This window comes from Vibrio sp. 10N.247.311.47 (genome assembly GCF_041467535.1).
Taxonomy (GTDB): Bacteria; Pseudomonadota; Gammaproteobacteria; order Enterobacterales; family Vibrionaceae; genus Vibrio; species Vibrio crassostreae_C.
Window position 1 is genome coordinate 1 of record NZ_JBFSUR010000042.1, and the last position, 41353, is coordinate 41353.

Genomic DNA, 41353 nt, shown 5'->3' on the forward strand with positions numbered 1-41353 from the left:
AGCTAAAGCCTGGGTCTCACATTACCCGATTGGAGCGCTTATTATCCATACAAACACGGTTTAAGCACACTCGAGAACTTCGTTTTTGGTGATACGCCAGACAACATATCGATCCAAGCGGTATTAAAAGAGATCTACGAAAATCAAAACATTGGCGCTTCTGGCTCGAATCAATGGGAGATCATGCTTAATCAACTATCACGTGAATCCAACATTCGTCAGTTACCGCTAAAAACACTACTGGTGTATCTCGAAATTGAAGGTGTGATTGAGCCCAAGTACAGCTACTTCGCAGACTACAAATTTAAATTCATTCGTCCGAAACAGCAGATCACAGAGCAATTTCAAAGTGAACGTCGTCAATTTGTCGAAGCGATTTTCCAATGCTCTCCTCAAGCAAGAGTGTGGTGCCAAGTCGACTTCGATGCGCTTTGGACACACTTCCAAGCCGATCGTCAGCGTGTGATTGCGGCTATCGACTACTTCAATGAACAAGGTTGGATTGAACTAGAAAGCAAGCAGATCACCGATGTCTACGCGATCCACAATACTTCTGAAGATATGATGCAACTGTCAGAGCGTCTAACTGAGTTGTTTAAAGCAAAAGAAAACAGCGAGATAAACCGCCTTAACCAAATGCTGAATTTCTTTGAGGCGGATACTTGCCTAAGCTCACGCCTTGCGAGTTATTTTGCCGATGATAAAGCACCAACAAACTGCGGTCACTGCTCTGTATGTCGAGGAGAAGTGGCAATCTTACCAACCGTTGATGTTGAACCTATCGATGATGAGACGGTGATGACATGGATACATGAGTTTATTTCGGCTAGCCAACAACTGATTACCGACGAGGCAATTACTCGCTTCTTATGTGGAATCGCCACCCCGCTTTCAACCAAACTCAAAGCCAGTAAAATGGTCGGTTACGGCAAGCTAGAGCAGCAACCGTTCAGTGATACCTTAGCGCGAGTAAAACAACTTCCTAGGTAATTCTTACTTATAAAAAACCGACTAGGCTATGAAGCGTAGTCGGTATTCATCTCACTCATTATCTTTAAAAGAAGCTCAACTGACGCATTTGGTCTTTAGGTTGCAGCATTACGCTTAAACCAAGCAGGCGTATTTCTCGCCCCTGTTGTCTTTTCAGTATTTCACTAAGCAGCTCTTTGAAGTGTTCACGATCGAGAGAGGCATGGATGTGTTCAATCGTGGTTTGTTGAAAGTCGGCGAACTTGAGCTTAATGCCCTGCTTGATGATCGCTTTACTTGGGCTAGCCTTTTCTAAGCGAGTTTCGAGTTCAGGAAATAGCTTATCTTCGATTACCTGCCAACATTCTGCGTAGCTTGAAATGTTTTGGGTAAAGGTGCGCTCTACACCTACCGATTTTCGCTCGCGCTCGATGATAACTTCTCGATCATCAATGCCATGACTGCGCTTCCAGAGTGATGCACCTTGACGGCCAAACTTGAGTAGCAGGTCTCGATAGTCAGACTCTTTGATATCCTTACAAGTAAAGAAACCCGCTTGGTGCAGCTTTTCTATGCTCACTTTGCCGACACCGGGAATCTTTTCAAGTGGTAGCTCATCGATCACTGATTGCACGTCTTGTGGAGGGATAACAAACTGACCATTGGGCTTATTCAGATCTGAGGCCACTTTCGCCAAGAATTTAATCGGTGCAATTCCTGCAGAAGCTGTCAGGTTCAGTTCGTTCCAAATATCACGGCGAATAGACTCGGCAATAAGTGTTGCTGAACCGTGACACCGCTTAGAATCGGTGACATCAAGGAAAGCTTCATCCAAGGAAAGTGGTTCAATGATTGATGTGTATCGAGAGAAGATTTCACGGATCTTTTTAGATATCTCGACATAGACCGACATTCTTCCCGGCACAACCAATAGATTAGGACAAAGCTGTAGGGCCTTTCCGGTAGGCATTGCAGAGCGAACACCAAACTTGCGGGCTTCATAATTACAGGTGCTCAAAACGCCGCGTTGCTTTTCATGCCCACCAACAGCTAACGGGCGATTTCGGTAAGCAGGGTTATCACGCATTTCTACAGCCGCGTAAAAACAATCCATATCGACATGGATTATTTTTCTGACTTTCTCTTGGTCCGAACTGCACATTTGGAAATAACTCAACCTTACAACTGTATCTATGAACAGTATAATCAATTATTCTCAGATTTAAAATGATCTGGAGTCCAGCTCAACAGGTTTCACTTCATTCGCCGCCCACTATTCTGATAGTATTGTTAGGAGTATTTAGTCTATAAGTAGGGATAGCTTTTGAGTGAAAAAATACTAGTGGTAGAGGATAGTCGCGCATTCAGAAACTATCTTTACCAACAATTTAAGAACGATGGCTATGAAGTTGCGTTGGCGGAATCTGTAGAAGAAGCCAAAGCGATCTTAGAGCAAGAAACGGATTTCTTGTGTGCAGTCCTCGACTACTGTTTACCTGACGGCCAAGACGGCGAGATCATTGATCTCGTCTTAGGCTATCAACAGAAAATCATTGTCCTGACCGGGATGTTCGACAATCAACTGCGAGAGCAAGTCCTAGCCAAAGGCGTTATCGATTACATACTTAAAGACAGTATGTCATCAGTAAGCTACCTACTTCCCCTGGTTCAAAGAATTTCGAATAATCGCCATCACAAAGCATTGGTTGTCGATGATTCAGCGGTCGTTCGCCGTTACATAGCTCAACTTCTAGAACACCAATATATCCAAACTATCCAAGCCGAAGATGGCGAACAAGCATTAAAGCTCCTTCATAACGATCCCGATATTACGTTCGTTGTTACAGACCATGATATGCCGAAGAAAGACGGTATAGCGATGATCCGTGAGATACGACGCGATCACGACAGAAACCAGTTGGCTATTCTAGGGTTATCAGGCAGCGATGATCGCACCATGACAGCTCGATTCCTTAAAGCGGGGGCTAACGACTTCCTTTACAAGCCTTTTAACCAAGAAGAATTTTTTTGCCGTATCCATCAACTGCTTGATATGAAAGAAGCGGCCAACGAGCTATTTCGACATGCCAACGAGGATGCTCTTACTGGCTTATGGAATCGTCGCTACCTGTTCAATCATCCTTGTAAAGGCTGCGATCAACGAAACATCGCGATGATGGACATCGACTTCTTTAAGAAAGTGAATGATACCTTTGGACACGATGGTGGTGATGCCGTGCTGATCGATGTAGGGAAAATAATCAAAGATCATTTCAAAGACGATGTCGCTGTGCGCTTTGGTGGCGAAGAGTTTTGTATTCAGTCGTGCGGCGCATTTGAAAGCTTTGTTGACAACTTAGAGTCCATGAGAGAAGCCATTGAAAGCCATGTTGTTGAGCATGACTCTCAAAGAATCAAGGTCAGTATCAGTATCGGCGTAACCGATTTAGACGCGAAGTTAGATGAACAGATCAAAGCCGCTGATGAGCTTCTTTATACGGCAAAAGAGCAAGGTAGAAACCAACTAGTGTTTGCGCGTAACAGCATGCAAATCGAACAATAGTCATTCGCCTCTGTTTCCATTTTTGGTATGCCAAGATTAATTGCTAGACCTCAAAACTAAAAAAGCTCAAGACGATAATCTTGAGCTTTTCAATTTGAGGGCATAGATAACTCTATCCCCTATGACTGTCACCCATTAAGCGATACGGTCTTTACTCCAAGCCGCTTCTTTTTGTTGACGCTCAGCCAGCTTCTCTTCACGGTAAGCTTCACGTGCTTCACGCTTCTTACGCGCGTCACAAGGTTCAGGGCAGTTACATACTTTATCAATACCAACAGCACCCAAACCGCCACAGCTACCTTTCACAACTTTCTTTTGGATAATGTAGCCAATTGACATCGCTGCGATTACTGCAAGAAAAACACCAAATGTAATCAGAAATGTATTCATAATTATCTCGCTTACCTTATTTACCTAAGTATGGCTTAAATGCTTCAGAAGCAATTTCTTTAAAGCCATCTGCTGTTTTTACCACCATGAACACTGGGATGTTATGTTGGTTTGCGACTTCCATTCCTTTTTCCTCACCTAAGACCATAAGGCCCGTAGATAAGCCGTCTGCAGTCATTGAAGACGGGTTTAAAACAGTCACAGAAACCACTTTATGGTGAAGAGGCTTTCCTGTTTCAGGGTTGATGATGTGTGAGTAACGAACACCATCACGTTCAAAATAGTTACGGTAATCACCAGAGGTTGCGATAGCCATATCACCCGGCTCGATGATCTCTTGGATATTACGCTCATCAACGCTTGGTTTCTCAATCGCGATACGCCAGCCCACGTTCTCACGGTTTAAACCTTTCAGACGAATTTCGCCACCGACTTCAACCATGTAGTTGTGAATACCGATAGAATCAAGGTAGTCAGCGACGACGTCAACACCCCAACCTTTTGCAATCGTGGATAGATCGACATACAGGTTAGGTAGGTCTTTCTTCAACATGTTGCCTTCAACACTAAGATGATGGATACCAATCTTAGCCTTGCGAGCCGCCAGCTCTTCATCTGATGGCACAACTTCAGGACGAGCTTCAGGACCAAAACCCCATAAGTTAACTAACGGACCAACCGTTACATCCAGAGCTCCTTCAGTAAGACCGTTCAAACGAATCGCTTCTTTCACAACCGTCGCTGTTTGCTCAGATACTTCGAACGCATCCGCACCTTTATGCTGGTTGAAACGGCTTAATTCGGAATCTTCACGGTAAGTCGACATCTGGTCGTTTACTTCTTCAAGTAGACGATCGATCTCTGTATGAACTTCATTAGACTCAGGAAATTCATCACCATTGATGTATTTAATATTGTAACTCGTGCCCATCGTTGGGCCACTCAAATGCACTTGCTCTCTTGACTGCTCACAGCCCGCAAGAAAAATCAAAGAAGTTAATGCAACAAGCCAAATTCTCACTTGCTTACTCCTGTCTAATGTTGAGGATTTATATAAGGAAAAATAAGAGTAAAAAATAGGTATTTTGAATGCCTTACTCTTTCTTATATAAGCCAGTATGTTGTCAAAAGCTGTCTTAGAAAAACAAATGGCTGACTCGTAGGAGTCAGCCATAATATCAATCACTTAAGTGGATTAACCACCGAAGTCATCTAGTAGGATGTTTTCATCTTCTACACCAAGATCTTTCAGCATGCCGATAACAGCAGCGTTCATCATCGGTGGACCACACATGTAGTACTCACAATCTTCAGGAGCTTCGTGATCCTTCAGGTAGTTTTCGTACAGTACATTGTGGATGAAACCAGTGTAACCGTCCCAGTTGTCCTCTGGTTGAGGATCAGACAGTGCACAGTGCCACACGAAGTTTTCGTTTGCAGCCGCTAGGCCATCGAAATCTTCAATGTAGAACATCTCACGCTTAGAACGTGCGCCATACCAGTAAGACATCTTACGAGTAGACTTAAGACGCTTAAGTTGGTCGAAGATATGAGAACGCATAGGCGCCATACCTGCACCACCACCGATGAATACCATTTCATTGTCTGTGTCTTTAGCAAAGAACTCACCAAATGGACCAGAAATAGTACATTTGTCGCCTTCTTTAAGAGACCAGATGTATGAAGACATAACACCAGGAGCTACGTCAGGGTTGTTTGGCGGCGGAGTTGCGATACGCACGTTAAGCTTGATGATGCCTTTCTCTTCTGGGTATGAAGCCATAGAGTAAGCACGGATCGAATGCTCTTTAACGATAGACTCATAACGGAACAAGTTGAACTTATCCCAGTCACCACGGTATTCCTCAGGAATATCGTAATCTGCGTATTTCACGTGATGTGGTTCAGCTTCAATCTGAATGTAACCACCCGCGCGGAACGGAACTTCTTCACCTTCAGGGATCGCTAGAGCAAGTTCTTTGATGAAAGTAGCTTCGTTGTTATTCGAGATAACAGTACATTCCCACTTTTTAACACCAAAGATATCTTCGTCTAGTTCAATCTCCATGTCAGTTTTCATAGCAACTTGACATGCAAGACGTTCGCCTTCGCGAGCTTCACCTTTTGTGATGTGATCAAGTTCAGTTGGAAGGATGTCGCCACCACCAGACTTAACTTTTACACGACACTGACCACAAGAGCCACCGCCACCACAAGCAGAAGATACGAAGATACCAGCGCCAGCCAGGGCACCAAGTAGCTTGCTACCAGGTTGAGTAACGATCGCCTTTTCAGGGTCGCCGTTTACTGAAATAGTGATGTCACCTGATGGTACTAACTTAGACTTAGCGAAAAGAATCACTAGTACTAGAGCCAGTACAATAATGGTAAACATCGCTACGCCAAGAATAATACTAAACATTTGTTATTCCTTATTACTGGGTGCTTACCCTACAGTTGAACACCAGAGAAAGACATAAAGCCTAACGCCATCAGACCAACAGTAATGAACGTGATACCAAGGCCACGAAGACCTGGAGGTACGTCAGAGTACTTCATCTTCTCACGGATACCCGCAAGAGCAACGATAGCTAACATCCAACCCACACCAGAACCGAAGCCGTAAACAACAGATTCAGCAAAGTTGTAGTCACGAGTTACCATGAAAGATACACCACCAAAGATTGCACAGTTAACTGTGATCAGTGGAAGGAAGATACCTAGTGCGTTGTACAAAGGTGGGAAGAAACGGTCTAGAACCATCTCTAGGATTTGTACAAGTGCCGCGATAACACCGATGAATGCGATGAAGTTAAGGAAACTTAAATCGACACCTTCAACAAGCGCGTTTTCTTTCAGGATGTGTGTGTAAACAAGGTTGTTTACAGGAACAGCGATTGTAAGTACTACAACTACCGCAACACCAAGACCAAAAGAAGTTTTAACTTTCTTAGATACCGCTAGGAATGTACACATACCTAGGAAGAAAGAAAGCGCCATGTTTTCGATGAAAATCGATTTAACTAGCAGACTAATATAATGTTCCATGACTACCTTACCCCTTCGCTTCTACTTGTTCTGGTTTGAACACACGAATTGCCCAAATCAAGAAACCAATTAGGAAGAATGCAGAAGGTGCTAGAAGCATCAAGCCGTTTGGCTGATACCAACCACCGTTGCTCACTAGAGGTAGTACTTCCATACCAAATAGTTTGCCAGAGCCTAGAAGCTCACGGAAGAAACCAACAGTGATAAGAACGAAACCGTAACCAAGACCGTTACCAAGACCATCGATTAGAGATGGGATTGGCGCAGACTTCATTGCGAATGCTTCAGCACGACCCATTACAATACAGTTAGTAATGATTAGGCCTACGAATACAGATAGCTGCTTAGAGATATCGTATAGGTATGCTTTAAGCACTTGGTCTACCACGATTACTAGTGATGCGATAATTGCCATCTGAACGATGATACGCACACTGTTAGGAATGTGGTTACGGATCAAAGAAACGAAGAAGTTAGACAGAGCAGTAACGAACATTACCGCGATAGTCATAACAAATGCTGTTTCTAGCTTAGTGGTTACCGCAAGAGCAGAACACACACCAAGAACCTGTAGCGCGATTGGGTTGTTGTCCAACACCGGCGCTAAGATGCTCTTTTTAATTTCTTTTGCACTAGACATTAGTTCAGACCTCCGTCACGAACTTTTGCTAGGAACGGACCAAAGCCCATATCACCTAACCAGAAGTCAAATGTATGTTGAACACCAACGCTAGTCAGTGTTGCACCAGAAAGGCCATCTACACCGTGCTCAGAACCTTGAGGAGCGCCACCTTTAACAACCTGAATAGCAGGTTTGTGGTTTTCGTCGAATAATTTCTTACCAACGAATTGAGCGCGCCAAGATGGGTTCTCAACTTCACCACCAAGTCCAGGAGTTTCACCTTGCTCGTAGTAAGTGATACCAGAAACTGTGTTGCCATCAGTTTCTACCGCAACGAATGCGTACATCATTGACCATAGACCGTTACCGTGAACAGGGATGATAACTTTAGAAGTTTCAGCGCCATCTTTCACAAGGTATACAGTACCCGTGTTAGCACGACGAAGGATCTTAGCGATGTCATCTTCAGCTGAAAGCTTGATTGACTGAGCTGGATCTTTTGCCGCTTTACGTTGGTCGTATGCAGCAGCATCGCCGTCAACGAAATCGCCAGTAGCGAAATCAACTAGACGAGGTTCAATGTTCTCTGCGTACAGTTCAGGGATATTACCCGCAAGTTCAATGCCCGCAACTTCAAGGATCTTAGTTTGCTGATCTAGAACCGCGTTAGCTTGTTGCTTAGGTTTAAGAACAACTGCAGCTGTTGAAACGATGATTGAGCACACTAGGCTCAATGCGATAACAACAAACAGCGTCTTTTTAATGCTATCGTTATTACTTGCCATAGCGCGCTAGTCTCCGCTTAATGTTCTTCTCGATTACAACGTGGTCAAACAGAGGAGCAAATAGGTTTGCGAATAGAATCGCAAGCATCATGCCTTCTGGGTATGCAGGGTTAACTACACGAATCATTACACACATTGCGCCGATTAGGATGCCGTACCACCACTTACCTTTGTTGGTAAATGAAGCTGATACTGGGTCAGTCGCCATGAAGAACATACCGAATGCGAAGCCACCTAGAACTAGGTGCCAGTGCCAAGGCATGCTGAACATTGCGTTAGTATCAGAACCGATCACGTTAAACAGCGTAGACACAGCAATCATACCGATCATTACACCAGCAATGATTCGCCATGAAGCGATACGCATGTAAACGATCATCGCAGCACCGATCATAAGTGCTAGAGTCGATACTTCACCGATAGAACCTGGGATGTTACCAATGAATGCGTCCATCCAAGTGATTGCTTCACCAGATGTTACGTTCATTAGTGCGCTACCGCCGCCTTGAGCCCATTGGCTAAGAGCAGTTGCACCAGAGAAACCATCTGCAGCAGTCCAAACTACGTCACCTGAAATCTGTGCAGGGTATGCAAAGAATAGGAACGCACGGCCAGCAAGTGCAGGGTTCAGGAAGTTACGACCCGTACCACCGAAGATCTCTTTAGCGACTACAACACCGAAGGTAATACCTAGTGCTGCTTGCCATAGAGGAAGTGTTGGCGGAACGATAAGCGCGAATAAGATAGAAGTAACAAAGAAACCTTCGTTTACTTCGTGCTTACGCACCATACAGAACAGAACTTCCCAGAAACCACCAACGATGAATACCGTTGCGTAGATAGGTAGGAAGTAAGTCGCACCAAGTAGCATCTTGCTGCCAACACCTGCATCGGCTCCTAAGGAGGCTCCAAGCATTTCGGTTAGCCAGTAGTGCCAGTTACCACTGATAACAGATGCTAGTTCAGCACCTGCATACATATGGTTAAGTGCTGCGATAGCTTGGCCACCCGCGTTGTACATACCCCAGAACATTGCTGGGAATACCGCGAACCAAACCATGATCATGATACGTTTTAAATCAACGCTATCACGAACGTGCGAGCTTTTCTTTGTAATAAGACCTGGCGTGTAGAACACTGTCGCTGCTGCTTCGTAAAGCGCAAACCACTTCTCGTGTTTACCACCTGGCTCAAAATGATGCTCGATGTCTTCAAGAAACTTTTTAAGGCCCATGAAAATTACCCTTCCTTCTCAATCGTATCTAGGCATTCACGAAGTAGTTGACCGTACTCGTACTTACCTGGACATACAAAGGTACACAATGCTACATCTTCTTCGTCTAGCTCTAGCGCACCTAGTGCTTGAGCACTATCAATGTCGCCTGCACATAGATCACGAAGCAGCAATGTAGGTTCCATATCTAGAGGCATTACGCGCTCGTAGTTACCAATTGGAACCATTGAGCGGTCACTACCGTTTGTTGTCGTTGTCATGTTGAACAACTGACCTTTAAACAGGTGACCAAGGAATGAACGAGTAACAGAGAACTTGTTCTTACCAGGCATAGCCCAGCCGAATAGCTCTTTATCACGACCTTCACGTAGAACAGAAACTTGCTGATGGTAACGACCAAGGAAAGCATGTGGACCTGTTGCTTCAGTACCCGTAAGTACAGAACCAGAAATCACACGAACTTCGCCTGGCATTAACTCGCTGTCTGTCAACTCTTCAAGGCTAGCACCAATTTGAGTACGAACTAGACGAGGGTTGTTCACCACTGGACCAGCCAGAGAAACAACACGCTCAGAGTAAATCTCACCAGTAAGGAAAAGCTTACCGAATGCGATAACATCTTGGTAGTTAATGCTCCACGCTACGTTTTGTGCATTTACCGGGTATAGGTAATGCATATGCGTGCCTGCAAGACCTGCAGGGTGTGGGCCATCAAAAACATGTTCTTCAACGTTAGACTGAGCTGAACGAGGTAAGCTAGTACCTTTTTTACAAACGTACACTTTACCGTTAGTCAGAGTTGAAAGAAGATCCAAACCAGCAACGAAAGCATCAGACTGCTCGTTAATGATTAATTCTGGCTCAGCTGCCAACGGATTAGTATCCATAGCAGTTACGAAAATAGCCTGAGTTTCAGAATCAATGGCTGGAACCTTGCTGAACGGACGAGTTCGCAAAGCGGTCCATGCGCCAGACTCAACTAACTGAGATTTAACCGTTTCACGGTCAAGACCTGCTAGTTGGCTAGCTTCATAGCTATTGAACGTGATTTGCTCATTGCCTGCTACTTCAATCACTACTGATTGAAGAACACGCTTAGCACCACGGTTCACTTCAATAACTTTACCGCTTGCTGGAGAAGTAAATACAACACCTGGGTTCTTTTTATCTGCAAAAAGAACTTGGCCTTTCTTCACTTCATCACCAACGCGAGCATGCATCGTAGGACGCATACCAACGTACTCTTCGCCAAGCAAGGCGACTTTAGTGATGGACTTACCATCATTAATCACCTGGGATGGAGTTCCTGCGATAGGAAGATCCAAACCCTTATTTATTGTAATCATACGCACTTGCACTACTTTATCGGGAAAAAGATTCTTTTAATTGCGTAAATTCAGGACGTTTTAAACTCGCCCTTAGACACGACATTACAGTGTCCGGTTTTGGTAAATTTGAGATACCAAAATCGCAACATTTTCATAATAAAATCACCACACGAATCATGTGAGATTTATCAGGTGCGATATTCTAGCATTTTTTGACAACTCGATGCCATGACCAATAACTTGAATACAGCCTTTATTTGGTGAGATTTGAAGCATATGGCCTCTCAAATATGTATAAATTTGACGAGCCGCACAGATAAAATGGCTTTTGAATCGTGTTTTAAACAAGAGATTAATACTCTGTCACAAACTAATATTTTACTAGTTATGTTGAAACACTGTTAATAAAAACATTACTCATTGTAGGTATTTGAGCTCGTTCAATTTGACATCAGTTTGGGTGATATAAGAACGAAAAATACATACGTTTGACGACAAAAAAAGCGCCATGGCGCTTTTCTCTGTATATAGGCCTTCTTACTTTCCGCCACCCATACACATTGGACTGTCTGGCACGCTATCTAGCTGCTTCATCCATTCATCTTTTGTATAAGTGTGAATAGACAGTGCGTGGATATTATTGGCTAACTCTTCTGAAAGTGCCTTATTTACCGCTCGATGACGAGCAATAAGACGCAAACCTTCAAACACATCGCTGACAACAATCACTTTGAAATGACTCTCAGAACCAGCCGGAACATTGTGCATATAGCTCTCATTGACCACGTTTAAATGACTTGGTGAAAACTCATTGTGCAATTTTGTTTCGATAACTTCTTGGATCATTGTGATTCCTTAATAACGTATTGGCATTATCCGTGGGCTGAGTATAAACCCTAACAGGTCGAGTGTCTGAGTATTTCATGGCGAATGGCATAGGTTTGGTTGAGTTTTTTCTATCTTGTTCAGCCTGCATTTGAGACAATATCTTTGTTATTTCTTACATAAGTATCTCAAGCAATGAAAACCGAACTTACCCTTCACGACAGAACTTTGACCTTACATCGTTTCCCGAAACGTTCAAATGAAACCCTTCAAGCTTGGGATGCGGGCGACGAATACATTATTAGCCATGTTGAAGAGATGAACCTTGAACCTGGTAAACACATCCTGATCATGAACGACAGCTTCGGTGCCCTATCGACTTGGTTCTCGAAAGATCATGATGTCACTATGATGAGCGACTCATTTATCTCTCACCGTGGCGCCCTGAAAAACTTGCAGCGCAATCAAAGTAACCGAGTGAACTTCTTGAACACGATGGATGATATCCCACACGGTATCGACCTTGTGATCATGCAGCTGCCAAAAACAAATCGTCACCTAATCTGGCAACTGAGCCAGCTACGCCAAGCATTGCCTGTAGGCTGCCAAGTGATTGGCGTCAACAAGGTAAAAGAGATTCACACTTCTACGCTTAACCTGTTCGAAAAGTACCTAGGCGAAACCAAAACATCACTAGCGAAGAAAAAACACCGCTTAGTATTCTCGTCTCCAAACTGCCAGCCTATTCAAACAGTAGAGCCTTTTGTTGAATGGGATGTGGACGGTGAAGATATCCGTCTGAAAAATTTACCAAATGTTTACTCAGGGGAAGCACTCGATCAAGGCGCTCGCTATATGCTAGAGCATATCCCTCAAGATCCAGAGCTGCGTCATATCATCGACCTAGGCTGTGGCAACGGTGTATTGAGCGTAAAAGCAGGGCAATTGAACCCACAAGCTCGTATCACCTGTGTGGATGAAAGCTTTATGGCGGTGGAGTCGGCGCGCCAAAACGTCAAGGATAACCTTGGTGAAGAAGGCAACTTCCAGTTCATCGCCAATAACTGTTTAGATGGCTTCAAGAAAAACAGCACCTACCTAGTGATGTGTAATCCTCCATTCCATCAGCAACAAGCGATTACGGATCACATTGCGTGGCAAATGTTCTGTGATGCAAAGCATGTTCTAAGCAATGGAGGCAAATTAATTGTTATTGGCAACCGACACCTCGGATACGATGTCAAACTAGCGAGACTATTTGGTGAAGCTAACGTTGAAACGCTTGAACTAAACCAAAAATTTGAGATATTACAAGCAACAAGAGAGCCTGCGAATTTTAATAAATAAGCAGAAACGACTTCACAAGAATTTAAGATACCGAGCTTCTGGTGTGAATTTAGAAAGGATAAAGGAATGAAAAAACTGATTTTGGCTGCTTCTATTATGGCTTTGACAGCATGTTCAGCCCCTCAGCAAGAACAGATCAATGTAATGCCAGAAGCTTCACTAAGCTCAAGCAACCTTGTACAAGGCAAAACATACACACTAACCAGTAAAGATGTTCGTGCCGCTCAATATGTTGCATTGGTTGATAGTGGCCGTTCAAACATTCAGCCAATTCACGCTAAGCAAAACATGCGTATTTCTCTAGAAAATGCTGTTGCACAGCAGTTAGAGTCTCAAGGTTTTCGTGCAAGCGTAAACAGTGAAAACTCAATTGTTTTGGAGATTCAAGAAGCGCTTGTTACCGTAGAACACACCATTATGGAAAACAAAATGGACGGTAAAGTAACGCTTGAAGTTACGGCTGAAACGCCTGAAGGCAAACTAGTGAAAACATTCAACGGTACTGCAACGCGCACTGGTGCCTTGAGTGCGTCAAATGACGACATCTCTATGGTTCTTAATGACGTGATTAACTTGGTTCTTACGGAAATCGCTAACGACCAAGAGCTACAAACTTACATGAAGGAACGTTTCTAATGGTTCGTATTTTATCTTCTATCGCATTAATGTTGGTGAGCGTGAGCGTTTGGGCTGGTCCTAAAGTGAACGTAGAAACAACATTAGGCGACTTCACAATTGAGCTTAACCAAGAACAAGCACCGGTTAGTGCGGAGAACTTCCTAAAATACGTTGCTGACGGCAGCTACGAAGGCACTATCTTCCACCGTGTTATTCCTGGCTTTATGGCTCAAGGTGGCGGCTTCGATCAAGAGATGAATCAACAAGCAACTTACGCTCCTATCAAGAATGAAGGCAGCAATGGCTTGAAGAACGATACAGCAACAATCGCGATGGCTCGTACTAATGCGCCAGATTCTGCAACTCGTCAGTTCTTCATTAACTTCTCTGATAATGACTTCTTGAACGCAAAAGGTAGCAACCCAGGCTACGCTGTATTCGGCAAAGTAACTGAAGGTTTTGATGTTGTTCAAAAGATGGCAACGATTCCAACCAAGCGAATGGGCCGCATGTCAGACATACCAGTTGACCCAATCGTCATCACTAAAGTGACCCTTCTTAAGTAATCCAATGTAACGCCCTTATTTCTTAAGGGCGTTTTTCTATACAAGGACGCCCTATGTCATCAGGCACTCCCTCTCTTTCTTGGATGCAGACTTTTCGCAGCTACCTAGATAAACGTCTACTTTGGGTGTTTATGCTCGGCTGTTCGAGTGGCTTCCCATGGGTTCTTATTGGATCCAACATGTCTGGCTGGCTAAAAGATGCAGGTTTAACGCGTGCTGCCATTGGCTACTTTGGTAGTGTGTTTGCCGTGTATGCGATTAACTTTTTATGGGCACCATTGGTAGACCGAGTAAAACTGCCGGTGCTTCACGCAATACTCGGCCAGCGCCGCAGTTGGATCTTTTTCTGCCAAACCATTGTTTTAATCGGCACCTTATTCATCGCAGGCGTCAATCCCGCAGAGAATTTGGCGTTTACCTCAATGTTGGCGCTCGCTATTGCCATTGCCTCAGCCACGCAAGACATCGCGATTGATGCATTTCGTATTGATACCTTCCCAAAATCCGAAGCATCAAAACTGCCGCAAGCTTCCGCAATGGCCGTAATTGGGTGGTGGACGGGGTATTCACTACCAGGCTACCTTGCCTTTATTAATGCAGACTCAATCGGTTGGAATGGCGTGTATTACGGAATGGCAGGTGTCGTTGTTGTATTAATGCTGTTTACTCTTTTTGTCGGAGAGCCAAATACACAACGTGAAGCCCTACAAGAACAAGCACAACAGCGACACAATAAAGTGGTCGGCTCAAAGCTTGTCGCTTGGTTCAGTGTGACGGTAATTGAACCATTTTATGATTTCTTCAAAAGAAACGGAGTTCAAGTTGCCATTACTCTATTGCTGTTTGTGTTCCTATTTAAGATAGGTGAAGCCTTCCTAGGTCGCATGTCGATCACCTTCTATAAAGAGATAGGTTTCAGTAATGAACAGATCGGCCACTATTCGAAGTTAATTGGTTGGGGCGCAACAATATTCTTCACCTTGTTAGGCAGTATCTTCAATGTCAGGTTCGGTATTGTGCGCGGGTTGATGATTGGCGGTATAGCAATGGCAGCCAGTAACCTGATGTTTGCATGGATAGCTAAAGCGGGCCCAAGTGAAACTCTGTTCTTGGCAACAATTATTGTCGATAACTTTACAACGGCATTCTCGACAGTAGCATTCGTGTCTTTCTTAACACTATTAACTGGGCAAGCCTTCTCTGCAACCCAGTATGCATTACTCGCATCCTTGGGTAACTTCGGTCGCACCACGTTGGCTTCCTTCAGTGGTGAGTTGGTTGATTTCCTCAATGATTGGTCAACCTTCTTTATACTGACCTCATTAATGGTCATTCCAAGCTTGATCATGCTTTATTCGTTACGCCACTTTTTCACTGATTTATTAGAGAAAGCCAAAACTAACCAAGAATAGAGTCAAAGAAAACAAATAAGAAGAGGGTAGCATTGATCTACCCTCTTCTACGTTCGGTCTTCAGATCTAGTCTGTTGTGTCGCTCACGATAAGATTAAAACCTGTTCCCATCGAATCATCAATCGCCACAACCAAAGGCTGACCCGCTACAGTAATCGTCACAAAGTAAGACCCCGCCGCAACATAAATGCCATTCGCATAATCTTTGAATTTCACATCACTTAGCGCCGGAGTGCTGCCAGCAATACCCACCGTTTTCGGTCAAAGATAGATCAAAGACTGGATTGTAAGACGGGTTGAATTGTCATTTTTTAAGAGAAAACGCTTAGAAAAGAATACTGTTGATTTTGATATGCATATCACTCTATTTAGTATAATCGTTTGCTTAGAGCATCAATTCACCAATTTATCTACAAAATAATCAGATTTCACAAAATCAATAGAATCCAAAGTGCATCAAGATGCACTACCACCTTAAAGTTCCATCATTTAGATCATTAGTGTGATCAACTTCAAATTAATAATTGTAGTTTTCACTCTGTCTCACTTTTATTTGAGAACAAAATCGCTATTATGCTCGGCATTCGGACATCATAAACACGCACGGATTAGCGGGTTACTTATTTCAAACATAGAGAGTTCCATTATGCGTAAATCACTTTTAACTCTTGGCCTACTTGCAGCAGCATCTGCTCCAGTAATGGCGGCTGATTATTCTGACGGCGACATCCATAAGAACGATTACAAATGGATGCAATTCAACCTTATGGCTGCAATTGACGAACTTCCAGGTGAGTCTTCACATGATTACCTAGAGATGGAATTCGGTGGCCGCTCGGGAATCTTCGACCTTTATGGCTATGTTGACGTATTCAACCTAACGTCTGATCCAGGCAGCGATAAAGCTGGTGCTGAAAAGATGTTCATGAAGTTCGCTCCTCGTATGTCTCTAGACGGACTTACAGGTAAAGATCTTTCTTTCGGTCCAGTTCAAGAGCTTTACGTATCTACACTTATGGAATGGGGTGGTAACTCTGGCGTTAACACTCAAAAAGTTGGTTTAGGTTCTGACGTAATGGTTCCGTGGTTAGGCAAAATTGGCCTAAACCTTTACGGTACATACGATTCAAACAACAAAGATTGGAACGGTTACCAAGTTTCTGCAAACTGGTTTAAACCTTTCTACTTCTTCGAGAACGGTTCATTCGTCTCTTACCAAGGTTACATCGATTACCAATTTGGTCTGGAAGACAAGTACTCTTCTGCAAGTAACGGTGGTGCAATGTACAATGGTATCTACTGGCACTCAGATCGTTTTGCTGTTGGTTACGGCCTAAAAGGTTACAAAGACATCTACGGTATTAAAGATACTGATGGATTCAAATCAACAGGCTTCGGTCACTACGTTGCAGTAACTTACAAGTTCTAATCGAACTTCTAAGAAAGTTTCCTAAATGGCACCCTCGGGTGCCATTTTTTATTGCTTTCATTTAATGCCTCGCTATCCTTGCAGCATCACTTTCTTATCTCGGTATTGCTGTGAACATCACTATTGTTGGGCCAGGGGCCATCGGCTCTTTATGGGCAATAAAACTACTTCAAGCTGGTCATAATGTGTCTTTGTGGAGTCGTTCCACTGATAACTCAATTGACTTATCACTTGATGGACAAGCTTCCCTTTCCTTCAGTAACAACAATATCGAAAAGCTATCAGCGAGTGACTTGGTTATTTTCACGGTCAAAGCTTGGCAAATAGCAGAAGCAACCACTCCACTGCTTCAACATCTCGATCCCGACACCATTCTCATATTCATGCATAACGGAATGGGGGCGGTCGACAACATCGCCACTCAAATTGATACTCACCCGATAGTATTGGCAACCACGACCCAAGCAGCATTCAAACCTGATCGTAATAGTGTATCTCACACAGGAATAGGGCAAACCCAGTTAGGTGCTTTTAACCAAACGGGTCAGCAGTGCACGTTTTTAGTTGATGTGTTGGATCATGCTCTCCCCGCTGTGAGTTGGAACCCACAAATAAAAACCGCGCTTTGGACTAAACTCGCCATAAATTGTGCTATCAACCCACTTACTGGGTTGGAACAAATCAAGAATGGTGAACTTGCAGACCAAAGGTTTGAGGGTATTTTAAGTTCTATCGTTGAAGAGCTCACACAAGTTATGCAGGCCGAAGAGATAGCTTGTTCATTCGACGGATTAGAAGCAAGTGTCAACAAGGTTATCCACGCTACGGCTCAAAACAACTCATCCATGAAGCAGGATATGTTTTACCAACGTAAGACAGAGATCGACTTCATCACTGGACACCTAATAAAAACAGCGCTTAAGCATCAGATAGAAGTTCCCGTTAACCAAAAACTGTTCGATCAGGTCAAAGAGCAAGAAAATAGCTGGAATCATCAAGATTAGTCAGCAACGGTCAACAAGTCGCGATAAAATAACAATACCGCTAAGCATAACGCTGGCACCAATTTCCAAGATTTTAGGTAAGAATAGATGCTTGATATCAATCACATCCGAGAGCAGTTCCCTGCGCTATCACAAACCATCAATCAACAACCATTGATTTACTTAGACAGCGCGGCAACGACACAAAAACCTCAGGTAGTTATTGATGCCATTAGCCAGTATTACTCCAAGCAAAATGCCAATGTTCACCGCGGTAGCCATAGTTTAACAGCGAACGCGACCAGTCAGTTTGAAGCAGCCAGAGATAAGGTCGCTCAGTTTATCGGTGCAAGCTCTTCAAAAGAGATCATCTGGACTCGTGGTGCCACCGAGGCGCTCAATTTAATTGCTCAAACTTACGCAAGAAGTACTCTTCAGCCTGGCGATGAGATTTTAGTGAGTGAAATGGAGCATCACGCTAACATTGTCCCTTGGCAAATTGTGGCAGAACAAACCGGGGCTAAAGTCGTTAAAGTACCGATGACATCGGATTGTGAATTTGACCTAGTCGCGTTTGATACGCTTTTAAATGAACGAACCAAGATTGTTGCATTAGCTCAGATAACCAACGTGACGGGTTCTCGTCAGCCGAATGAAGCCGTCATAGAAAAAGCACACAAGATGAATGCGATTGTTGTGGTCGATGGTGCGCAAGGCATCGTTCATGAATCAGTTGATGTTGCTGCTTTAGGTGCAGATTTCTACGTTTTCTCAGGTCACAAGCTCTATGCCCCTGCGGGCATCGGTGTGCTTTACGGCAAGCTTGAATTGTTAGAAGCGATGCCACCTTGGCATGGTGGTGGCAAAATGGTCGAGCGCGTCTCTTTCTCTGGCACTACTTTTTCAGAACTGCCTGGCAAATTCGAAGCGGGCACGCCAAATGTGGCAGGGGCCATAGCACTAAGCACCGCAATAGAATGGTTAAGTGGTTTTGTACAACAAGATGTCGAAAATCATATCCACCAACTACAACACGAGACTTATCTTGCGCTCAGTAAACTGGATGACATTCAGATTTTAGGGTATCAACCTAACGCAAGTGTGATTACTTTTGTGATGGATGGTGTTCACCATCAAGATATAGCGACTCTACTGGATCAGCAAGGTATCGCAGTACGTGCAGGACATCATTGTGCTCACCCATTAATGGATGCACTTAATGTGAAAGGAACGGTTCGAATTTCATTTGGTATTTACAACAACATGGATGATGTTGAAAAACTCGTAGCGGCGATAGAAAAAGCCGTTGATATGCTTTAGCGAGTAGCGAAATTACTTAGGGTTGGCGTTTAACGTCAACCCTTTTTGTTTCTGTGTATCTAAGAGATGCTAAGCACTTAGCTCTTGGATTTGAGCAACAATCGCTTTTAACCCATTACCACGAGATGGGCTAAGGTGGGTAATTAGACCGATTTGTTCAAAGTAACCATCAATATTGAACGCTTGAACCTGCTCTGATGTTTTTCCATCATACGCAGCCATTACTAATGCAATCAGACCGCGAACGATACGCGCATCAGAATCAGCACAAAAGTGCCAAACACCATCGATATTCTGAGAAACCAACCACACTTGGCTTTCACAGCCAGAGACAATCACCTGCTCACTTTTCAGTTCATCAGGCATCGTTGGCAGTTTCTTACCCCATTGAATCACTTGGCGATAACGGTCTTCCCAGCCGCTGAATGTCTGCATTTTCGCGACAATATCATCACTGGTAATTTCAGTGCCGAATGGAGAGCTTGGGAATGTGGTCATTTTAATATCCAGTCGATTGTTAATTGAGTAGAAGACGTTACTTAGCGTGCTTTTGAATCAGCTTTTCGACGATACGTGAAACAGCCACAAAGCCAAACGTCGCTGTTACAACCGTTGCCGCACCAAAACCCGTCGCACAATCCATGCGTTTTGGACCTTCTGCTGTCGCTTTCGCAGCACATACACTGCCGTCAGCTTGAGGGTATTTCAGCTGTTCAGTTGAGAACACACAATCGATACCAAACTTACGTGCTGAATTCTTAGGGAAATTATGATGACGACGAAGGGTATCTTTTAGCTTCTTCGCGAGCGGATCTTGAATCGTCTTCGTCAGATCAGCCACTTTGATTTGAGTCGGATCGATTTGACCACCCGCACCACCAGTGGTGATCACCTTAATTTTGTTGCTACGACAATATGCCAACAGTGAAGCCTTAGCTTTCATACTGTCAATCGCATCTAATACAAAGTCGAACTCTTTCGACAGGTATTCAGCCTGATTGTCTGGGCCGATGAAGTCGTCAATCAGGTTAACTTTACACTCAGGGTTAATCAGCTTAACGCGCTCTGCCATCACTTCGATTTTGCTTTTACCAACGGTACCCGACATTGCGTGGATCTGACGGTTGATGTTGGTCACACACACATCATCCATATCGATCAAAGTCAGCTCACCTAAACCAGTACGAGCAAGCGCTTCAACAGCCCATGAACCTACACCGCCAATACCGATCACGCACACGTGTGCAGCTCTAAGTATGTCGACTTCACTATTGCCATATAGGCGACGAGTGCCACCAAATCGTTGGTCATAGTTTTCTGAAGCTGGAGTGGTCAATTCACGCATTGTTGCCGCCAATTTATTTCTGAGAAAAAGAAAAGAGTGCGTTTTATACGCACTCTTGAATAAAAAGTCTAGGGGATTAGCGATTCGCTTTCAATGCCCTTTTTTATTGTAGCTTACTCAACCTTTTCAGGAGGCAAAGCCCAAGGCGCTTCAGTTGCGCTGCCATCTAAACCGAGCTTCCACACACGACCAAAATGCTTGTAATGGCCCGCTTCTGTACCCGCTCGAGGGCCCATGCCGTGGTAAAGGTCCAAATGGTTTTGCTTAACCGCGCCGCCCGTATCCAAAACCAATAGCAGTCTTAGTTGATGAGCGCCGCTCCAAGTACCATCAGCATTCAGTAGTGGAACCTCAGCAAGAATCGGTGTTCCCATAGGTAAGATAGAGCGATCGCCCGCTACCGCCGCCATCGGTAATAGAGGAATGCCCGCGCTGCCCATTACCGATAGGTCGTCTCTCGCTTCAAAGAAAACGAAAGAAGGGTTTTGCTCAAGCAGCTCTTTCACTACTTCAGGATCGTTTGCCAATACCCACTCTTTGATTGCTTTTAGCGACATTTTTTCGCGTGGAACTAAGCCTCGTTCAATCAGAACACGGCCAATGCTCACATAAGCTTTATTATTCTTACCCGCGTAGGCGAAATACTGCAGCGTGTCATCATCACCGAAGTGCACAAATCCACTGCCCTGCACTTCCATCATAAATGGGTCGATGCGGTTTGCTGAATAACCTAACTCAAGGCCTTGACCTTCTAATGCGCCGTTGTAAATCTCTTCGCGTGTTGGACACTCTTTGCCACACTCAGGAAGCCCGTAAACAGGGTAACGGTATTCTTCATTCGCTTCGTGGCGCAGCTCCATCACAGGAGAAAAGTAGCCCGTGAACAAAACATTGCCTTGTTTATCGCCACCACCTAGTTGAGCGGTTTGAACGCCAAAATTCGCTAGCTCGCTTGGATCTCCACTCAGCATCGCCCACTCATTGAGTTGTTGATAAAGCGGCTCATAGATTTTAGCCATCGAAGGGGATTTAGAAACCACCATCTCAGCTTGTTCTGCAAATGCGGTGTAGTCTCTTGGTTTATTGGATTCAACCTGATCGACCTTATTCAAGGTGCGAGGAAATTCGTCATCAAGGTGTTGCTGAGCAAGATCAGTGGGTTGAGCACAGCCAAATAACAAAGAGGCAGCGACAAGGGGAAGCCATTTTTTAATCACAAGAGTCATCCTAAAAATTCTATGCATCGAGGATGACAAAAACAGTCAGATAACACAATCTTAGATTGTAAGAGTTTACAAGAAGATAACCTATCGGACGGAGTTATCGATATGGCCCTTAAGGCGGAAGATGGGATTGTAGTGACTGTCAGAATCGAGCACCATTTCTGTATTGTCAGAATTGGTCATGCGGAAGCGATAGGTTTTATCACCCGCCTTGTATTCAAAGTAGTTTCCATCAAAGTCAAAGCTCGTCGAAACAACAGACCCACGAACTGACACACCATTAGCATTCAGAACAAACTCATCGGTCGCATAATGTGCAACATCTTGCTCTATCCAAGTGCCGTATATCAGATTGTCGGGCGTCGCCGCATTTTGCACTCGGGAAAGCACATCGCCGAACAAAGAAACCACCGCAAACGAACCCACTAAGGCTAGAACCATTAAACAGCGTTCAATGATCTTACGCTTCAACTTAGATTGATTGCGCTGATCAGCTTCGCTGTAGAGACCTTTGGTTATCTCATCGATTTTGTTCTTTGTTGCTGGAGCTTGTTGCATTCGGTGACTACTCATAAGGATGCTATGCGCATTCTACACTGAGACAGTTTATATATTGAAGCCTAGATAAGAATAGTTTGCGCTTTATTCCAAAAAGGTGTTGTTTACATTTGAATTTAAATGCTAAATTATCGAATAAATAAACAAAATGGACTTGTTCTGTGAAATTAAGAAGTACAGCGCTAGTAAAAGGTTTCAGACAATCAACCCCTTACGTAAATGCTCACCGTGGCAAAACCATGGTCATTATGCTGGGAGGCGAAGCCGTTGCCGACAGGAACTTTGGTAACATTATTAGTGATATAGCCTTGCTCCACAGCCTTGGAGTAAAGATTGTTCTCGTTCACGGGGCAAGACCGCAGATCAACCAATTGCTCGCCAAGCAAGATTGCCATACGCCTTATCACAAGAATATTAGGGTCACTGATGAATATTCTTTGGGCGTCGCTATGCAGGCTGCTGGACAGCTTCAACTTGCCATCACCGCACGCCTCTCAATGAGCTTAAACAACACGCCGATGGCAGGCACTCAACTCAATGTTATGAGTGGTAACTTCATTACGGCTCAACCGCTTGGCGTGGATGACGGTACGGATTATTGCCACAGCGGGCGTATTCGTCGAATCGATATCGAAGGGATCAATCGCACGCTTGACCAAGGTTCAATTGTACTGCTTGGCCCTATTGCCAGCTCCGTGACAGGCGAAAGCTTTAACCTACTTTCTGAAGAGGTCGCTACCCAAGTTGCTATTCGTCTAAAGGCCGACAAGCTGATTGGCTTCTGCTCCGAACAAGGGGTAACAGATGAACGCGGTAACGTGCTCGCCGAACTCTTCCCTAAAGATGCCAAGCAAATTCTAGAACGATTAACGGAATCTCAAAATCCTGCCGAAGACATGAGCACAGGAACACTGCGCTTCTTGAAAGGAGCGATCTCCGCTTGTCGAGCTGGTGTGCCTCGTTGTCATCTAATCAGCTACAAGGTAGATGGCGCATTAATCCAAGAGTTGTTCTCTTTTGACGGTATTGGAACCCAAGTGGTCATGGCTAGTGCCGAGCAAGTAAGACAAGCTCAGATCGACGATATTGGCGGCATCTTTGACCTTATTCGTCCTTTGGAAGAACAAGGCATTCTCGTTCGTCGCTCAAGAGAACAATTGGAACAAGAGATTCACCGCTTTACGATTATCGAAAAAGACGGACTGATTATTGGTTGCGCTGCACTATATGCGTATCCGGAAGATCACATGGCAGAGATGGCGTGTGTGGCGATTCACCCTGACTATCGCGATGGAAACCGTGGGCAATTGTTGCTGGATTACATGCGTCATCAATCGAAGTCTCGTGATATCGACCAAATTTTCGTTTTAACCACACATAGCCTGCATTGGTTCCGTGAACAAGGGTTTTACGAGATCGGAGTTGATGAGCTACCGATGGAAAAACAGGGGCTGTACAACTATCAACGTAACTCAAAAATCTTAGCGTTAAATGTGTAAATAAAGTTTTGGACTAAAATCTCACTTCAAAGGAAAAATAATTGCAAATGTAATCGTTTTCTATATGAGATTTATTAACTATGCACTTTCACTCACACGTATAATTGTATAGAATTTAGACGCTTTAATAATCTTAACAAATGTTTTTATTGGAATTGCCATCTCGATAGTCATGTCGAACTCATTGAGGTGGTCACTGCACGGATTGCTATACCCGTTGACGGCCAGCACGCTAACATTAGCTCTGCTCGTTAATATAAACAGCAAAAAGAGCAATATTGATATGAGAACCATTGTTTGTAACTCGCTGCAAAGTTTTTGGGATATGGCTGATAACCAATTCTTAGAAGGGCTAGACGTACACTGCGTGTTCCCTGTTAGCGAGAATCTAAAAGAGTTTATTTTGAATTGCCAAGCAAAGTACAAGATAAACCACATATCGTTTACTCGAGCGTTTTTAGGCTCTGATTCCTAATAACGCTCAAAGCAACCAAGGATGGTTGCTTTGTGTTTGTCTAGCCCTAAGTTCAAAACCTTCTCTAGCCGTCCATAACGACTAATTCGTTAAGCGACTGCCTAAACCACTCACTCGCTCTGTTTTCACCTTAATCCCACGCTTCAACACATTTGTATCGCTGAACATCATCAGTCGTTTCTTCGCACGTGTAATACCTGTATAGATAAGCTCCCGCGTTAAAATAGGGCTGAAATCTGGCGGCAAGATCATTAAGGTCAGATCAAATTCACTACCCTGAGATTTGTGTATTGTCATTGCATAAGCCGTTTCATGATCGGGCACTCGGCTTGGTAGCACAGCTTTTACGCTGCCATCGGGCAACTCAAAATAGACCTTCAAACGAGGGGTTAAGTCAGGTTGACTAGAACCCGCCTCAAGCATACAGATACCAATATCACCATTGTACAAACCCAAGCCATGATCATTTCGCGTCACCATAACAGGACGTCCGTGATACCACAGCTCATCATTATGAGGGCTCACCAAACGCCTTGCGGCCAGTGCTCTTTCAATTCTGTGGTTGAGGCCTTTAACACCAAAATCCCCTTCACGAATGGAACACAACAGTCGGCATTGGCTGAACAAATCGAGTACCGATTTCGCTCTCGCTTCTTGAGTTTCTAACTCTTCCAACGGCACATTCATTCTATTGAGGTACGCACCATACTCGTTAACCAAAGTACGCAGCATCAGGTTATAGCTGTCACTCGACAGAGGGTGGTTTTCGATATCGCCAAAACCTTTGGCAAACACTTGGTCTACTTGATTCGCAGAACCATTATTGATTGCTTTTGCCAGCTGACCGATACCGGAGCGCGCATCGAAACGATAACTCTTCTGCAGCATACACAAGCTATCCGCAATCGCAGGCGGATTCACCGCTCCAGCTTTGTCTTGTCTTGGTTTAGCTATCGCATCAAAACCTGTCATCTCTGCAATCAAATTGCCTTGCGCTGTGCTGTACCCTGCAGAGTTGAATGAACAGATATCACCGAGCACAGCACCTGCCTCTACTGAAGCGAGTTGGTCTTTATCACCCAATAAGATGAGCCTTGCGTGCTCAGGAAGTGCATCCACTAGCTTATACATCATCGACAGATCAACCATTGAAGCTTCATCCACTACCAAGATATCAAGGTGGAGTGGATTGCGTCGGTTATGCCTAAACTCAGCACGGTTAGGAATCGCGCCGAGTAATCTGTGTAAGGTGCTCGATTCGGTCGGTATGTTGGCTTTCACTTCAGGCGCTAATGGCAGCTGTTCAATTGCTTTACCGATCGACTCGGTTAAACGCGCCGCCGCTTTACCCGTTGGTGCCACTAGCTTAATCGTTGGTGTTTTACCTTGGCTGAGAGATTGCTCGACCATCGCCGACAGTAATTTGGTTACCGTGGTTGTTTTACCAGTACCCGGCCCACCAGAAATCACCGCAAAACGACGACTCAGCGCCACCGCTGCCGCGACTTTTTGCCAGTTCAAACATGCCGATAACGGCACCAAGTCGTCCAACACATCTAAGTCCGTCACCTGCTTAGCTTGTACAATCGCTTGGTCGATTGATCCCCAATCTAAAGCCTGCTCATTCACAATATCAAGATGGTCACACACCAATTGTTGGCGTAATACCTGAGACGTCTGCTGATTTGCTTCAGCCCTGGCTAAGGCGTTAAACAGAAAATGATAGCTACGTGCAAAAAGCAGATTGAGCGTTTCAGTCAGCGCTTTTTTCTGCTCAGTATTGAACTCTACCGGCTTACTTAAACGGTTTAAGGTCTCAGCCAACACAACTTCGTAGTTCCAATAACGCTGTAAATAGACACGCTGCCCATCGAACATTAGAGGCTTAACACAATCGTTGGTCGTTCCCACTAAGTTTGATGATTGAAGCACAGCCACCCAATCAATACCCAACAGTTTTTGGTTCAATTGCAGGGCAGTTTCACCGTATAACCCAAGTAACTGAGCAAGATCTGCCGCTAGTTCAGGGCCTGTCGTATGCTGCTGTATAAGCTGAGTACAAATGTGTCCTTTGCCTAATTCATGGCTCACTACCCCCGCGAGAAAGCCGATCTCTTGAGGGTAGCTCGTGGCTTGCTGAGCAAGAAAACGGGCAAATTGATAATCCAACTGACGAATAGAACCCTTATCCGCAAGAAACTGGAGTACATCCATCAGTTGCTCAGGAATAAGTGAAACTGGCTTTGCTGTGTTCGCAGTATCTATGCCGGTATTAGTGGTCGTTGTTGTCATTATAAAAGCCCCATCTGTCCAGTTTCATCGTCATTCAATTGTGCCGAACGTCTGTCTATCACTTTACCGTCAATCAATTGATCCATTTCATCAAGTAAAGCCAGTGTTGGTTTCGCCGAGAAAATACCTTGCTGAGATTGGCCGTCCATTCCTCGTAAGAACAAGTAGTACACGCCACCAAAATGTTGTTCATAACTGTAATCCGCAACGCGGCTGCGTAAAAAGCGATGCAATGCCAACGCATAGATCTGATATTGCAGATCATAGCGATGGTCGGCCATCGCCGATTTCAATGCCTCGCCATGGTAGACAGCAACATCATCTCCTAAGTGATTCGATTTCCAGTCGAGTACATAGTATTTACCTTGGTGCTCAAACACCAAATCGATGAAGCCTTTCAACATACCTTGCACGGTTTGGAAACCTAGATCGCCCGCTTTGGCTGACAATGGATCGTGATATTGAATGGTTTGATTCAGTTCAGATGCAGCCAATACTTCGATCGGCAGTAAGAATTCCATCTCAACTAAACGTTGCGTCGAGTCTTTCTCGCTTAGCTTTAAGTTCTTGCCGTCTAATGCGGTGTTCAGCACTGTATCGACCAGTTGCTGAAGCACAGGTAGCCACTCTAATTCATATTGCTCTGATTCTAATAAGTGAGTGATTACTTGCGTGTTATGTTCACTGGTTGCTGGCTCGGTAAATTCAACCTCCTCAAACAAGGTGTGTAAGAAAGTACCTGGGCGAGCACCACGAGGGAACGTAAAGATAGAGCGTTCAGGCTCAATCAGCTCAGACTCATCTTGCTCATCCGCCGAATCAATATCAAAGCCAGACACCTCAATGGTCGCATCATGGCTTGCTCCGTGGCTGCCCTGTTTGACTAGTCCTGAGTAACTGGTGATACGCCAAGCTCGGTCAATTGAAGCCTTGAGCTCACTGGCCTGTAAGTCGTCACTCACTTGTTCTGCTTGTACAAAAACTTGCTCGTGAGCGGTTGGTGTTTCAGACAGCAATACGCTTGAATTCTTACCCTCAATCGCTGACAAAGCTTGATTCAACTCAGCAATGCCTTGTTCTTGTCCGTTTTGAACCAAGTAGCCCATCGCACTTAAGTGAACGCCAGTTGGCTCTTTAGTTGAACGCCCTTTACGTAGCGGTGCCATGCCAATAAAACATCCATAAACAGCACGAGTCAGCGCTACATAAATCAAACGTAGATCTTCTGCTAATCGCTCCTTATCGGCTTGCGCTAAGGCACTGTCGCTGCCAGTAATATCGAGTACTGTGGTGTCTGAATCATGGTCGTAGAACTTACCTTCACTCGCTTCACGATAGCTTGCAACGAACGGCAAAAATACTAAGTCATATTCCAAGCCTTTCGATTTATGAATGGTAACGATTTGAACCAAGTTTCTTTCTGATTCAAGGCGTTGAATGTCGTCGTCACTGCCACCTAAACCATTTTGTGCATCTGAGATTGCTTCAGCCAGCCAACGCAACAAGCCATAGTCACTGTCGAGTTCTTGTCTTGCTTGTTGCAACAATTCGCCAATGTGCATTAAATCAGTGAGTGAGCGCTCACCATTTTCTTCTTCCAGTAAGCGTTCCGCGAGATGTCGTTTACTGATCACGCTGCGAAGCATTGGCAACACGCCGCGCTGAAGCCACAACTTACGATATTCTCTAAACTCGTTAACGACGTTTTCCCACACCACTTCATCGTTGTTGAGTTCATCCAATGATGCGGCATCCAGAGCAAACAACTCCGACGCTAAACTGGCGCGTAATGATCGGTCATTTTCAGGTGTCAGCACCGCCTGCAACAAACGTTGAATATCTTGTGCGACCAAGCTGGTGAACACACTGTCTCGGTTGGATAAATACACGCTCGCAATGCCTTGTTCCGACAACGCGTTCTTAATCAGACGACCTTCACTACCGGTTCGAACCAAAACAGCAATATCACCCGCATTCACGGCATGTTGTTTTTTGCCGTTATCAAAATAGGCTTGTTGATTTTGAGAAGCGGTCAGAATGGTTTGAATTTGACTCGCCGTCGCCTCTGCCATTGCCTTGTGATATTCGCCCTTTGGTAACGGCTTGTCTTCAGCCTCTTGCAGCCAAAAGGTGAGTGCGTGCTGAGTTTCTCCGTTCATTACCCATTGGCGTTTGTCGGCCGATGGACTGGCAGCAACGGGCAAGAATGGAATGTCTTGATCGTAGATAAACGGGCTATCCGAGTTCATAAAAACTTGGTTTACTGCGCTGACCATATCGGCACTTGAACGCCAGTTAGTGCCTAAGGTGTAGTGAGCACTAACTTGGTTTCTCGCCTTGATATAGGTAAAGATATCTGCGCCACGAAAGCCATAAATAGCCTGCTTCGGGTCACCGATCATAAACAAGCCGCACTGCGGATTATCGAGATAGATTCGGCTAAAAATACTGTATTGCAGCGGATCGGTATCTTGGAATTCATCGATCATTGCAACTGGGTAGAGTGTGCGAATTCTTTCCACCAGCAAGGACTGCTCATCGACATCAATCGACGCAGATAACTGAGTCAACAAATCATCAAATGATAACCACTGCTTTTGCTGTTTCGCCTTTGCTAGCATAGTTCGACAATGGGTAATCGCATGTGCCAGCAATGGAGCTTTCAAGTCGGCTGGGTGATTTAAGAAATCTTCAATCGCTTCGAAAACGGCATGCTGAGGTGCGACGCCTTTTGGTGTTTTTTCAATTAACGTTGCTTGTGAGAACTTCTCTAGTTTATCTGGAAACTGGTAATCATGAGTGTCGCTCTGCGCCCATGCTGTCACAGCTTCTAACCATGTCGGCAGAGATTTCTTAGTGTAGCTACGCTTGTTCACATCCGAAGCAGAGATCAAAGCCAAAAAGTCCGCTTCGGATTCACACCACAGCGCTTTAAGTTGCTTCACTTTATCTAGGTTTTGGCTGTGCAGAGTTTGCAAGTCGCCCGACATCGCATCTACCGTCAATTTCAGCGGAGATCCTGTCAGATAACGATTTACGTCTGCTAATAATGCAGCCGGTGAACCCCAGATATTACGAACCTCACCAGCCAGTTGAATGGGCAGCGGGTAAAACTGTTTACGCCAATAGTCAGCAACTACTTGTGCTTTTAGGTGGCTTTCATCGGTCACAAATTCGTTATCAAAGCGGCTTCCAGACTCAAAAGCATTTTGAGTCAACATACGCTGACAGAAGCCGTGAATGGTGTAGACCGCCGCTTCATCCATTTGCCTTTCGGCATTGAGCAGTGTTTTCGCAGCGCCTGCGTGGTCTTCGATCTCTTGCAACAGAGGCGCAATCACTGGGTCATCACTTTGCCCGCGAGCAAACGCAATGCGTGCATCATGGATTCGTGCACGGATACGATCTCGCAGCTCTGCGGTTGCCGCTTCGGTAAAAGTCACGACCAGAATTTGATCTACGGTAAGTGGCTCATGATGTCGGGTAGCTTCTGTAAGCTCTCCTGTTGGTGCTGCCGTGCCGTGTCCGAGCAGTAAGCGTAAGTACAAGCCAGCGATAGTAAATGTTTTACCAGTACCCGCCGATGCTTCAATTAAACGCGCGCCATGAAGTGGAAACGTCATGGTATTGAGTGTCTGTGGAGCAATTACCTGAACACTGCTTGTGGTCGTCATGCCTTACTGCCTTCTGATAAATATGTTGTTACAAATGTGACCTAGCGTGGAAAACGTCATTCAATTTACGTCCTACGCTGATTTGTTAATAGTTAGTGCGATCTCTCTCACGGATCAATTCGGATCGCCTCGCTACTATGCGCCCACGAGTTCAGGAGCGCGTACGAGTTTTGTACTTTACGGTGTTACTTTGAACCACAGAATAATGGTCCCTCTGACCTGTGGCCGTACAGCGAACGCCCTACACTAATAATGATTTACTGGCGGCCACTTTATTTCCTGTACCTTGCTTCTATTCACCTTGATTCCCTTCATCTTGAAAGCAAGCGTACCAAACGCTTACCAGCGACTCTCTTCTGTCATTCATTAATTCAGCGAACCCGCGATTGATCTTGTCGATCACAGCCACTTACTCCTGATCTTCCAGATCGGCAGCCGCCAACCTTGCCGCCTGTAACACAAGCGTTGAATACATACGCGACTCAGCAGCCAGCTCATCGTCCCATTTAGGCCAAATACGCGAGATGTAGGTATCTCGCCCCTCGCCAGTGAAAGCGAAGCTGTCATTAAAAGTATCGGCCATTTTCTTAAGTGACTTCTCTTCATCATCGACCCATTTACCACGGCTAAAGCCCGCTTCAACACCAGCTAATGCCGTTTTCGGGAAGTATGGCAATGGTGCAGTCATACCTTGATAAAACAGTCGTACTAACTGAGCTAATATACTCTTCGCTTGCTGCGCATCGCCGATAGGTTGTAGCGTTTGGTGAACCACGCCCTCTTTTCTGTCATAGCCAATAATATGGGTCGTTTTTCCGTGTCCCATAACAGCGCAGGATAGATGATCAATCCACGCAGCCAAGTAATCTTGAGAGCGTATTTTGCCGCTACGGAAACGCACTAGACCTGATTGATAGTTTTGAGTTAACCACCCCATCAAGCGAACAGGCTTACCTTCGCCTAACACGTCAAACTCGATATTCACTTCGAGATCTTGCTGCGGTGATCCGCTCACAAATCTAATCTCTTTGGCTAAGTCTTCCGCTTGAACACGGTTGGTTTCAAATTCGATGTCACCGAAGGCGCCGACCGGTAATCGACCTTGGGCTTTTTGCTCAGAGACAAACAGTCGCACCGCTTCGTCTGCGCCTTCTGGGTGGTCCAGCAACACTTGCAGCAGCGCATCTTTAAGCTGGAAGCTTTCTAAGCCATTAAGCACGAACGGCTCGTCGTCTTCCATTACCGGAAGCGGTGGCTCAAACACGACTTTTAGACGGCGATTAAAGAAGTATTGCACCGGCAAACGCCAGAAACGCTGTAGCTCAACCAAATCGAGTTCTAACGGATAGCTCGCACCAAGCAAATAGTCATCCAAAGCGCGATTGAATTCACCACTGCGCTCACCAGAACGATTTGCCGCAGGAAGCCATTCTTTGGCGTAGCTCAATACATGACCTGCATCACCTTGGGTAAAGGCTGCTGGGCTAAATGGTGTCATGGTGTGTTCAAAGCTGATTGCTTGAGTCAGTTTGATACCAGAATCATCACTTGGTAACGCTTGATCTGCACTTAGGCAGTAGTTCTGGTGGCAGTACTCAATCAACTCAGAAACCAATACCGACGGTACTCGCTCAGTATTATCTTGAATCGAACGGCCGACATAGCTGATGTATAAACACTCTTGTGCTGACAGCATTGCTTCTAGGAATAGATAACGGTCATCATCACGACGAGAACGATCACCAGGTCGAGTGCGCCCGTTCATCAGGTCAAAACCTTCTGGCGGCATTGAGCGAGGGTAAACCCCATCATTCATGCCTAACAAACAGACGGTTTTGAACGGAATAGAACGCATCGGCATCAAGGTACAAAAGTTAACTTGTCCCGCTAAGAAACGCTGACTGATACGGGCGCCCGACAGTTTATTATTTAAGTACTGATAGATGATACTCGGCGACAACTCTTGCTCATACAAGGCATCATCAAGCTGTTCATTCAGTTGTGAAAGTGCATCACGAATCGACTTAAGCACCACCTCACCTTCCAGCTCAACCGCAAAAAAATCATCAATCATTTGCAGCAAGGTTTCACGCCACATATCGATTGATTGGGTTTCAGTTAGTCGTTGGCGGTAATGAGCAATACGGTCAATAAAGTGCGCTAACTTACCTGCAAGTTCAGCGTTAATGCCCTGAACTTCGTTATAAGCTGCAATTGGAGAGTGTTCGGTTTCAAACAGACCCGCAGAATCCGACATCGCATAACCCAGTAACATACGCTGGATACCAAATAGCCAAGTATTTTGCTCGGTGGCAGGCAAATCAAACTCTGTTGCCGTAGAAGAATCGACGCCCCAGCGGATACCCGCTTCTTCAACCCACTGCTTAGCTTGTTCAAATTGAAATTCATCAATACCGAAGCGTGCCATCATCGCTGGGATTTCTAATAGCTCTAGAAGTTCAGAAGCTAGACAACGCGTGTTAGGTAACGCGACCAACTGCATGAACGCGGTCAGAATTGGGCTCTCTTGGTCTGCCGTTCTATCCGAGATCGAGTAAGGGATATAACGCTCACCCGGAGCATTACCAAATACCGCCTGAATAGCAGGGCTGTAAGCATTGATGTCTGCCACCATCACAATGATATCGCGTGGTTTTAAGCTTGGATCAGCATCAAACATCGCTAACAACTGGTCATGGAGAACCTCCACCTCGCGCATTGGGCTGTGACAAGCGTGTACCGTCAACGAACGATCGCCCAGCTCAACCACTTGTTTGTGGTTGCTGGAGTCTAAGATGTGATCGTCTTGGTGCTCTTCTAACTCAAGAATATCGGCTTGCAGTTGATGCAGCAGGCTGTCTCTCTCGACATCAATAAAGAACTCATGCTCTTCGCTGTCTGATTGAGACAGCAAGAACAGGTTATCTCTGCCCAGTTTACCCATAGACGCAAGTAAGCTATTACCGACCGCTTGGCTGGTATGCAGTTCGTCTTCAATATTGGCTTCAATGCCATCTTTTAATGGTGAGACTTCGCCTTCTAGCTGAGGTAAACCATCAACCAAAGCAAACTGCTTACGACGCTGCGCTTCCACTCTCGCCAAGTATTTACGGTCACGAATATCGCCCCAGTAATGTTGGCAAGGGTTGGTAAACATCAGGTGGACATCAATCTGCTCGCCAAGCGCTTTCAAGGCATCCATGTAGCGAGGAGGCAGTGACGAAATACCAAACACAAACAGACGTTTCGGCAGGTGTTGTAACTGGCCTTGTTGATTAGCTAACGCTTCAATGAAGTCGTGATACAAGTTACCACGGTGATATTTCGATTGGCCTTGAGAGAGCGTTTGATCGTAGAGTGCCTTCCACAAAATCGGCTGCCAAGGGTGCTCTTGTTGTCCTTCACTATCAATCAATTCTGCAACGGGTTCTCCCGCTTCCCACATCGCCATCCACTCAGGTCGATACACCAAGTAGCCATCGAAGATATCGGCAATTTTCTCGGCTAATTGATACAACTTAGAGCCGTCTTCGTCGTTTTCAAGATAGCGCTGTAGGGGTAAGAAATCAGGGTGGTCAAGTTTCGCGGGTAGCAAACTCATCAGCTTCCACGTCATCGCTTCTTTGTTAAAAGCACTGCGTTTCGGTACGTCAGGAAGCACTTGGGTAAACATATCCCAAATGAAGGTTGCTGGAAGAGGAAAGTCGATATTTGCTGCTACACCAAACTCTTTGGCGAGTTCCATCTTAAGCCATTGAGACATACCCGGGCTCTGAACCAAGATCTGCTCTTTTTCGAAAGGATTGGCTAAAGGGTCACTTTTGATCAAGTGAACGAGAAGAATTTTTAAAGTATCGACTTTATTGGAATGGTAAACAGTAAACAAAGTGCACTCACGCTAATCTTGCCACAATATAAAGCCAGATTAGCATAAGTGCCGAGTTTGGATTAGGAATATAAGCTTATGAAATACTGAAAACTTAAGCTCCGTTTATCTTTTGAACTATTGCTTCTTACAATCTACTGCCTACCGCGCTTAGAACACGGTGAGGTTTGTAATTCATGTAATAACGAACCGCCACATAACCCACTACAAACGTTGCCACAATCAATTCTAGATACGCTAGGCCAAACACTTGATTGATGTAATGCGCTTCAATACCTTGTGCTTGCATCCACGCAGCCAGTTTGAACAAGGCTGTTGCACCAATCACGATTGGGAAGGTAAACGCTGCATAACCAGGGCTAAATGGAAGACGAAGTAGTTTGAAAAACGCCATATAGATAATGAACGTCATCAACACTGCAATACCAAATAGTAAACCAATGATCACAGGTGAAGGGTTAGCAGTAACGGTTAAGTAACCCGCCAAAGATAGGCTTGCCGGTGCTGCCATAATCGCAATCGTTGGTTTTGCAGCATCTGGCACTTCGTGAGAGAAGATCAAACGGTAAACCATGATTGGTAGCATTACTGCGTAAACCAATAAGCCGAATACCAAAGTCGCGTTAGCTACTGGCTCTAAAACTGGATTACCTGAGAAAGAGACGTCAGCGACGATAATTCCGATCGGTGGCACAAACCAGCTTGGCACCATGTGGTGAATCTCAAAGTTTTTAGCTCTGTGGTACAAAAAGCTCGTTAGAAACACAACATGCAAAGCCACAGAAGCCAACCACATAGCTTCTTGTAAGAATTGAGAGATTGGCGCCAAAGACGCTGACACCACCATGCACCCCATTGCAAATGTTGGTACCACACTGCCGACAACAGGGTGAGCAAGATCTTCACGCAATAGGTGACCATGAATCAAAAATTTCACAGCTAAAACAAGAAGTAATACCGCCGCAATGCCAGCACTGATCCACTGCACCAAACCCGGTGTGTGTAAGATACCTTGTGAGACTAGAACACCATCCCAACACCAGCCTAAGCTTGCAATTGCGAGTGCTAACCCTGCCATGGGTGTTGGAGCTCCTGTTAATCTATATTTAATACGTTGAATCATGTCAGCCTCTCTTAAACCTAATTCACTAAACTTGTGAACTCATCAGCTTGTTGAAGCCATAATACGCTTGCGCTTCGTTAAACAATATCCAATTATATATAACAAGTGTTCATCAATACTGAACATAATCCATTTTCACCAGCAGAGTAAAACTAGGAATCTGATGGCTAATATTTCAATAAAACAGCTCAAAGTGTTCGTCACTATTACTCAGCACTCGACATTGACTGCTGCCTCTGAGGCTCTGTTTCTGTCTAAAGCTGCGGTCAGCATGGCACTAGGCGAAATGGAGAAACAACTCGGCCACTCTCTATTTGACCGGGTCAACAACCGATTAATTCTCAACCAAGAGGGACATAAGTTACTTCCATTGGCGGATGAAATATTACATCGTGCTGCTGGTATTGATGTTTTGTTCCGTGATGATCAGCCTTTAAGTGGCAATCTAAAGGTCGGCGCGAGTGACACGATTGGTAATCAGGTCGCACCGTTTATTTTGTCAGGCTTTCGCGAACGAACTCAACATCAGGATCAAAGCTTGTTCATTTCAAACAGTGCACTGATCTGCCAAAAGTTGGTGGATTATGAACTTGATATCGCGCTAATTGAAGGAAAAACATTACACCCTGAACTCATTTCGAGTCAGTTTAGCAGCGATGAAATGTGCATTATTGTTAGTAATCAACATCCTCTCGTTGCCAAAGAAAAAGTGATTTTAAGCGATTTAGAAGACAGCCATTGGATTTTACGTGAATCAGGCTCAGGGACTCGCGAGTTTTTCCTTCGTGCCGTCGCACCGCGCATCGAACATTGGTATGAATCTTTTGAACTCAACACCACAGAAGCAATCATCAACTCTGTTTCTGCCGGTCTTGGCTTTGCCTGTTTGTCTCGTTTAGCTGCTCAGCGAGCGATCGATTCAGGCCGAGTAAAAGCGCTTAATGTGCCACTTGATATGAAACGCCGATTCTGGATGCTGGTCCATAAAGACAAATATCAAAGCCCACTGCTGAAATCTTTCATGAGTTATTGTGAAGACTGGGCGGCACATCAAGATTGAGGCCGCATAGTACGGGCTCCAACTGGACTTTTAACATCAGAAACTGTATAAAAAGCCAGTAAAATTTATCAAACTTAGAGGATTAACCATGGCTGTTATCGTCAAGTACGTGGTGGAACGCAACGGAGAAGAGAAAATGACTTTTACCTCTAAAGCCGAAGCTGACGCATACGACAAAATGCTGGATATGGCTGATGAGCTTTTTGAACTGTTAGGCAAAAGCGATTTAGTTGAAGATGAAGGCAAGCAAGAAGAACTTGCAATGTACCTAGCGAAGAACAAAGAAGAAGTTCTTTACGCATTAGGTGCTAAGCGTAAGCCAGCTCCGAAAAAAGCTAAGAAGCTTGAAGCTGTTGAAGACGTAGAAGAAGATGCAGCTTAACTAGCTGATACCTTTCTAAAAAACGTCAATGACGCCTCTAATCAGAGTTCGTTATTGGCGTTTTTTTATACTTATCGAAATATAATGAAGCTTGTTTATAGTCGAAATCGCTCTAAACATTCGCTTGCATGAAAGTGTGAGGAAGATCTAATCTATAGCCATCAGGTGATGGGGTTCCACCTAAGCTTTTGCTTCAACCGCCCGTTCTTTCCGAACAGTGCTAATGACTCCTACAGAATCGAAAACAGGTAATACTGTTGGACGTATCGCTATTCCTCCATTTTGAAATGGACTTAGTCTATTAAGACCAAGTTCCATGACACCTTTGGATTATCGATACTCAAGATCTGTAGTGAATTAGCCGCACCTCTTCCAACACGTCCTGTTTTCTCAACGCCCTAGGCCTTAAATGGCTCTATAAGTGAGAAAACATTATGCACTACTCTTCAGAAATTCAATCAATGTGCCCTATTCAAAGGGGTGATCTTCACAATTCAGCTCCAATTCCAGTTGAAGGCGCAATGGTTAGCCCAAAAGATGTCATCGCTATTTCTGGCTTAAGCCACGGTGTTGGCACTTGTGCACCACAACAAGGTGCTGCAAAACTGACTCTTAACGTAAAAAACGGCATCATCGAAGAAGCATTAATCGAAACGATTGGTTGTTCAGGTATGACTCAATCTGCCGCGATGGCTGCGGAAATCCTCACCGGAAAAACCATTCTAGAAGCGCTGAATACTGACTTAGTATGTGACGCGATTAACGTAGCGATGCGCGAAATCTTCCTGCAGTTTGTTTACGGTCGAACTCAGTCTGCTTTCTCTGAAGGTGGCCTAGAAATCGGCGCAGCATTGGAAGACTTAGGTCAAACACAGCGTAGCCAAGTCGGCACCAGTTATTCAACCTCAGCGAAAGGCGTTCGTTACCTAGAACTTGCAGAAGGTTACGTAACTAAGCTTGCACTTGATGATCACAGCGAAGTGATTGGCTATGAATATCTCAACCTCGGCAAAATGATGAAGGCGATTAACCAAGGTGTACCAGCGAATGAAGCTGCTGACCTTGCGACAGGGACTTATGGTCGCTTCGACGAAGCCGTGACCACCATTAACCCACGCCAACAATAATTTTTGCCAATAAAAGAGGAAAGATATGATGAACACTCAATTTAATGAATCAGTAACTCGCGTATTGGCAGAAATGAACTTCGACTCTTTAGAGCAAGCAAACCAATACTGTTTATCACACAATGTCGATCCAAAAGCATTAGTGATGGACACTCAACCTATCGCATTTGAAAGCGCAGCTGACGCTTACACTCTTGGTGCAGCATTGGCTCTGTTCCGTAAAGCGAACAACGCAGAACAAGCAGCGAATATCATTGGTGAAGGCCTTCAAGCATTCACAAAACCCGGCAGTGTTGCGGAGCAACGCCAAGTCGGTATCGGCCATGGCGCACTGGCTGCTCGCCTTCTCAATGAAGAGAGCCACTGCTTTGCTTTCCTTGCGGGTCACGAATCTTTTGCTGCTGCAGAAGGTGCGATCAAGATTGCACTGAACGTGAACAAATCACGCAAAACACCATTGAAAGTTATCTTGAACGGTCTAGGTAAAGATGCCGCTTACCTAATCTCTCGCATCAATGGCTTTACTTATGTTCGCACTCAATTTGATTACCAAACGGGTGAGCTAGTTGAAACAGAACGTCGCCGCTTCTCACAAGGCCCTCGTGGCGAGATCTTGTGTTACGGCGCTGATGATGTACGTGAAGGTGTAGCGATCATGCACAGAGAAGAAGTGGATGTGAGTATCACGGGTAACTCAACCAACCCAACACGCTTCCAACACCCTGTTGCTGGTATCTACAAAGCAGAACGCACTCGCCAAGGTTTGCCATACTTCTCAGTTGCTTCAGGTGGCGGTACAGGTCGAACATTGCACCCAGATAACGTAGCAGCAGGCCCAGCGTCTTACGGCATGACCGATACCATGGGCAGAATGCACGCTGATGCTCAGTTCGCAGGTAGCTCTTCAGTTCCTGCTCACGTGGCGATGATGGGCTTCATCGGCATGGGCAACAACCCAATGGTCGGATCGACGGTTGCATTGGCTGTGGCAGTGAGTGAATCTCAACACGCATAACGACAAAGTGAGTCCCACAATCTGCCTGTTATGTAGAGTCTGTTAGTTGAGAATCAAGCAATAACGGACGACTAAAACTCTACACCTATCACTAAAACCAAACAGCCAGCCTTATGCTGGCTGTTTTTTATTCACACGTGCTCTACTATCTATTTCTAATAATTATTTGTATCTAAGATTAAATACATTCTGCTGTCGTATTTAACTACATATTTTCAAAGGAATAATATGAAAGAGCTCATCATTCATACCATTACCGTGTTCATGGGCTTTTTTGCCATCATGAACCCTATCGCCAACACACCGATCTTTCTTTGATTAACAGGTGATAATGATAGGGAAACGGTCAAGTCTATCGCTTTCCGCTCAGTGTTCATCGCCTTCATCATCGTCAGCACCTTTGCTGTCTCGGGTAAACTCATCTTCGACCTCTTTGGTATCACGCTTTACGCGCTTCGTATCACCGGCGGGATCCTCGTGTTCTTGATTGGCTTTCATATGCTGCAAGGTGACTCAACACACTCTAAAGCAAAAGAGAAGGTCAACTCAGACGCTCAACAAGATGCGGCGCTCAGTATCGCCGTCTCGCCACTGGCAATGCCAATATTAGCCGGACCGGGCACCATTGCCACCGCGATGAACTTTGCCAGCACCGAAGGCATCTACGAAACCATCATCACAATCGTCGCCTTTGGCCTACTATGCGCCTTAACCTACGTATTGTTTGTATTTGGCGAGCGCTTCGTTAAAGCCGTTGGAGCAAGTGCATTGAATGTAATTACCCGAATGATGGGTTTGATACTCGCCGTTATTGGTATGCAGATGCTGATTGAAGGTATTGAACAAGCTCATAAGGCGCTGTTTATCTAAAGAGGGGATTCACAGGAGAATGTTGATTAACGCACCAATCAATTTGTGCTGATCTGCAGTGTTTTCTCATTGCAGAAAACTATCTCTCAAAAGACAAGCAATATCATTTTACAGACTTTATCCCGATACGCCCTTTCATAACGAGGGCGCTCTCTTTATGATGAACGCAATTAAATTAACTTTGCTAACGGCAGCGCTTGTTATTCGAGCCGTTGTTTTGGAATAGCAAAATCAAGACTCAACACATGGAGATTCAACATGGCTTATTTTTCACTAGCCTTCGGTACGGCAACCAAAAATCGCGACAATAAAATCATTGAAGCGTTCTTCCCTAACCCGCTTCTAAACCCAAGCGACGCTCTTGTAGCAGCTGTAGCTGAAGTGTCAGGTTACGCTGAAGGCAACCAAGCTATCGAAATCTCTGCTGCACAAAGCGCAGAACTGGCGAAGGCATTCGCAGCAAACGATGATGCAGCTAACGCATCTTTAGCAGAAAAAGCGGCAGCGTCTGAACAGCCACTTGTTCTTGTTGTTCTTGCTACTGACGAGAAGCCAGCATCAGTTGCTGAAGGCTTCCTAAAGCTACAACTTATCTCTAACCGCCTAGTACAACCACACGGTACGGTACTGGACGGCATCTTCGGTCTACTGCACAACATCGCATGGACAAACGAAGGCCCTATCGACCTACCTGAGCTGGCTGAGCGTCAAATCGAAGCTCGCCTTGCAGGTCGTGCTCTGTCTGTAGATTGCGTAGACAAGTTCCCTAAAATGGTGGACTACGTAGTACCAACAGGTATTCGTATTGCTGACACTTCTCGTGTTCGTCTTGGCGCACACGTAGGCGAAGGCACAACAGTAATGCACGAAGGTTTCATCAACTTCAATGCTGGTACAACTGGCGTGAGCATGGTTGAAGGTCGTATCTCTGCGGGTGTTGTTGTAGGTAACGGTTCAGACATCGGCGGCGGCGCTTCTATCATGGGTACTCTGTCTGGTGGCGGTACGATGGTTATCTCTATCGGCGAAAACTGCCTACTAGGCGCAAACGCTGGTCTTGGCTTCCCTATGGGCGACCGTTGTACAGTTGAGTCTGGTCTTTACGTGACTGCGGGTACTAAGGTTCGCATGCTAGATAAAGAAGGCAATGAAGTAGAAATCATTAAAGCTCGCGATCTTGCTGGCGTGTCTGATCTTCTGTTCCGTCGCAACTCAATCACAGGCCAAATCGAGTGCCTAGCGAACAAGTCTGCGGTTGAGCTAAACAGCGAGCTGCACAGCAACAACTAATCTAAGCACTAGATGCTAGATGCTAGATGCTAGAAAATAATAAGGTTCATCGCGGCTTTCCGGGGAAAGCCGCTTTTATCTTCAAGAAGAAGTAG

General features: G+C 45.0%; 33 protein-coding genes, 3 pseudogenes and 1 riboswitch. Of the genes and pseudogenes, 17 read left to right on the forward strand and 19 right to left on the reverse strand.

What is annotated here, in order from left to right; genetic code table 11:
• Window positions 1-51 precede the first annotated feature (51 nt).
• Window positions 52-990: pseudogene (locus AB6E51_RS21215) on the forward strand (RecQ family zinc-binding domain-containing protein); the annotation flags it as partial.
• A gap of 64 nt (window positions 991-1054) precedes the next feature.
• Here the strand turns inward: AB6E51_RS21215 and dinB are convergent.
• Entirely contained in the window at window positions 1055-2131 is a 1077-nt protein-coding gene (dinB, locus tag AB6E51_RS21220; RefSeq protein ID WP_029235195.1) for a DNA polymerase IV, read from the reverse strand.
• Between the two features lie 162 nt (window positions 2132-2293).
• On the opposite strand from dinB, the gene AB6E51_RS21225 reads away from it, so the two are divergent.
• On the forward strand, window positions 2294-3532 hold the full coding sequence (locus AB6E51_RS21225; RefSeq protein ID WP_017064183.1) for a response regulator: 1239 nt from the start codon (window positions 2294-2296) through the stop codon (window positions 3530-3532).
• 135 nt (window positions 3533-3667) lie between these two features.
• Here AB6E51_RS21225 and nqrM read toward each other — a convergent pair whose 3' ends face one another.
• The 9 genes from nqrM to bolA form a co-directional block, all read right to left on the reverse strand.
• Complete coding sequence (gene nqrM, locus AB6E51_RS21230) at window positions 3668-3922, reverse strand: (Na+)-NQR maturation NqrM (RefSeq protein WP_009848378.1); 255 nt, start codon at window positions 3920-3922, stop codon at window positions 3668-3670.
• Window positions 3923-3938: 16 nt separating this feature from the next.
• Window positions 3939-4943, reverse strand: coding sequence for an FAD:protein FMN transferase (locus AB6E51_RS21235; protein WP_017059913.1), 1005 nt, complete (start codon window positions 4941-4943; stop codon window positions 3939-3941).
• Between the two features lie 174 nt (window positions 4944-5117).
• On the reverse strand, window positions 5118-6344 hold the full coding sequence (gene nqrF / locus AB6E51_RS21240) for an NADH:ubiquinone reductase (Na(+)-transporting) subunit F (RefSeq protein ID WP_017059912.1): 1227 nt from the start codon (window positions 6342-6344) through the stop codon (window positions 5118-5120).
• Window positions 6345-6373: 29 nt separating this feature from the next.
• Window positions 6374-6970, reverse strand: coding sequence for an NADH:ubiquinone reductase (Na(+)-transporting) subunit E (gene nqrE / locus AB6E51_RS21245; RefSeq protein ID WP_009848375.1), 597 nt, complete (start codon window positions 6968-6970; stop codon window positions 6374-6376).
• A gap of 7 nt (window positions 6971-6977) precedes the next feature.
• Entirely contained in the window at window positions 6978-7610 is a 633-nt protein-coding gene (locus AB6E51_RS21250; protein ID WP_008223083.1) for an NADH:ubiquinone reductase (Na(+)-transporting) subunit D, read from the reverse strand.
• Window positions 7610-8377 carry a Na(+)-translocating NADH-quinone reductase subunit C gene (locus tag AB6E51_RS21255; protein WP_017059911.1) on the reverse strand — a complete coding sequence of 256 codons (768 nt, stop codon included), beginning with the start codon at window positions 8375-8377 and terminating at the stop codon, window positions 7610-7612. Before AB6E51_RS21255 ends, AB6E51_RS21250 begins: the two co-directional genes overlap by 1 nt.
• Window positions 8367-9611: an NADH:ubiquinone reductase (Na(+)-transporting) subunit B gene (locus AB6E51_RS21260; RefSeq protein WP_017067139.1), complete on the reverse strand. Its 1245-nt coding sequence runs from the start codon at window positions 9609-9611 to the stop codon at window positions 8367-8369. Before AB6E51_RS21260 ends, AB6E51_RS21255 begins: the two co-directional genes overlap by 11 nt.
• Before the next feature lie 5 nt (window positions 9612-9616).
• Window positions 9617-10957: a Na(+)-translocating NADH-quinone reductase subunit A gene (locus tag AB6E51_RS21265; protein WP_372058766.1), complete on the reverse strand. Its 1341-nt coding sequence runs from the start codon at window positions 10955-10957 to the stop codon at window positions 9617-9619.
• A 519-nt stretch (window positions 10958-11476) separates the two neighbouring features.
• Complete coding sequence (gene bolA / locus AB6E51_RS21270) at window positions 11477-11785, reverse strand: transcriptional regulator BolA (protein ID WP_017059909.1); 309 nt, start codon at window positions 11783-11785, stop codon at window positions 11477-11479.
• Between the two features lie 174 nt (window positions 11786-11959).
• Here bolA and AB6E51_RS21275 point away from each other — a divergent pair, with 174 nt between their 5' ends.
• From AB6E51_RS21275 to AB6E51_RS21290, 4 genes are all read left to right on the forward strand, one after another.
• On the forward strand, window positions 11960-13111 hold the full coding sequence (locus tag AB6E51_RS21275; RefSeq protein ID WP_136974112.1) for a methyltransferase: 1152 nt from the start codon (window positions 11960-11962) through the stop codon (window positions 13109-13111).
• Between the two features lie 66 nt (window positions 13112-13177).
• A complete protein-coding gene (locus tag AB6E51_RS21280; protein WP_017059907.1) occupies window positions 13178-13747 on the forward strand; it encodes a YajG family lipoprotein in 570 nt (189 codons plus the stop codon).
• The gene (locus AB6E51_RS21285; RefSeq protein ID WP_017067737.1) at window positions 13747-14295 is read left to right on the forward strand and encodes a peptidylprolyl isomerase; all 549 of its coding nucleotides are present in this window, start codon (window positions 13747-13749) and stop codon (window positions 14293-14295) included. Before AB6E51_RS21280 ends, AB6E51_RS21285 begins: the two co-directional genes overlap by 1 nt.
• A gap of 53 nt (window positions 14296-14348) precedes the next feature.
• A complete protein-coding gene (locus tag AB6E51_RS21290) occupies window positions 14349-15707 on the forward strand; it encodes an AmpG family muropeptide MFS transporter (protein WP_372058765.1) in 1359 nt (452 codons plus the stop codon).
• A 66-nt stretch (window positions 15708-15773) separates the two neighbouring features.
• Here the strand turns inward: AB6E51_RS21290 and AB6E51_RS21295 are convergent.
• Window positions 15774-15993, reverse strand: a pseudogene (locus AB6E51_RS21295) (2-dehydropantoate 2-reductase); the annotation flags it as partial.
• A 360-nt stretch (window positions 15994-16353) separates the two neighbouring features.
• On the opposite strand from AB6E51_RS21295, the gene AB6E51_RS21300 reads away from it, so the two are divergent.
• The 3 genes from AB6E51_RS21300 (at window position 16354) to csdA (ending at window position 19439) form a co-directional block, all read left to right on the forward strand.
• Complete coding sequence (locus AB6E51_RS21300; protein ID WP_017059903.1) at window positions 16354-17136, forward strand: outer membrane protein OmpK; 783 nt, start codon at window positions 16354-16356, stop codon at window positions 17134-17136.
• Between the two features lie 110 nt (window positions 17137-17246).
• Window positions 17247-18140: a 2-dehydropantoate 2-reductase gene (panE, locus tag AB6E51_RS21305; protein WP_229647798.1), complete on the forward strand. Its 894-nt coding sequence runs from the start codon at window positions 17247-17249 to the stop codon at window positions 18138-18140.
• 87 nt (window positions 18141-18227) lie between these two features.
• The gene (gene csdA / locus AB6E51_RS21310; protein ID WP_372058763.1) at window positions 18228-19439 is read left to right on the forward strand and encodes a cysteine desulfurase CsdA; all 1212 of its coding nucleotides are present in this window, start codon (window positions 18228-18230) and stop codon (window positions 19437-19439) included.
• A gap of 69 nt (window positions 19440-19508) precedes the next feature.
• Here the strand turns inward: csdA and csdE are convergent, their stop codons facing one another.
• The 4 genes from csdE to AB6E51_RS21330 all read right to left on the reverse strand — a co-directional run bounded on the left by csdE (window position 19509) and on the right by AB6E51_RS21330 (window position 22565).
• A complete protein-coding gene (gene csdE / locus AB6E51_RS21315; RefSeq protein ID WP_065584401.1) occupies window positions 19509-19937 on the reverse strand; it encodes a cysteine desulfurase sulfur acceptor subunit CsdE in 429 nt (142 codons plus the stop codon).
• Between the two features lie 37 nt (window positions 19938-19974).
• On the reverse strand, window positions 19975-20784 hold the full coding sequence (gene tcdA, locus AB6E51_RS21320; protein ID WP_065584400.1) for a tRNA cyclic N6-threonylcarbamoyladenosine(37) synthase TcdA: 810 nt from the start codon (window positions 20782-20784) through the stop codon (window positions 19975-19977).
• A 113-nt stretch (window positions 20785-20897) separates the two neighbouring features.
• The gene (gene mltA, locus AB6E51_RS21325) at window positions 20898-22010 is read right to left on the reverse strand and encodes a murein transglycosylase A (protein ID WP_017059898.1); all 1113 of its coding nucleotides are present in this window, start codon (window positions 22008-22010) and stop codon (window positions 20898-20900) included.
• Between the two features lie 81 nt (window positions 22011-22091).
• Window positions 22092-22565, reverse strand: a complete 474-nt coding sequence (locus AB6E51_RS21330; RefSeq protein ID WP_017064193.1) for a DUF2850 domain-containing protein — start codon at window positions 22563-22565, stop codon at window positions 22092-22094.
• 161 nt (window positions 22566-22726) lie between these two features.
• On the opposite strand from AB6E51_RS21330, the gene argA reads away from it, so the two are divergent.
• Both argA and AB6E51_RS21340 read left to right on the forward strand, forming a co-directional pair.
• A complete protein-coding gene (gene argA / locus AB6E51_RS21335) occupies window positions 22727-24064 on the forward strand; it encodes an amino-acid N-acetyltransferase (protein WP_136978982.1) in 1338 nt (445 codons plus the stop codon).
• A gap of 283 nt (window positions 24065-24347) precedes the next feature.
• The gene (locus AB6E51_RS21340; protein ID WP_046224581.1) at window positions 24348-24539 is read left to right on the forward strand and encodes a hypothetical protein; all 192 of its coding nucleotides are present in this window, start codon (window positions 24348-24350) and stop codon (window positions 24537-24539) included.
• Between the two features lie 81 nt (window positions 24540-24620).
• Here the strand turns inward: AB6E51_RS21340 and recD are convergent, their stop codons facing one another.
• From recD to AB6E51_RS21360, 4 genes are all read right to left on the reverse strand, one after another.
• On the reverse strand, window positions 24621-26831 hold the full coding sequence (recD, locus tag AB6E51_RS21345; protein WP_017064195.1) for an exodeoxyribonuclease V subunit alpha: 2211 nt from the start codon (window positions 26829-26831) through the stop codon (window positions 24621-24623).
• Entirely contained in the window at window positions 26831-30505 is a 3675-nt protein-coding gene (gene recB / locus AB6E51_RS21350; protein ID WP_372058761.1) for an exodeoxyribonuclease V subunit beta, read from the reverse strand. The genes recD and recB overlap by 1 nt, the downstream gene beginning before the upstream one ends.
• A 409-nt stretch (window positions 30506-30914) precedes the next feature.
• Window positions 30915-34391 (reverse strand): exodeoxyribonuclease V subunit gamma, encoded by a 3477-nt coding sequence (gene recC / locus AB6E51_RS21355; RefSeq protein WP_372058759.1) that lies wholly within the window; start codon window positions 34389-34391, stop codon window positions 30915-30917.
• Window positions 34392-34518: 127 nt separating this feature from the next.
• Window positions 34519-35469, reverse strand: coding sequence for a TDT family transporter (locus tag AB6E51_RS21360; RefSeq protein ID WP_372058758.1), 951 nt, complete (start codon window positions 35467-35469; stop codon window positions 34519-34521).
• A gap of 208 nt (window positions 35470-35677) precedes the next feature.
• On the opposite strand from AB6E51_RS21360, the gene AB6E51_RS21365 reads away from it, so the two are divergent.
• From AB6E51_RS21365 to dapD, 6 genes and pseudogenes are all read left to right on the forward strand, one after another.
• Window positions 35678-36574, forward strand: a complete 897-nt coding sequence (locus AB6E51_RS21365; protein ID WP_017059889.1) for a LysR family transcriptional regulator — start codon at window positions 35678-35680, stop codon at window positions 36572-36574.
• 88 nt (window positions 36575-36662) lie between these two features.
• Window positions 36663-36956, forward strand: a complete 294-nt coding sequence (locus AB6E51_RS21370; RefSeq protein ID WP_372058756.1) for a YebG family protein — start codon at window positions 36663-36665, stop codon at window positions 36954-36956.
• Between the two features lie 155 nt (window positions 36957-37111).
• Window positions 37112-37196: riboswitch (Fluoride riboswitch) on the forward strand.
• Window positions 37197-37390: 194 nt separating this feature from the next.
• Complete coding sequence (locus AB6E51_RS21375; RefSeq protein WP_017068533.1) at window positions 37391-38083, forward strand: iron-sulfur cluster assembly scaffold protein; 693 nt, start codon at window positions 37391-37393, stop codon at window positions 38081-38083.
• A gap of 25 nt (window positions 38084-38108) precedes the next feature.
• Window positions 38109-39098: a GGGtGRT protein gene (locus AB6E51_RS21380; RefSeq protein WP_017067817.1), complete on the forward strand. Its 990-nt coding sequence runs from the start codon at window positions 38109-38111 to the stop codon at window positions 39096-39098.
• Window positions 39099-39326: 228 nt separating this feature from the next.
• Window positions 39327-39968: pseudogene (locus AB6E51_RS21385) on the forward strand (MarC family protein).
• A 258-nt stretch (window positions 39969-40226) separates the two neighbouring features.
• The gene (gene dapD / locus AB6E51_RS21390) at window positions 40227-41258 is read left to right on the forward strand and encodes a 2,3,4,5-tetrahydropyridine-2,6-dicarboxylate N-succinyltransferase (RefSeq protein WP_372058755.1); all 1032 of its coding nucleotides are present in this window, start codon (window positions 40227-40229) and stop codon (window positions 41256-41258) included.
• Window positions 41259-41353: the final 95 nt, after the last annotated feature.

Bases quoted from the DNA above. Each gene is read 5' to 3' on its own strand.
- AB6E51_RS21370 (WP_372058756.1), top strand. From the start codon at position 36,663: ATGGCTGTTATCGTCAAGTACGTGGTGGAACGCAACGGAGAAGAGAAA.
- AB6E51_RS21250 (WP_008223083.1), bottom strand. From the start codon at position 7,610: ATGTCTAGTGCAAAAGAAATTAAAAAGAGCATCTTAGCGCCGGTGTTG.
- csdA (WP_372058763.1), top strand. From the start codon at position 18,228: ATGCTTGATATCAATCACATCCGAGAGCAGTTCCCTGCGCTATCACAA.
- mltA (WP_017059898.1), bottom strand. From the start codon at position 22,010: ATGACTCTTGTGATTAAAAAATGGCTTCCCCTTGTCGCTGCCTCTTTG.
- nqrE (WP_009848375.1), bottom strand. From the start codon at position 6,970: ATGGAACATTATATTAGTCTGCTAGTTAAATCGATTTTCATCGAAAAC.
- recD (WP_017064195.1), bottom strand. From the start codon at position 26,831: ATGACAACAACGACCACTAATACCGGCATAGATACTGCGAACACAGCA.
- AB6E51_RS21285 (WP_017067737.1), top strand. From the start codon at position 13,747: ATGGTTCGTATTTTATCTTCTATCGCATTAATGTTGGTGAGCGTGAGC.
- dinB (WP_029235195.1), bottom strand. From the start codon at position 2,131: ATGTGCAGTTCGGACCAAGAGAAAGTCAGAAAAATAATCCATGTCGAT.
- AB6E51_RS21255 (WP_017059911.1), bottom strand. From the start codon at position 8,377: ATGGCAAGTAATAACGATAGCATTAAAAAGACGCTGTTTGTTGTTATC.
- csdE (WP_065584401.1), bottom strand. From the start codon at position 19,937: ATGACCACATTCCCAAGCTCTCCATTCGGCACTGAAATTACCAGTGAT.
- AB6E51_RS21360 (WP_372058758.1), bottom strand. From the start codon at position 35,469: ATGGCAGGGTTAGCACTCGCAATTGCAAGCTTAGGCTGGTGTTGGGAT.
- AB6E51_RS21375 (WP_017068533.1), top strand. From the start codon at position 37,391: ATGCACTACTCTTCAGAAATTCAATCAATGTGCCCTATTCAAAGGGGT.
- nqrF (WP_017059912.1), bottom strand. From the start codon at position 6,344: ATGTTTAGTATTATTCTTGGCGTAGCGATGTTTACCATTATTGTACTG.
- AB6E51_RS21340 (WP_046224581.1), top strand. From the start codon at position 24,348: ATGAGAACCATTGTTTGTAACTCGCTGCAAAGTTTTTGGGATATGGCT.
- AB6E51_RS21380 (WP_017067817.1), top strand. From the start codon at position 38,109: ATGATGAACACTCAATTTAATGAATCAGTAACTCGCGTATTGGCAGAA.
- AB6E51_RS21330 (WP_017064193.1), bottom strand. From the start codon at position 22,565: ATGCAACAAGCTCCAGCAACAAAGAACAAAATCGATGAGATAACCAAA.
- tcdA (WP_065584400.1), bottom strand. From the start codon at position 20,784: ATGCGTGAATTGACCACTCCAGCTTCAGAAAACTATGACCAACGATTT.
- AB6E51_RS21275 (WP_136974112.1), top strand. From the start codon at position 11,960: ATGAAAACCGAACTTACCCTTCACGACAGAACTTTGACCTTACATCGT.
- AB6E51_RS21265 (WP_372058766.1), bottom strand. From the start codon at position 10,957: ATGATTACAATAAATAAGGGTTTGGATCTTCCTATCGCAGGAACTCCA.
- bolA (WP_017059909.1), bottom strand. From the start codon at position 11,785: ATGATCCAAGAAGTTATCGAAACAAAATTGCACAATGAGTTTTCACCA.
- AB6E51_RS21280 (WP_017059907.1), top strand. From the start codon at position 13,178: ATGAAAAAACTGATTTTGGCTGCTTCTATTATGGCTTTGACAGCATGT.
- AB6E51_RS21260 (WP_017067139.1), bottom strand. From the start codon at position 9,611: ATGGGCCTTAAAAAGTTTCTTGAAGACATCGAGCATCATTTTGAGCCA.
- AB6E51_RS21290 (WP_372058765.1), top strand. From the start codon at position 14,349: ATGTCATCAGGCACTCCCTCTCTTTCTTGGATGCAGACTTTTCGCAGC.
- AB6E51_RS21300 (WP_017059903.1), top strand. From the start codon at position 16,354: ATGCGTAAATCACTTTTAACTCTTGGCCTACTTGCAGCAGCATCTGCT.
- AB6E51_RS21365 (WP_017059889.1), top strand. From the start codon at position 35,678: ATGGCTAATATTTCAATAAAACAGCTCAAAGTGTTCGTCACTATTACT.
- recB (WP_372058761.1), bottom strand. From the start codon at position 30,505: ATGACGACCACAAGCAGTGTTCAGGTAATTGCTCCACAGACACTCAAT.
- dapD (WP_372058755.1), top strand. From the start codon at position 40,227: ATGGCTTATTTTTCACTAGCCTTCGGTACGGCAACCAAAAATCGCGAC.
- nqrM (WP_009848378.1), bottom strand. From the start codon at position 3,922: ATGAATACATTTCTGATTACATTTGGTGTTTTTCTTGCAGTAATCGCA.